Here is a 57,333-nt window from a genome sequence, read left to right as displayed (position 1 = left end):
CGCAGACCTCAAGGGCCATACCATCGCCGGCAAGATGGGCAGCGCGTCGGTCGATACGCTGGAACGGGAAGCCGGGGTTGAGGTTGTCCGTACCGGCAAGGACGAAAGGGCCGCCCGTATGCTCTATCACGGCCGCGCGGACCTTTGGGTCTCCGGCGTGATTGACGCCCCCGCCGCCACCCGCGCCATCGGCCTGCCCCCGCCGGAGCTTGCGCTTTTGTGGAAGCCGGCGGATCTCAGCCTCGCCTGTAACATAAGCACCTCACCCGCGCTTATCGCGAAGCTGAACGCGGTGAACCGGACTCTTGATGAACTGCGTAAAAAAGCACTCGCTCAACACACGGCCGGGCTGGCTCTGCCGCGGAAAAAAAGACCGTAAAAACGGTAGGCGCGGCCTTGCACGAACTCCGCGCAAAGTCCGCACAAAACCCGCACATAATCGGGGCTTTTCCGCACAAAATTCGCGCAAAGCTCGCACAGATTTTGGGGTATTTACCAAGGATTCCGGCGCTTTTCCCGCGCCCTGGTTTGCCTTTTTCGTTTCCACCCACATTTTAATCTATACAATTAAAAATATCAATCGCGGGCATGGAAGGGGAAGACATGCTGCAACGGGACAAGTCGCCATCCATTGCCATTATCGGCGCCGGGCTTTCGGGCTTGTGCATGGCTATTCGCTTGAAAGAAAATGGCTTTTCCAACTTTACCATTTTCGAGAAAGCCGACGATGTCGGCGGCACCTGGCGTGAAAATACCTATCCCGGCGTCGCCTGTGACGTGCCAAGCCATCTGTACAGCTTTTCCTTCGCGCCCAAGCCGGACTGGAGCAAGGTTTTCTCCCCCGGTAACGAAATTCAGGATTATATTCAGTCAGTTACCAACAAATACGACCTTCGCCCCCACATCCGTTTTGGTGCCAAATTGACCCATGCAGAGTGGCTCGGCGGCGGATGGCAGCTTTCCTTTGGCAATGGTGACAAAATCCGCGCCGACTATTTCATCAGCGGCATGGGCGGCCTGCATATCCCGCGTTATCCAGATATTCCGGGTATGGAACGATATAAGGGAACCGCCTATCACACCGCAGCCTGGCACCATGGGCATGTCCTCGCGGGCAAGCGGGTTGCGGTGGTCGGCACCGCTGCCAGCGCCATCCAGCTCATCCCTGAAATTGCGGACAAGGTCGCCCACCTCGATGTTTACCAACGCACACCAAACTGGATTCTGCCCCGGCCTTTCATGGAATATTCAGACCGCATGAAACGGATATTCTCCCGCTTGCCGCTGTTGGAAAAACTGCACCGCTTGCAGATATACCTGATGTTTGAAATGCGCTTCCCGCTCTTCAGGCGCGATCGGTTTTTTGCCCGCCGCGCCACGACAATGTTCACTAAACATCTGGAAAAACAGGTAAAAGACGAAAGTCTGCAGGCCAAGCTGACGCCGGATTATCCCATCGGCTGCAAGCGCATTCTCGCCTCCGACGTCTATTTCCCCGCCCTGCAGCGGGACAATGTTGAACTGATCACCGACCCTATCACCAGCATGGACGAGAGCGGCATCACAGCGGGCGGCACGCACCGCGCGGTCGATACCGTCATCTATGCTACCGGCTTCAAACCGTGGGACCAGATGGAAGATGTCACCATCACCGGCAAGGACGGCCTTGACATGCGGTCCTATATGAAAGAGGGCATCCGCGCGCACCGCACCGTTGCCATGCCGGGTTTCCCCAATCATTTCATGCTGTTGGGGCCAAACAGCGGGCTTGGGCACAATAGCGTGATCCTCATGATCGAGGCGCAAGTGGGCTATATCGTCGATGCGCTCAGGCAAGCCCGCGCCGGTGGCGCCAAGGTGGTGGAAGCAAGAGCCGACGCCGCTGACGCTTACGATAAAAAATTACAGCACGACCTTGAAGGCACCGTCTGGGCCGGGCACTGCAAAAGCTGGTATCAGGGCGAGGACGGCCGCATTTATACGCTGTGGCCCTGGGGTACCCGGCGCTACATGCGCGAGATGAAACGGGTGAATCTCGCTGAATATGAGTTAACTGATTAAAATTTTATGCAAATTCAATAAGTTAGCAAAGCGTAGCATTCACTGAAGAAGGCCGCATTTCTGCGGCGCGGGCGCGCGTTACTTCACAAAGATATCAATATCGCCCCTCGCGTCTTCGGCTATGCCGCGAATGACCGGGTTTTCGTGCGCCGTACAAGCGTCCAGCACCGGCAGCACTTTCTCGAGGTCCAGCTTGCGTTCAAGCCGCGCCAGGTGCCCAAGGCACATGATGGCAACACGGGCGACATTCTCACGCGGGTCGTGCACGAAGCGCAGGCACTGATCCTGCACCCAGCGCCACTCTGTGTCTCCCTCCACGGCACCAAGCAGGCCGTAGACGATCTTTTCCTCATCGCCGGAGAGGAGCATCTCCCCGGCGGCGGTTTTGTCCAAGGGCTCGATCGCCTCGTACTGCACTGCGCCGCCCCTAGCGGGTGGTGACAGGCAGCGGCGGAGACCACGCCGGGTCGCTGGCATCAAACGGGGTTGGCACCTGCCGTTCGTTATAGCCCGTGAGGTCAACCGACCACAGGCTTGGCTTGCCGCCACTACCGTTGGAATTATATGGCGGCGTACGGAAGAACATCAGCACCCGGCCGTTTGGCGACCATGTTGGCCCTTCATCCTGATACGCGTCCGTGAGCAGGCGTTCGCCAGAGCCATCAGGGCGCATCACGCCAATACGGAACTTGCCGTCGCCGATTTTGGTGAAGGCGATGAGATCACCGCGCGGCGACCATACAGGCGTTGCGTAGCGGCCCTTGCCGAAGCTGATGCGGTGCACGTTGGAACCGTCGGAATCCATCACATAGAGTTGTTGGCTACCGCCCCGGTCAGAGTTGAAAACAATCTTGCGGCCATCGGGGGAATAGCTTGGTGACGTGTCAATGCCCGGATCATCCGTGAGCCGCACCTCGCGCCGTGTGCGCAGGTCCATGACGTAAACGTCCGAATTGCCGTCTTCCGCAAGGCTCATAACCACATTGTCGCCGTCTGGTGAGAAACGCGGTGAGAAGGTCATGTTGGGGAAGTCACCCAGCACCTCGAACTTGTTCGACAGGATGTTAAACAGATACACACGCGGGCGGTCGTTGAAATAGCTGAGGAAAGTGATTTCCTGCCGGTTTGGCGAGAAACGTGGTGTCAGCACCAGATAACTGCCATCGGTGAGGAACTGCTGGTTTGCGCCGTCCTGATCCATGATCGCGAGGCGTTTTTTGCGGTTCAGCGGCTCGCCCTGTTCCGCAATATATACGATGCGGGTGTCGAAATAGCCTTCTTCACCCGTCAGGCGGCTATAGATCCGGTCAGAGATCACATGCGCGGTGCGGCGCCAGTTGGAAACCGGTGTGGTATATCCCACGCCTTCCATCTGTGCCTCCGCCACCACATCCCAGAGGCGGAATTCAACCCGCAGGTTGCCATTTGGCAGCATTTCAAGCCGACCGGTCACCAGCGCCTGCACGCCAAGAGGGCGCCAAGCCGCAAAACGCGGGCGTGTGGGCGCGGCGGTGATTTTTTCGATGAAGGCATTCTGGTCGATTGAGCGGAAAAGCCCGGTGGAAACAAGGTTCGACGTGATTACCTGACTGATACTGGCACCAATGTCCGACAGCTTGCCCGTTGGCGTTTCAATGTCTTCAACAGGGGCGAATTCCGGCACGGCTATCGGCACCGGATTCACCGTACCCTGATTGATGTCTACGGTCAGTTGCGCCTGCACAGCACCCGAAAGCCCTGCAACAAACAATATAACCACTGCACATATGCGTCCAATCAACATGCCTATCCCTCGTTTATCCACCCATGAATGATTTCGGGTTGAAATTGAAAATTATCTCGTTTTCGCCCGTCTCGCGAATATAGTCGCTGGCTTCCGAGTATGGTGCGCAAAGCTGCACCGCGCGGCGGGCGCTTTCGGCAAACACACGGTAAAACGCACGGTCCGGGTCGTTCAGGTTGCCTGCATTCACATATTGCGGCTGGCCGATGATACTGCCGTCACTTGCGAGGCGCACACTAACATTCACCTGCATATTCTGCACCCCCTTGGCCCCGGCCGGGATGTTCCAGCAACGATACACCTTCTGTTGTAATGCCTGCATCAGGGTCGCTGTGGCGATTTTGCCCCGAAGCCCGGCGAACATATCCGTTTTTGGTTTCTCGGCCTTTGGCTCAGGTTTCTTTTCTTCCTGTTTTTTGTCATCAACCTTGGCCTTTTCCTGTTCCTCTTTCGCGGCCTTGTCGATCAGCGCGGCAATTCGGCTGGACTTCAGGCGCGAGGGCGCGTCAGGCTTGGACTGCGGCATGACTTGCGAGCGCAGTTCCATACGTTCGGTCACCTCAGGCTTGGGCTGCGGTTTGGGCTCGGGCTTTGGTGGCTCGGGCTTGCGTTTTGGTTTAGCTTCCGGCAGCGGCACCACCTCGGCTGGCGCAGTTGGCGCGGGTTCATCCTGCGCGTAATTCGGCTTCTGCTCCTCCACCGTTTTTTCCTGCTCAACCTCTTCAGGTTCAGGCTCGGGCGCCACAACCTTGTTCTGCTGCGCGATCTCAACAAAGTCGATAGAGATCGGCGGCGGCGGTGCCTTGCGTTCCTTGGCAAGGTGCGGCAGGCTGATAAGCGCCGCCAGCGCCACCCCGATATGCAGGGTGGCGGACATTACCCAGCCAAGCTTTCCACTGTTAAAACGCATGCCTTATATCACTCGTCAATTCTGGCGTCAGTTCTGGTCCGCGATCAAGGCAACCTTGGTATAGCCTGCCCGATTGATCGCGCCGATCACCGCCATCACCCGTCCATAATCAAGCCTGGTGTCGCCCCTGATATAAATGCGGGTATCACGGCTGGCGCCTGCAATCGCCTCAAGGCGTGGAACGAGTTCCTCCATCTTCACCTCAGTGTCGACAAGAAATATGGCGCCTTCATGGTTGATGGATATCTCAAGCGGTTTGCTGTCCTGCGGCAGCGGCTTGGCCGCCGCCTTGGGCAGGTCAACCGGCACACCCGCCGTCAGCAGGGGCGCGGTGACCATAAAGACGATCAGGAGCACCAGCATCACGTCCACAAAGGGCGTCACGTTAATCTCCGCCAGCGGTTGGTAACGCCCCCGCCGTCTGCGCGCGCCGTCCGGACGGCCGCCTGATGTTACCGTCGCGCCCATCAGTGGGCCCTCTCGTCAAGCTGCCGTGACAGGATGGCCGCGAACTCATCCGAGAAACCTTCAACCCTGCCTGCGTAGCGGCCAAGGTCGGTCGACAGTTTGTTGTAGCCAATGACAGCGGGGATCGCGGCCACGAGCCCCAGTGCGGTTGCCAGAAGCGCCTCGGCAATACCGGGCGCCACGGTCGCAAGCGAGGTGTCACTTGCCGTCGCGATGGAGGTGAAGCTGTTCATAATGCCCCAGACGGTACCGAACAGGCCGACAAAGGGTGCTGCGGAGCCGATGGTGGCAAGATAGCCCACCTGGCCTTCAAGCCGGTCCATCTCCCGCGTGGTGGTTACGTGCATGGCTTTATAAACCCGGTCCTGCACCGTTACTTTATCAAGGCCCGAGGTGCTGGCACCAAGACTGCGCTGCCACTCCCGCATCGCGGCGACAAACACCGCTGCCAGCGGATGGCTGGGGGAGCCCTTCAGCGCTGTATAAAGCTCATCCAGCGACTGGCCTGACCAGAAGCGATCCTCAAAATCGTTGGCCTTGCCGCGCGCTTCCTTGAGCCGCGTCCACGTATTGAAGATGATCGACCAGCTCCAGAGGCTCGCGGTCAACAGCATGATCATGACAAACTGCACAATAAAATCGGCCTGCATGAACATGCCAAGAATGGAAAAGTCAGGTGCGTTGCCACCAAGCTGTACCGCTTCCACCCCTTGCACGATTTGATCTTGCATCAATGTCTCCCTGCCTCTCTTGCTTCCTGTTCCTCAGAACTTACGTATTTTTGCCCGCATTTGCGGCATCATCCATCCAGTTCTGCCAACAAATTCTGGCAGAATTGGGCCAGCGTCTCGGTTTACCGTCGAGCCCGATAATGGCGACAACAAGATCAGCCTCAGCGACCATCTCGCCGTTGCGTGTGATCCACTGTTTCACTTCAATTGCGGCCGCCCGCACTCGCTTGACCATGGAATGGCCGATCAGCACATCACCCACCTTGGCCTGCCGCTGGTATTTTATATTGATGCTGGAAACCACATAGGTAAGTGGCCCGCCTTCTACCTCAGGCAGGTCAAAAAGCACGTTTACATCCGCCTCAGTGTCCCGAATACTTTCGGTGCGCACGCGCTCAAAAAAACTGACATAGCGGCCATGATAGACCATGCCACCCACGTCGGTGTCCTCATAATAGACCCGGATCGGGAAGTGAAAGATGCCGTCTTTCCAGTCGCCCTCGGCGATTGTACCGGTCATTTTGAGCCTCCGAGCATATCCAGTTGTCCGCCGCCATGGCCTGTGGGTGGCGGTGTAAGCCCCAGATGCTTCCAACCGTCAGGCGACAGCATGCGGCCACGCGGCGTGCGCTGAACCAGCCCAACCTGCATCAGATAGGGTTCGATAATATCTTCAATTGCGTCACGCGGTTCCGACAGCGCGGCAGCCAGTGTTTCAACCCCCACCGGACCACCAGTGTAGGTGACGCCGATACAGTGCAGGTACCGACGGTCCATGGTATCAAGGCCGAGGTTATCGACCTGCAAACGCGTGAGCGCGGCATCTGCCGCCACAGCGTCCACCACATCGCGCTCTGCCATCAGGGCGAAGTCGCGCACGCGGCGCAAGAGGCGCCCGGCGATGCGCGGTGTACCACGCGACCGCGCCGCCACTTCGCGGGCACCATCTTCACTCATGTTCAGACTCAAGAGCCGTGCCCCCCGGCGCACCACCTCCGTGAGCTCATCGGTTGTATAAAACTCCAATCTCGTTGGGATACCGAAACGATCCCGCAACGGCTTGGTGATCAGCCCCGAACGAGTGGTCGCACCCACAAGGGTGAAAGGCGGCAGGTCAATGCGCACAGAGCGCGCCGCCGGGCCTTCACCGATGATCAGGTCAAGCTGGAAATCTTCCATCGCGGGGTAAAGCACTTCTTCAACCGCCGGGTTGAGGCGGTGGATCTCATCGATAAACAGGACGTCGCGTTCCTGCAAGTTGGTCAGAAGTGCTGCGAGGTCACCGGCCTTGGAGATCACCGGACCGCTTGTCGCGCGGAAATTTACCCCCAGTTCCCGCGCCACGATCTGCGCCAAAGTGGTTTTACCAAGGCCAGGGGGGCCAAAAAACAGCACATGGTCCATCGCTTCAGAGCGCTGCCGTGCCGCGCCGATGAAGATTTCAAGGTTTTCACGCGCCTGTTCCTGGCCGATAAATTCCTTCAGCGTTTGCGGTCTGAGGCCCACATCAAGCGTATCGCTTGTGCCTTCCGCCCCGCTTACCAGCCTGTCTTCAGCGTCACTCATAAGCTACTCAATTCCTTCAGCGCAGCAGGCACCAGCGCGCCAACATCTGCGCCTTCGCCCAGGTTGCTGGCAGCCTTCGCCACCGCACCGTGCGCCTCAACCGGCTTATAGCCAAGGTTTACAAGCGCCGAGATTGCATCCTCTATCGCGCCACTGCTGGCTGGTGTCGGTGCACCACCGCCAGCGGACATCTGCACGCCTTTGGGCTGGAACACAAGGCCGGTGACCTTGTCCTTGAGCTCATTGACGATGCGTGTGGCGACCTTGGGTCCAACGCCCTTGGCACGGGCCACCGCCGTTTTATCCTGCGCCGCAATCGCGTTCTGCAAATCAGTTGGTGACAACACAGACAGGATAGCCAGCGCCACCTTAGCCCCCACACCCTGTACGGAGGTCAGCAGCCGAAACATGTTTCGTTCAGCCACGTCCGCAAAGCCAAAAAGCGTGATGGCGTCTTCGCGCACCACGGTTTCCACGTGCATCTGCACGGCTTCACCCCGCGACGGCAGACCGGAAAGCGTGCGCGAGGAACTGTGGACAAGGTAGCCGACACCGCCAACATCAACGATCAGCCAGTCGTCTCCCGCGCTATCCAAAATGCCTGTCAGCTTGGCAATCAACGGTATGCTCCCCCAAGGTTTTTCATTGTTGCCACATGATGCGCATGGCAGATGGCAACTGCAAGTGCATCTGCGGCGTCCGGACCATTTATTTTAACCCCCGGCAACAGCACACGCACCATGGCGTCCACCTGTTCCTTACCGGCATGGCCGACACCGACGACGGATTTTTTCACATGGTTGGGCGTATATTCTGCAACGCTCAACCCCGCGCGAGCCGGAATAAGGAGCGCGATCCCCCGCGCCTGCCCAAGCTTGAGCGTGGAAGTGGGGTTTTTATTGACGAAGGTTTCTTCCACCGCGCAAGATCCAGGCTGCCACTCTGCAATCACGGTTTCCAGCCCTTCGGCCAGCTCCACAAGGCGCTCGGCCAGGCTCATCTTGCTGTTGGATGTCACGGTGCCATTGGCGATGTGGCGCAAGTTTGTGCCTACACTTTCGACAATGCCCCAACCGGTTTTCTGCAAACCTGGATCAAGCCCCAACAGCCGCATGATGCGCCGTCCCCTCTCGATAAAAACACTCGATAAAAATAAAGGCCCGCCCGAGGATCAAACCGGGCAGGCCTTTGTTGTGGCTTATGGCTTATTCAGCGTCAAGCTCGGCCAACACATCGTCGGGGATATCATAGTTCCCGAAGACGGTCTGAACGTCGTCGTTGTCCTCAAGCGCTTCGGTCAGGCGCATCACCTTTTCGGCGCCGTCCTTGTCCAGCACAATCGGCTCCTTCGGCTTCCAGATAAGCTTGGCGCTTTCCGGTTCCTTGCCCAGCGCTTCTGTCAGCGCGGACACGACAGCGTGCAATTCAGCCGCGTCGGTGTAAATGGCGTGGCCGTCCTCGTCTGACTCCACTTCATCCGCGCCCGCTTCAAGGGCAGCTTCGAACATCTCGTCCGCGCCCGCCGCATCTGCCGGGAAGATGATTTCGCCGACACGGTCGAACATGAAGCCAACAGAGCCGCTTTCGCCCATGTTGCCGCCAGCCTTGCCAAAGATACTGCGAACGTCAGAAGCCGTGCGGTTGCGGTTATCGGTCAACGCTTCAACGATGATACCAACGCCGCCCGAGGCATAACCCTCATAGCGCATTTCATCATAGTTTTCAGCGTCACCGCCCGATGCTTTGGCAATCGCACGCTCGATATTGTCTTTCGGCATGGACTGGGCCCGCGCCGTAGATACAGCGAGGCGAAGCCTTGGGTTACTGTCAATGTCCTCACCACCCATTTTGGCCGCAACCGTGATCTCACGGCTGAGCTTGGAGAAGATTTTGGATCGTTTTTTATCCTGCGCACCTTTGCGGTGCATGATATTCTTGAACTTGGAATGGCCTGCCATGGTTACCCTCTGCAGCTTATCCTTAAAATTGTTGTTTTCGTCTTGAATGCCGCACAAAGGCGCGAAGGCCCCGGCGTCAGTTGGCCCTCTTATTAACAGATTTAAAGCGCTTGAACAGGGGGAAGTTGGCATTTTACCGCTACAAAGAACGGCTTTCTTGTGCCAAGCTGCGCGCGATTGGTAAACGAATGGCAGGAGAATGGCGTGCAACGATTGGAAGGTGGCTGTTATTGCGGCAACATCAGTGTTCGACTGGACACAGAGAAAGCACCAGACCTGCTGACACCGCGTGCGTGTGACTGCGACTTTTGCACCGGCCACGGTGCCTCCTGGGTATCAGACCCGGACGCACACCTTGAAATCGAAATCCAGAACGAGGCTGCGATCAACCTGTTTGAGCAAGGATCAAAGTCCGCGCGCTTCTGGCTGTGCCAGCGCTGTGGTGTGCTCACATGCGTGACCTGCGACGTAGACGGCGAACGCCGCGCTGCCGTTAATGTGCGGGCGCTCAGTGACCGTTCCAGCTTCCCGCCGCCCACCAGCGTGTCACCCAAGGCCCTGTCGGCGGACGAGAAAAAGGCACGCTGGTCCGACGTCTGGATCAAGGGCGTAACAGTCAAGGACTGCTGGGATGTCGGGCTTTAGTGACCTGAGGTTTGCTCACATACGGTAACCTTGCCTGCAACCGAAGTCACTTCACCTGTCACAGCCCGCCCCTCCACGAGGCCGCCAATGGTGATCCAGTCACCATGCCACTTCACGAGGCCCCGGTGGTCCATGCTGGCGATCGGCTTGTCCTCGTACGCCACCCAGTTATCCTTTGTGAAATCCCATGCGAACACATGTTTCTGCGGTTTTGACGGCTCGCCGTTGTAGCCAATGCCGTTATAGTTATAGGCGTTGGGCGTCCCGCCGACGAAGAGCACACGGTTACCTTCCGCATCGCCTTCACCACCCATGCGGTAATGGCCGCGACCCGGCAGTTGCGGCAACCGACGATAGGTGATGGTTGAGGGGTCATTTTCATCAATGATACCCATCCAGCCTTCATTGACGGTACCGAACTGGCGTTTGCCGTCTTCGCTCTCGCCCACGACAGCGACGCCGTCCGCGATCACGAAGCGATTGCCAACAATCCCACCGGCATGGCCAAATACGGGGCTGCCTGGGTAATCACTTGCGTTGAACCACCGGTCCTCGGTGGTGTCATACACCTGCACATCACGCACATTACCCTCATTGTGCCACCCCGAGACGATATAGATATAGCGTGCGTCATAGACAAAGCTGACCGCGTCATCGACCGGGTTTGGCATATCGGCGATACGGCTGTATTCCCCTGACGCCGGGTCAAAGACAAAATTCTCGGCTCTGGAAACCTCGCTGCCATCCTCCGCCACACTGTAGCCACCAAAGATGTAAGCCTTGCCACCTACGGCTTCCGCCGTTGCCGCCAGCCTGCCACCCTCCACCGGCAGGTCGGGCAGCCTGGTCCAACCCGTGTCGCCCGCCTTGAACATATAAGCCGCGCGGGATGTATCCCGCCACGTTTTGCCCGCCTTCAAACCGGCGAAGCTGAACAAGGCAGCCTTGCCATCTGACATTGACGCAGCGACCGCATTGTTGGCATGCGCCTCCGGCAGGCCAGGCACACAGGTATCAGCGTTTGCCGTGGTTGCCGCGAGTGCCAGCAAACCGATACTTCCCAATCGAGCTATTTTCATTTCAAACCCTTTCGACTTCTGCGGTGATGCGTGACAACGGACAGCATAGCTGCCAATATTGTTTTCAAATATAATAATTCAGTCATGGGGAGGCTATTTTATGGCGACAGGCACCGCCGACGAGGGTACGCCGAAGAAGAAGGGCTGGTTCCCGGATTCCCTCGTTCTTATTTTTTCGCTGATTATCGTTGCGCAGATACTGTCTTACGTCATTCCGTCAGGCACCTTCGAGCGTGCGCCCGCGCCGTTTGACAGCCACCGGGAAATGGTGTTGCCCGGCAGCTTCACCGCCGCCCCGGACGCGCCCGCGCTTGAACCGTGGCACTTCCTTTCCGCCATCCCGCGCGGCCTTGAAAGCGCGCAGGAAATCATCTTCCTTGTCTTTCTTGTTGGCGGTGTCATCGCGCTGTTGCGGGCATCCGGCGCGATTGATGCGATCCTGTTTCGCGCCGTGCGTACCTTTAGCTCAAGCCCTGGCATCCTGATTGGCGGCACCCTGTTGCTTTTTGGCCTTGGCGCCTTCACCATCGGTATGGGGGAGGAATATATGCCGCTCATCCCCATTCTGGTGACCATGTGCCTTGCCATGAAACTCGACAGCATTGTGGCGATGGGCATCCTGTGGGCCAGTTATGGCGTCGGCTGGGCAACGGCAGGCACCAACCCCTTCGGTGTGCTGATCGCCCAAGACATTGCTGGCCTGCCGCCAACATCCGGCCTGGGTTTCCGCATCGTCATTTTCCTGCTGTGCCTGCTGGTCGCCTTCCAGCACATCTACGCCTACGCCAAAAAGATCGCAGAAAACCCAAGCAAAAGCCTTGTTGCCCATGTTGACTATAGCGAAGGGTTCAGCATCCCCGAAGATGTGTCGTTCACATGGCAACGGAAACTCATCCTTGGTGTTTTCACCGCAGGCATTGTCTTCTTTGTCTATGGCGCGCAGAACTGGGGCTGGTATATCCTTGAACTGATTACCATCTTCCTCGCCATCGGTGTGCTGACAGCCGTCATCGCCCGCATGGACCCAAATGATGCCGCCAAGACATTCATTGCGGGTGCCGCTGAAATGACGGCAGCCGCGCTTTTGATAGGCTTCGCCCGCACCATCGAGGTAGTGCTGACAGACGGCATGATCATTGATACCATCATCAATGCCATCGCCTCCATGCTTGACGGAACAGGCCCAGACGTTTCCGCCCTTGGCATGCTTCTGGTGCAGACCATCACCAATTTTTTCATTCCGTCCGGCAGCGGACAGGCCTTTGTCACCATGCCCATCATGTCGCCGCTGGCGGACCTTACGGGTGTTTCCCAGCAAACAGCGGTTCTTGCCTACCAGTTCGGCGACGGTTTCACCAATATGGTGGTCCCCACCAGCGCGCTTGTTGTCGGCACACTTGCGCTGGGGAAGATCCCTTATGTGCAGTGGGTGAAATTTGTGACACCGCTTCTCATAAAGCTGTTCGCGCTCGCGGCCGCCATACTTGTGTTTACCGTGCATTTCGGTGAATACATCGGCTTTGCAAACTAGGCTAAGAAGGAGGCAGGCATTATGGAGGAAACAGGCCACAACCGCCTTAATGCAACCGATAAGCAACGGGCGCGACGGATTTACCGTCTCGCTCGCCTGCTCGACAACCAGTTTCGACTGCCTGTACTCGGGGTTCGCTTCGGGCTTGATAGCATTCTTGGCCTCATTCCCGGCGCGGGCGATACTGTCACCGCCATCATGGCCGCCTATATCATCCTTGAAGCGTGGCGTTTGGGGGTCAGCAAAACGACAATCGCCAAGATGCTTGGAAACCTGGTGCTCGACTGGGTTATCGGCTCCATACCGTTGATCGGCGACATATTCGACCTTGGCTTCAAGGCCAACCTTCGCAATATATGCCTGTTGGAAAAAGACCTTGGCACTGAACTCAAGGATCTATAGTTCTGTCTGAACGAAGCCCTATTGCCCCAGACTTTCCCTGAGTTCTTCAAGCTCCAGCCAGCGCATTTCCTTTTCGTCCACTGTGTCGCGCAAGGTCTCCAGTTCCTTGGAAAGCGACGCGAACCGGTTCGGGTTCTTCGCATACAGGTCAGGGTCTGACAGCTCTGCCTCCATATCGGAAATTTTCATCGACAGCGTTTCCACTTCTGCCGGAATCTGGTCCAGCTCCCGTTGGTCCTTGTAGGAAAGCTTGCTGGCCTTTTTCTTTGGTGCGTCGGCGATATTGCTGACATTGGATTTCGGTTTTTCGGTCCGTACCGGTTCCGCGTCCTTTTCAGCCAGTGCTTTCAGCGCCCTGTAGTCAGAATAGCCGCCTGGATATTCTGTCGCATTGCCGTCGCCTTCCATGACGATCGAACTGGTAACCACGCGGTCGAGGAAATCCCGGTCGTGGCTGACAAGCAGGATGGTACCCTTATAGTCAGCCAGCACTTCCTGCAACAGGTCAAGCGTGTCCATATCAAGGTCGTTTGTCGGCTCATCAAGGACCATAAGGTTGGACGGCTTGGCAAAATTGGCGGCGATCAGAAGGCGGTTACGCTCCCCGCCCGACAGCGCATGCACGGGGGTGTGCGCGACCGAGGGGTCAAACAGGAAGTCCTTGAGGTAGCTCATGACATGTTTACTTTCGCCGCCCACGAACACCCAGTCGCCGCGGCCACCTGTCAGCACATCGATCACCGTCATATCTTCCCTGAGCGCCGCGCGCTTCTGGTCAATCAGGATGCTTTCCAGGTTGGTGCCAAGCTTGATGCTGCCCGCGTCTGGTGCCAGTTCGCCGGTCAACACCTTGAGCAGGGTGGATTTGCCCACGCCGTTGGGGCCAATGATGCCGATACGGTCACCCCGGTTGATACGAATATCAAAACCTTCAAACAGAGGGCGACCGTCAAAGCTTTTGGCAATGCCCCTGGCTTCGATGACCCGGGTGCCGGAACGGTCAGCCCCAGCGAGCGAGATATTGACCTGCCCTGCGGCCTGCACGGTGTTGCGGCGCTCCTTGCGCATGTCATAGAGCCGCCGCAGACGGCCCTGATTCCTTGTCCGGCGGGCGCTGATACCCTCAACCGACCAGCGAGTTTCCTCCTTGATCACCTTGTCCAGTTTTTTAAGTGCGTCAGCTTCCTCGGCATAAACCTTGTCCTGCCATTCCTCAAATTTGGCGAAACCGTCATCAAGACGGCGTACACGACCCCGGTCAAGCCACAGGCAGGCGGTTGCCAGATTAGCCAGAAAGGCGCGGTCGTGGCTGATCAGCACCATGGCGCCACGCCAGCCCTTGAGGAAGGCTTCAAGCCACTGGATGGTGTTGATATCAAGGTGGTTGGTTGGCTCATCAAGCAGCAACAGTTCCGGCTCGCCGATCAAGGTGCGCGCAAGCGCGGCGCGGCGCATCTCCCCGCCTGACGCGGTGCCGGGCGAGGCGGTACCGTTAATATCAAGGTCTTCGATCAGCACATCGGCGCGGTAATCCTGGTCGCGCTCGTCTTCTGGCAACCCACCCAGAATGTAATCCTTCAGCGTATGGTAGCCCGAGGCATCTGGCTCCTGCGGCAGGTAGGCGATGCGGCTACCGGGCTGGACCCATCGTTCGCCGCCGTCGGGCTCGATAATACCCGCGATCACCTTCATCAGCGTGGATTTGCCAGTGCCATTGCGCCCGACAAGGCACAGCCTGTCAGTCGTGCCGATATGCATTTCAAGGGCATCCAATATGGGGTTGGCACCCCAATGCAGATTAATTTCCTTGAGGCTGAGAATTGGTGGCGCCATGATTGCCCTTCGTTCAGGTAACGGGCAAGCAATGATCTGCCGCCCTTGCGATACGCCCGCCTTATACCCAACTATGGGAAAGGCGTTCAAGCCCTGCCTTCACACAAGACGGGGAAATAAATCAAGCTTTGAGGGGGACCGGCATGCCAGACACCGATTTCAGCACCGAGATGCCGAGAAACAGCGATCTGCCGCAGAGTGAAACCCTTGAATTTGAGGCTCTTGACGCTCACCGCGCCACCATCCTGATGATCATTGGCCTCGCCATCTGGGCCGCAGTATCAATAGTCTGGACGGTTGTCAAAACGCTGCTGGGGATCGAAAGCCCCCTGTTTCCGGGTGAATTTCTGTATCTGCTGCCGCTTATCCCACTGCCCTTCATCATAGTCCTGACACGCCGGTCAGCGGCTCACTGTGGATACGCGGTGCGCGCGCAGGATGTGCACTACAGGCACGGCATCATCTGGCGGTCAGAGACCTCCCTACCCTTCAACCGGATACAGCATGTGGAAGTGGAGCGCGGGCCGCTCGAACGTATATATGGCCTTTCCACCCTCAAGTTTTTCGCTGCGGGCGGCGGCAGCGCAGACCTGACCATCCCGTCCCTCAAGGACGAGGACGCGACACGGCTCAGGGCCTTTATTCTTGAAAAGGCCGGGGCAGACCATAGCGATGACTGATACCAACGCCGAGCAAACGGTTCCGGACAGCCTTGTCAGCGAATGGCAGCGCCTGTCGCCGGTTTCCATTATCTATTTTGTGTTGAAATTCATCATGGGGTTTGCCAAACACGGGGTGCAAAACGCCGCGATTTTCGGTGGTATTTTCATTTTCTCCGGCGGCGATAATCGCCTGCCCATCATTATCGCCATTGTAGGCGCAGCCATGCTCTTGCTGCTCGTTGCCTCGGTCCTCAGTTACCTGAACTTCCGTTTTCGTATTAATAAAAATGCCTTCCTGATCCACAAAGGGGTAATCCAGAAGAAACGCCTGACACTTTCGTTCGACCGCATCCAGAATATAGCGCTTAAGGAACCGGTTTACTTCCGCCCCTTCGGGCTGGTAAACATGGCGCTTGAAAGCGCGGGCTCCGTGACGGAGGAAGTCAGCCTCGCCGGGATTGACCGACGCCTTGCTGAAAGCTTGCGCCGAAGTGTTCTGTCCGACCCGAAAGCCCCCATGCAGGCGGAAAGTACGGAACCCGCGCCCACCAATACGGAAAAGCACAGCGAAATACCGTTGCTGCATCACCCGGTCGCCGAGTTGGTGCGCTATGGGCTGAGCAACAATAATGTCTGGGTATTTGCGGGCCTGGCCGCCGGTGCGATCAGCCAGATCGACGAAGACGTTAGCGGCTATATCAAGGACTGGCTTTCAGTGCCCGAAGCGTTTATCTCATCGCACAGTACCGGGGCGGTTATCGGCTTGTTTGCCGGCATCGCCATTCTTATGCTGGCTATGTTGCTGCTTGGGTCCGTGATTGGCGCCATTGTCATTTATTACGACTATCGCCTGAGTTTTTCGGACGGCCGTTTTCACCGCCTGAAGGGATTGTTTGAACGCTCCGACACCAGCTTGCCCGCGAGTAAAATTCAGGCACTGAAGATCAATCAACCCTGGCCCGCGCGCCTCCTGTACCGCAGCCACATTACCCTGATGCAAATCGGCTTCTCCCCTGCGTTCGATCAGGGGGAAACACATGTTAAACAAGCCAAGTTTATTGTCCCCAGCATGAGGCATGATCAAATCTCCGCGCTGGTGGCAACCCTTTATCCAGACATGGCGTGGCAGACCGTAACCTTTGCGCCGATCGACAAACTTTATCTCAAGCGGCTGTTCTGGCTGGATTTCCTGACACCTGCCACGGTCATCGCCATCCTTCTGGCTGGCTTGGCGGCGACAGCGTGGTTTCTCCTGCTCACGCTTGTCCCGGTTATTATCTACCCGCTCCTGCGCATGAATTACGCGAAGCACGGCTACTGGACTGATGGCCAGCACATTGCCGTCAGGCAGGGTGTTTTTGGCCACAAAATTGTCATTTTCCCGATCTACAAGGCGCAAGGTGTGAAGATAAAGCGATCCCCCGGCCAGCGCCGGAAAGGCCTTGCTACCTTGGTGGTGAAATTGGCAGGCCATAAGGTGAGTGTACCGTATATCCCACACGAGGCCGCCATGCGCTGGCGTGACCGCATATTACACACCCTCGCGACCGACCGCACGCCTTGGATGTAACAAAAAAGCAACACATTTCAATAAGTTAAATAAATACATCAAAGACGATTGACTTCTTTTTCCGAAGCACTATGTATCCCCGGCGACCGGCGAAGACCGGCGTTTTAAAAACCAATCACGAGGATACAGAAAATGAAAAAGACCATTCTGACAGCGACGATTGCTGCTACCCTGCTTGTTGCCGGTGCAGCGAACGCACAAGACGAAAAACACTTTGACGGCTTTTACCTCGGCGGTGAATTTGGCCACACCATCAGCGACGGTGCGGATGACATTTACTACGGCGCCGTAGGCGGCTACCGCAAACAGCTCGACAACAATTTTGTTGTTGGCGTTGAAGGCACCTTCGGCACGGCCGACATCACCTATCTGGACCATATCTGGACAGTAAATGGCACCGTTGGTTATGCATTCGGCGCTGAGAAACGCGACCTTATTTTCGGTGGCGTCGGGTATGTTAAAGCCAAGGCGTCTGCGGCTGGTTATTCCGTAACCGGTGATGACATCAGCTTTATTGCAGGCTATGAGCGCGCCGTCGGCGACAATGTTTCGCTGCGCGTAAAAGCAAACGTCTATGGCGACGACACAGTTGTGCCAAGCGTTGGTGTTGCTTTCCGCTTCTAGGCGGTAAACTTCACAGGCTATAAAAAAGGCGGCCCTGTTCCCCGGGGCCGCCTTTCTTCTTTTTTTAAAGCTACGTATCAAGCTGTCATCTGGTGGCCAATCGGCAAACGACGGATGCGGTTGCCTGTGGCGGCAAAAATCGCGTTGGTAATCGCAGGTGCCACAGGCGGCACACCCGGTTCACCCACGCCGCCCGGCACACCGGTGGTTTCAAGGATCGCCACCTCAACATGGGGGCTTTCCTCAATCCGGCACACAGGGTACCCGTCGAAGTTACTTTGCTCGATCCGGCCGTCCTTGGCGGTAATCTCACCATGCAGCGCAATCGATGTGCCAAACACAACGGCTCCCTCCATCTGTGCTTTCACCCTGTCAGGGTTCACGGCCAAGCCACAGTCCGCCGCCACCCAGGCGCGCGGCACAGACAAACGACCGTCGTCGCCAACAACCACTTCCACCACATTAGCGACATAGGTCACAAAGCTGCGGTGAACCGAGATGCCGAGGCCATGGCCTTTTGGCATTTCCTTGCCGTAGCCGGACATCTCAACGGCTTTTTTAAGCACGGCCTTGAGGCGTGCGGTATCAACCGGGTGCCGGTCGAGCGTTTCACCATAGTTGGAATAGTCAGCACCGTCCTTGGCCGGATCGATCATGCGGTCAGAGCCAATCAGCTCAAGCCACATATCATCAGTTCGCTTGCCGCCTGCATGGGCAAGTTCGTCAACAAAAGACCCAAGCGCAAACGCGTGCTGGATATTGGTCACAGACCGCATCCAGCCAATGCGTACATGGCCGCGTGCCTTACCCGCATCCACCTGCAGGTTTGGCGTCTCAAACGGGATATCCAGCAGGCCGAGCCCCATCTCCATCGCTACAGGGCCTTCTGTGCGTGGATCAAATATCTCGAAGATTGATGGGAATGCCGTTTTGTGCTTCCATGCTGTAACCCTGCCGTCCACGTCCAGCGCGCCCTTCACCCTCTGGGCCGAGATCGTGTGATAATAACTGTGCTGCATATCGTCTTCACGCGTCCAGACCATTTTCACGGGCTTGCCCGCATGTTTGGCAAGGATGGCGGCTTCCGCGGCGAAGTCAGGCTTCGATTTGCGGCCAAAGGCACCGCCCAGCAGCGTGGCTTCCACATGAATCTGTACAGGCTTCAGCCCAACGTAGGGTGCCACGGTATCTTGTACCGACTGCGGATCCTGACAACATACCCACATCCTGAGCGTATCGCCCTGCCATTCTGCCGTCGCGGCAGGCGGCTCCATCGGCGCATGGTGCAGGTGTGGGACAAAATAATCCGCCTCAACGACCGTCACGGCGTTCGCCAGCGCGGTGTCTACGTCCCCCCGCTTGAGATGGTTGACATCTTCACCATCTATGGCCTGCCACAGGATCTTTTCATACTCCGCGGTGTCATAGCCTCCATTATCACCCGCCTCAAACTCGGGCGCTGCTGCTTCAAGGCCCTTTTTTGCGGCATAGGTATTGGTTGCAAGCACAGCCAAACCACCCAGCGGTTTGAACATGATCGGTTTTTCAAATACCGGTAGCTCAACCACGTCCACAACGCCCTTCACGGCCATCGCCGCTTCCTTGTTGTAGCCGGTAAGCTTGCCGCCTACGACAGGCGGGCGTTTCGCGACGGCATACAGCATGCCCTCACGGCGCACATCCTGACCAAACTGGCTGGAGCCAGTCACAAAATCCTTCATATAGATATTGCGTACGGACTTGCCGATATAACGGCGGTCCGCCTTGGCCTTGTAGCTCACCTTCGTCGCGTCCGGCACCGGCAGTTCAGCAGCAGCCGCGACAAATTCGCTATAGTCCGCGGACTTGCCCGTCGCCTTGTTGTGGATGCGGTGTTCTTTCGCCATGACCTGATCAGCCGACACACCCCACTTTTCAGCGGCGGCCTGCTCCAGCATCATACGGGCAGCAGCACCCGCATGGCGGAAGGTGTCATAAAACTTGCGGATCGAAGTGGAACCGTCGGTGTTCTGGTCGCCAAACTTCTGGTCACCAAAGGCCGCAACAAAGTTAATGCGGCTCCAGTCTGCGTCGAGTTCGTCAGCAATGATCTGCGGCAGGCCTGTGCGGCTACCCTGCCCCATCTCAACCCGGTGGATATAGATATTCACCGTACCATCTTCGCTGATGGAAAGATAATTGCTCGCCTCCAGCTGACCGGAGGCTTTTTTGATTGCAGCCATCAGGCCTTTGGAGACCAGGGGAGCTGTCAGCACAAGGCCACCTATGATGCCAGCGCCCTTCAATACACCCCGGCGGGAAACATTTTCGACCATATGGGTCATAGCTTGCCTCCCTTGATTTTGCCGTCCGCAACGTCGCGAATGGATTTTTTAATGCGCTGGTATGTACCGCACCGACAGATGTTACCCGACATGGCCATGTCGATGTCTTCATCCGTGGGGTTTGGGTTATCGGCAAGCAAGGATGCGGCCTGCATGATCTGGCCCGACTGGCAGTAGCCGCATTGTGGCACGTTGTTCTCCGCCCACGCAATTTGCAGGGCATGCAGCATGTCACCGGTGCCAAGGCCCTCGATGGTGGTCACTTCCGTGCCTTCGACATCGTCCATCCATGTCTGGCAGGAGCGCACAGCCATGCCATCCACATGCACCGTGCAGGCACCGCACAGCCCCGCGCCACAACCAAATTTGGTGCCGGTCATGCCCGCAAGGTCACGCAGATACCAAAGCAGCGGCATTTCACCGTCGCCATCATAGCTGATGGCACGGCCATTAATCTTGAAGTCCATTGGTCTTCCCCTCACTTGTCCTGACAGTGTGTCAGGAAGTATAGCGCGAGGGAGCGCTGTGTCGAAACAACTTCTGTTTACCGGATGCTGCTATATGCTTGCCTGATCCTGCAAATTACTTCAGGGCTGGGGACGTGAAAAGACCCATTCAGTCGCCGTAGATGACTCTTCATCATAGCGGTACCCCTCAAGGTCAAAGGCTTTAAGCGCTTCCACATCATTGATCCGGTTATCGATGGCGTAGCGTGCCATCATGCCGCGCGCCTTTTTGGCAAGGAAGGAGATCACCCGCGCCTTGCCGTCCTTGATTTCCCTGAAACTTGGCGTGATGACTTTGGCCTTCAACGCCTTCAGCTTTACCGCCCGGAAATACTCATTCGAGGCCAGGTTCACAAGGACCGGATCCGCATCATCCGCGAAATCTTCGTTCAGCGCTTTTGAGATGCGGTCCCCCCAGAAGGTGTAAAGATCTTTACCGCGGCGGGTGACAAATTTGGTGCCCATCTCAAGCCGGTATGCCTGCATCAGGTCCAGCGGCTTCAGCATCCCATAGAGACCGGAGAGAATACGCACATGGGCGTTGGCAAACGCACGGTCTTCCTCGCTCATGCTTGGGGTGTCCATGCCAATATAGACATCCCCCTTGAAGGCATCGATAGCCGGGCGCGCATTCGCAGGCGTAAAAGGTGTTTCAAACGCCTTGAACCGCGCCACATTCAGCTCCGCCAGCACGTCAGAGATGCCCATCATGGCCTTGAGGTCAGCAGCCCTGAGCCGCTTCGCCTTCTTCGCCAGCATTTCCGCCTGGTCAAGCATGCGCGGCACATCCGTTCCCGGTGCCATGTTTTCACTTTCAAAATCAAGCTTCTTTGCAGGTGACAGAACGATCAGCATACAGGTTTCCTATACTCGGACTTTAATGGGCTACAGGCTTGCGGGCCGTGCTCAGCCCCCAGATAATAGTGGCGCCAGCAGCGATCACCAACATAACGAATGCGGACTGATTGACAAGCCGCCATCCAAAGGCCTGCAGAATGACACCAGCCGAGAGGGACGCCGCGGCAGTGGTGCCGAAGACGAGAAATTCGTTCAGGCCCTGCACGCGACCCTTCTCCGCGTCCGTGTGAACACGGGTCAGCAAGGTGGTGCCACCCACAAAACAAAAGTTCCAGCCAACCCCAAGCGCGATTAATGCCAGGGAGAAATGACCAATCTCGATACCACTTAGCGCTGTGATGAAGGCAACGGCGAAGCAGGCGTGCCCCATAAGCATAACCGGCAGCAGGCCAATACGCTGTATAAGCGAGCCGGTGAAAAGGCTGGGCAGAAACATGGCAATCACGTGCCCCTGGATGACATCAATACTTTGGCCTATCAGGCCACAGGCTTTCATGGCAAGCGGCGTGGCGGTCATGACAAAGCTCATCATCGCATAGCCGAGGGCACCGTTTAACACCGCTACAATGAAGGCAGGATTGCGGGCTATCTCACGTATTGGTCGGCCCACGTCCGGTTCAGCCTCCATCTCGCCTTCAGCGACAAACGGTTTTTCAAGCGGCCGCATAAGCGTAGTTGGCAGCAATATAAAGGCGACAACAACCCCGGCGAAGACAAATGCACCCATCATATTGACCGGCAGGAAGACTTCATTAAACCACCGCGTGAGGCTTGGCGCCAACAACGCACCCAGAAGCCCGCCAACCAGCACAAGCGAAATCGCCCGTGGGGCGCGTGAGGGTACCACGCTCTCAGCGGCGGCAAAGCGGTAATATTGGGCACTGGCCTGAAAGGGACCAATACTCACCGTGCCGATACATAGGGCAAGAAAACTGCCGGAATAAACACCGTAGGCCGCAATTGATGCGGCCAGAATGCCCACAAGCGCACCAAGCCTGAAGCCAAACCTGCGCGACCGCCACTGCATCAGCATCGACATCGGACCGGTGGAAACGGCGGTTGAGACAATGGACAGCGACATGGGCAGTGTCGCCAGCGCCTTGTTTGTGGCCAGAACTTCACCAGCGAGACCTGCAAATGTCACCATCGTCATGCTGCAGGACAGGAAACAAGCTTGCGCGATCATCAAAAAGATCACATTGCGGTTGCGCGCCCAGAAACCGGCAGCCTGCTGCGTATCATGTACCCGGACTGTGCTCACACCGACTTCCTTGATCTTGAACCGGCGTCAAGAAAGCACCCGTGAGCAATTTAATCAAGCCTGCAAACAACACAGTTATGTCAGGCCCGCCAACGCATGGCGGTTGCCTTCACCCCATGTAAAATAACCATCTAATTAATGGAAACCATTCCAGAATCAGGTTGCGGCAGGCCCCAATTCCGGGCAAAACAGCGCAAAAGATAATCCATCACAATGGACAAGAAAAACTTCATAAGGATGCCCCAATGACCGCCAGCCGTAAAAATTACCGCAAGAAAATGATTGGCAATCACCGCCTTAGCCCGGAGACCCAGATGATGGGCTATGGCTATGACCCCGCACTTTCCGAGGGCGCACTCAAGCCCCCCGTGTTCATGACATCCACGTTTGTTTTTGAAAGCGCGAAACACGGCAAGGAGTTTTTCGAACTGGCATATGGCAAGCGCCAAGCCGCGGAAGGCGAAGAGCCGGGACTGATATACTCCCGCATCAACAACCCTGACCTTGAAGTGCTTGAGGACCGCCTCGCGCTTTGGGAAGATGCGGAGAAGGGCCTGACGTTTTCAAGCGGTATGGCCGCGATTTCCACCTGCCTGTGGTCGTACCTTCGTCCCGGTGATGTAATCGTTTATTCTGCGCCCATTTATGGTGGTACGGAATTCCTCATCCGCAATATCCTCCCAGAATTCGGCATCAAGTCGGTTGAGTTTGCAGCGGGCGGCGACAAACCAACCTTGGCACCTGCCATCGAGGAAGCCAAAAAGCTGGGCCGTGTCGCGGTTATTTATACCGAGACGCCGGCAAACCCGACCAATGGACTGATTGACCTGCACTGCTGCCGCGACCTCGCCGACAAGCTTGGGGAAGAGACCGGCCACCGCCCCGTCATCATGACCGACAATACATTCCTGGGCCCCGTATGGCAAAAGCCGCTTGAGCACGGGGCAGACATTGTCATCTACTCGCTGACCAAATATGTCGCAGGGCATTCGGACGTTGTGGCCGGGGCCGCCGTAGGCAACATGACCGCGATGGCCCCTGTGATGGGCTTCCGCACCATCCTTGGCACCATGTGCGACCCGCACACCGGCTGGTTGATCATGCGCTCGCTGGAGACACTTAAGCTGCGCATGACCGCCGCGGCCGACAACGCCAGGAAAATAGCGGAATTTCTGCGGGACCACCCGAAGGTTGCCAAAGTGCATTACCTTGGCTTTCTGCGCAAAGACGAACCAGCCTACCGTATCTTCAAGGAACAGTGTGCGGGTGCGGCGGGTTCCACCTTTGCATTTGATATTGATGGTGACGAGGACGCCGCTTTCCGGGTGCTCGACGCGCTGCAGATCATCAAACTGGCAGTCAGCCTTGGGGGTACAGAAAGCTTGATGGAACACCCGTTTGCCATGACCCACGCGGATGTGCCGGACGACGTGAAGCGCCGCCTTGGCATCAGCGAGAGCATGCTGCGTATCTCTGTGGGTGTTGAAAATGTCGACGATCTGATCGCAGACCTCTCACACGCGCTGGATGCAGCCTGAAGATCGGGCCGCCGCTATTATAGTGTTGAACTAGGTTGCGGCCAGTTCTACTGTCTTTACAGAAGGGGCCGCTGGCCTCTTCTTTTGTGCATACCACATCGCGATAAGGGCACTGTGTTGGGATTGTTCAATAAAAACTGCGCGCTTGAAACACTTGAGCTTGAAAACGCACGTGTTTATCCGCTTTACAAAGCGTCTTCGCCCGTGTCCGTGAAGGGAGCGCTTTATCACCCGGACACACCGCGAAAGTTTGAGCAACTGCGCGAAATGCGTCTGCCCCTGCCCGGCAAACCATTAAGTGTGGCCACCGACAAGGCTTTCCTGCAAAAGCAGCCAATACCGCGCAAAAAGCTTGATGGACATCATCTCTACGCTGGCCCCTTCTTCCGCCACTATGGGCATTTCATGGCGGAATCCGTGCACAGGCTTTGGGCTTACCTTGACGCGCCGGATCAATACGAAGGTGTGCTGGTTTGTCCGCAGCCGCTGAAAGGCACCCAGCGTGCAAAAAAGGCCGATGAACTGCCTGCCTATTTTACAGCGATAATGCAATATTTTGGTGTGCCCGCAGACAAGGTTCGGCTTGTCAACAAGCCGCTTTTGGTCGAGCGCTTGACGGTGCCGACACAGGCAAGCACCTTTGGCGATACACCGCCCACCGGCGCCACAGTATCTTGATTACCTTGATGGCCGGGCGGACGCACTGCTTGGTGACCTGTCGGGGCTACCGGCCAAAATCTATGTCAGCCGCTCTGACTATGTGCACAAGGGCTCCTATGCGGGAGAGCGGTATTTTGAGCCATTGCTGGAGGCGGAAGGCTATCATATCCTCAAGCCAGAGAAACTCCCGCTTCTCGAGCAGTTGAGGCACTACAAAGCTGCGGATATCATACTTTTTTCCGAAGGCAGCGCGGTTCACACAGCCGAACTCCTTGGTTCCATGAAAGCCGATGTTGCCCTCATCCAGCGGCGCCAGGCGGCACTTGATGTCATGATGTCAGTTCTTTCGCCCCGCACGCGGGCCGCAAAATCGTTTGATGCCTGCCATGTACTCCCCACAATTGTCGCGGCTCCAGTTGGCGGCCCAGGGACAGGCAGCGCCCTTGCTCTCATCGATGCGCCAGCACTTGTGCAATTTCTGCGCAGTGAAGGCTTTGCGAAGCTGGAGGGTTTTGATATGGCCGAATTTTACAAACAGGAAGCCACAGATGTAGCACGGCACCTATTGAATGCCCCCATTCGCAACGCATTGGATCACGGAACGCTGGGGCAACAGTTTGCCGAATTCAAATATGCGATCAAGAAACACCACAACCCGTGGCTCAAGGAATTGATCTAGCCTTGACCATATAGTCATCGCGGTAGGTTTCGCAGTCGCCGTCATGCGGCACATCAATACCATGGATGACGCGCCAACCTTCAGTGGTGTCAGCAAAACTGAACTGGTTCACACCGCACCCCACAAGCTTGCCGTGCAGATATATGACAAAGGGTGCAGACACCGTGGCGAGGCCAGGTGCACCGTAAAAGGTTTTCACCGCAAAAACCTGCTCGTCAGCATCACCTTCGCCCAGCGTGTCAATCCAGCCTGCCCATTCCCTGAAGCTGCCCTTTTTGACGCTGCCATCGTTCATCAGGCGTTCTAGCGGCGCATCCTCATGCACAAACTGTAAAATGGCGACGCCATCCCCTGCGCGCATGGCGTCAAACAACTGATGAACCACAGCTTCCGGAGTCATGTCGCTCGCAGAGACAGGGAGGGCGGTAAGACCAAGTGCCAGAGAGATCGCTTTGGTGACCATCGATCTATGCTGCCTTCAGTACCCGCTCGGCCGGCAGGATAAGTGTGAAGGTCGTCCCCTTGTCCACTTCGCTTTCCAGCGTGATGTCTCCACCGTGCATATCGACAAAAGCTTTCACGAGTGACAAGCCAAGGCCCGTGCCTTCGTGGCTGCGGCTGAGGGCGGATGCAGACCGCATGAACGGCGAGAAGACAAGGTCCTGCTCTTCCCTCGGGATACCAATCCCCTTGTCTGCAACCTTGATAGTCATCCGCCCGTCTTCATCCATCATCGCGCTCAGGCTAACATTGCCGCGGCCATCCGGCGTAAATTTCACAGCGTTGGACAGTAGGTTGAGCACACTTTGCTTGATACGCAACCGGTCACCATTTACACGCGGCAGGTCTTCCGGCACGTCCACATCAACCCGCAGGCCTTTTTGGGTCGCCTGACCGGAGATAAGCGCGTGGCTTTCGTGGAAGAGTTTGACCATATCGACCTCTTCCTCTTCCATCTTGAACTGACCAGCCTCGATTTTGGCCAAATCAAGCACCTCACCCAGCACATCAGAGAGATGTTCGCTGGAAGAGCGAATATCCTGCAGATATTCACGGTATTTCTTGTGTCCGATCGGGCCGAACATCTGGTCCGCCATGATGCTTGAGAACCCGATAATGGCGTTGAGCGGTGTTCTGAGCTCATGGCTGACGTTCGCGAGGAACACACTTTTCGCCCGGTTCGCCGCCTCGGCCTGTTCCTTGGTCACAATCAGTTCCATCGAGGTCTTTTTCGTGCGTTCAACCTCCTGCTCCAGTTCCCACGAGCGTTTGCGCAAGGCTTCCTCGGATGACGAAAGCGCCTTGTTGGTGGAGCGCAGGTTATCCAGCAGCACCTGCACCGCATCAAATGACAGGTTGATCTGGCCAACAAGCAGGCCAAGTTCATCCTTCTTGTGGCGGCGATGCACGCTGATGCGCTGCTCGCCCGGATGCTCGGGGTTGATGCTGGAGATTTTCTCCACGATCAGCGCCAGCGGTTTGGTGAGCCCCTGGTGGAAAGCAAAATAAAGCAACATCACCAGAAGCAGGTTGCGGACAAACCCGCTAAGAAATGTGGTTACCGCCCTAGAGAAAAAGGGTTGGAGGCCCACCGCGCGGTCGATCACCACACGCAGACTGCCGGGACGCTCCGCCATTGTATCCGGAAGCGCCAGCGGAAAGTTGTAAGTGGCTGTATCGTTGATGAAATACCGCGCATAGTTGACACTCGCCGTGCCGAAACTGCTGGTATCACGCTGGTTGCCCGCGAGCACCGAGCCATGGTCATCCAGAATAGCGGCTTCGGCGACATATTCATATTCCATGAGGCCGGAGACCACCTCCTGTGCGAGGTCGGAATCGAGAATAAGAACTGCACGGGTCGCCGCCTTCTCTGCCACCTGAAGGCTTTTATTGACCTTCTGGGCGAGGATGCCACCTTCTTCGAGATAATCGAGATAAACCTGACCGGCAGAAAGTACAAGACCAACGGCAAATGCGATGATCACCGCCGTACGGGCGAGTTTAAATGAGATCCTGTCAGACCAATGAAGCTGCAAAGACTATCCCCTCACGTCACCCTGCTACCCTATTGAGCCTTGGAAGACTAAAAACTTTATTAATATTAGGCATAATTATTCTGCCTACACCCCTATTACCATTCCCCGGTATTTTTCATACTGGCCCAAGGTTCCTTCGCAGGCAAGGCGTCACCGCGCTGCAGCAGCTCAATTGAAATATTATCAGGGCTTCGTACGAAGGCCATTCGGCCATCACGTGGCGGCCTGTTTATGACAACCCCTGAATCCATAAGCCTTTGACATGTATCATAAATATCCTCAACGGCATAGGCCAAATGCCCGAAGTTGCGGCCACCGCCATAGTCCTCGCTGTCCCAGTTATAGGTCAATTCGACCTGAGCATCCTCGTCACCCGGTGCCGCGAGGAAAACCAATGTGAAGCGACCAGCAGGGACATCCTTGCGGCCAACTTCCCGCAAGCCTAATTTAGTGCAGTAAAAATCCAGCGAGTCTTCAAGGTCCTTAACCCGCACCATCGTGTGCAAATATTTCATATCTCACTCCATATGTTCGCCGGGGTGCCGTTGCTCTGCCGCCTAGCGCGCAAAGACGCTTGCCATCAGGCGCTCTAGATAGGTTTTATCCACGTCGTCGAAGGCTGCAAAATCAGTTGAATCAACGTCGAAAACCGCGACCAGCTCTCCGTCCTCATCAACGACGGGCACCACAATCTCCGAGTTGCTGCGGCTATCGCACGCAATATGGTTAGCAATCGCATGCACGTCTTCAACAACCTGAGTCTGGCGTGTGGCGGCCGCCATACCGCACACCCCTTTTCCAAACGCGATGCGAAGACAGCCGAGCGTACCCTGATAAGGGCCGACAACCAGTTCGTCCTGTTTCGCGTCGTCCACAATGTAAAAGCCGGTCCAGAAATAGCGCTCGGGAAAGGCCTCCGACAACAGGCATGAGATGGTTGCCATCTGCGCGATGCAATCGTTTTCTCCCTCAAGGACAGCTTCAATTTGCGCCACAACCGTTTCGTAAATTTCGCTTTTGCTCATCACATACCCTTATCGCCTGATATTCATCTCGCTGTTACGCTATGGCCATAGCCGCAACCGGCATGGCATGTCCAGCAAAGCTGGTGCCGATGCCTCATTTGTGTACTATATTCACTATTAAATAGGAGCTGAAGGCCGAAAGGCGAAAAAGAACATAGGGAGGGACACTATGTTGAAAAAGCTGCTTGTTGGTCTGGTCGGGCTTGTTTTGCTGGTCGTGGTCGGGGCGTGGGTCTGGTGGCCGGAGAACCTGGTCGTCAAGGGGCCGGTGCTGGATTCCCTCACCGGGCGACAAGTTGAAGCGCCAGCAGAAAAGTCCCTCTCCGGCCGGTTTGAGCTGCCTGTTGGTTTTCGCATGGGCGTTTTTGCGAAAGATGTCCCGCACGCCCGTATGATGCGTGTGACGGCAACCGGCGACCTTCTGGTCACCAGCATGCGGGACGGCAATGTCATCCTTTTACATCGGGATCAGAACGGTGACGGCAAAGCAGATGGTCGCACCATGCTTTTTCATGGATTGAATGTGCCCCACGGCCTTGCTCTGCATGAGGGCTATGTTTATGTCGCGGAAACCAGCCGCATTCTCAGGGCACGCTTTAACCCGGAAACCCGCATTACCGGGGCGCTTGAGCTTGTGTTTGATGGCCTCCCGTCGGGCGGCAATCACCGTACGCGCACTATCGGCTTTGGCCCCGATAACATGCTCTATGTCACCGTAGGGTCTAGCTGTAACGTCTGCATTGAAGAGCATCCCTACCGCGCGGCCATGCTGCGCATGAATGCTGATGGCTCGGACGCCGCAATTTATGCCACTGGCCTGAGAAATACGGTCGGCTTTGACTGGCGGCCCGGCACAGGCGCGCTATATGGCACAGATAATGGCCGCGACCTACTGGGCGACGATACACCAAACTGTGAGCTCAACTTGATCGAGAACGGCGCAGATTACGGCTGGCCATACGCCTACGACAATCAGGTACCCGACCCGGAGTTTGGCGCGGACAACAAAGACAAGATATCACGCTCAGAACCCATGGCACACGGCTTCGGTGCCCACCGCGCACCGCTCGGCATTCGCTTCCTTGACCCCAAACTGGCGCCGGACGGGTACGACGATGCCGCCCTTGTCGCACTGCATGGCTCCTGGAACCGCAGCACACTCGCGGGCTATAAAGTCGTTTCACTGCATTTTGACGGTACCGACATCGCCCAAAAGGATTTCCTGACCGGGTTTGAAAGGGATGAGGATGTCGTTGGACGACCCGTCGACATAGCCCAAGGGCCTGATGGCGCAATCTATGTGTCAGACGATTATGCTGGAGTCATATACCGAATCGGCTTTGATGACATTGCTGTCGCCAAAGAGGTCAATCCAGGCGATGAGCGTTCATCGCCCTTGGCAGGGCTTCGCCGGGAAGATATTACACTGTCCTCCAATGCTGGTGCACAATTGTTCGAAAAAAACGACTGCGCGTCATGTCACACCCCTGGGCGCGCACCGGAAAATATACAAGTTAAAGTTTTAAAAAACCTTGGTGCGCGATACACGGTGGAAAGCTTGGCGGCACTGCTTCAAACCCCTCCAAGCCCAATGCCCAGTTTTGACTTCACGCCAGAACAGCGAATAAATCTGGCTGTTTTCTTGATGTCTGAAGACTTTTCCCAACCTATGGGCACGCCACTTCCCTAAAAATTGAGCTATGCCGAAACTATTTGTTCAGGAGCGCTTGCTACATACTCCATACCACAATTTTTAATATACTAGGTGTGTGAGATGGACCTGCAAAAACTGATATCCCTCATCGGTGATCATGAAAACTGGCTTGCAGATCAGGCGCGCGGCAAACGCGCCGACCTTACGCTGTCCGACCTCAGCGGTTTCAGCTTTGGAAACTCAACTCTGAGACAGGCAAAACTTGTCGGCACCAAACTTGAAGGCTGCGACATCACCAACAGTGACATGCGTGATCTTGATGGGTTTGGCGCCTCTTTTGTGCGCGCCGACCTCACAAACAGCGACCTGTCCCGTGCAGATCTGCGTGGCACCAAATTCTATAAAGCCATTCTCCATGGGACAAGCTTGCGCAAAGCCGACCTGAGGCGCGGTAAACTGATGAACACCCGCGGCGACAAGGTAGCCATCATCTCCTCCGACCTGAGGCAGGCAAACCTCAATGAAGCCGACCTCCGGGAAGTCGGTATGAACGGTGGCTGCCTCGCGGGCGCCTCCCTCAAACATGCCGATTGCCGCGGTGCGATCTTCGATGAATGTGATTTCAAGCAAACCGACTTTACCGGTGCCAACCTGGAACAGGCCAAGTTCCGCGACGCCAACCTTGAGGGCACCAACTTGTCCGATACCAACCTGAAAGGAGCCTGTCTTTCGGGTGCCAATCTGTCCGGTGCCAATTTCACCGGCGCCGATGTCCAGGGTATCATCCTTGAAGGCGCCAACCTCGAAGGCATTTCCGGCTTCAACGAAAAAGTGCCCGAAGGGACACAGCAAGACCTCCAAGCCGCGATCAGGGATCAACTTTCCATGACCTTGGAAGCCCATAAGTTATGGGTCGAAAGTGCAGGTAAAACCGGCTCACGGTGCGACCTGCAAAACGCGGATCTCAGTGACGTTGATTTGTCATACAGCATACTGGACGGTGCAAATCTGCGCGGTGCGGACCTTACACGCGCCGACCTCTCCGGCGCCCGCCTCATCATGACAGACCTGTCCAGTTCGGTCCTGGATGAAGCCAACTTGACTGACGCCCGCATGGAGGGGGCAAACCTGCGCGGCGCAAGTCTCAAGCGGGCAGACCTGACCAGTGTGAAACTGAGCGCGCTTGAGTTGATTGGTCCTGACGGGGAACCTTCCGGGCGTGTGTGGGCCGCGAACCTGTCCGATGCCAACCTGACCAGAGCAAGACTTAGTCAGGCGCGGTGCCGTGGGGCAAATTTTGTCGGGGCTATTTTAAAGGGCGCTGACCTTTATATGGCTGACCTATCAGACGCGCGCATGACAGATACCGACTTGGACGGCGCAGACCTCACGGGGGCGGTTATCCCCATCTCTCGCGCAGCAGAATAGACGGAAAACGGAAAAGCCCCGGCATCAAATCTGCCGAGGCTTTTCTCGTCGTCATCGCCCGCTGTTAGCTTGCCGCGCGTTGTCCCGCTTCCGCCGTCCAGCCCAGCTCCTTCGCACGCTCCGCAGCAAGTGCTGGCACATCGGTCGCGACAAAATGCTTGTGCAACATCTGCACACCCATCATGTGGTTGATGACCGCATCAAGCTGTACCTTGCGCGCGCGCGGGGTGTCATCGCTTTGTGCTTCGGCAAGCAAGCCTTTCACCCCAGCCTTGTCAAGCAGCCCACTGTCTTCCAGCGCCTTGTCGCCAAGGTGCTCATTCGCCAGTTCCATCATGGCAGTCCACTTTTCTTTGTTTGTGGTCGCAGGGGGTGCCATGAAAGCAAATTTCTCCCGCTCATAAAGTGTCTTCGGCAACAGGCCCTTCATGGCCTCCTTCAGCACATATTTTTCCTTGCGATCCTTGATCCGGTGCAGCGGCGGGATTTTCGTCGCCATCTCCGCCAGATGATGATCAAGGAACGCCGGTCGTGCTTCCATCGAATTCGCCATATCGACCCGGTCCCCACCCCAGGTGAGGATCTGACCTTCAAGCATGGTTTTCGACCAGACATATTGTGCGCGGTCCAGCGGGTGACGGCCATCCAGTTTCGTGCGGTCCAGCTTCTCTGCGATGGCCATGCCTGGTTTATAGTCCGCCAGCAAAGCGGCTCGGTCCAAATTCAGCACACCGCGCGCGGTTTCCTCGCACGATAGCCATGGCTGCAGGCAGCTTGGCGTAAAGCCTATACGGTCGGTGAGGTAAAGGTCGTCATGTTCGTCAGCCGAAAGCATGGCGCCGGTAAAGAGCTTGTTGCTTTCGCCCAGCATCGATTGCCAGCTTGCGCGTTCCTTGGCGTCAAGGTCTTCAAGGCCGTGCAGGAACAGGTCACGCCGGAAAGACGGGTAACCCGCGAACAATTCGTCCGAGCCCTCGCCTGTGACAACAACCTTGTAACCGGCATCGCGCACATGCTGGCTCATCAGGTATTTCGCCACTGCAAGTGTGTTGTAGATGGTGCGCTCCGCGTGCCAGACAGTTTTTTCAAAATGCCCGTACAAATGGTTGGCATCAAGGCGCAGGATGTCCTGGTCGGCGCCCGTCGCCGCCGCCATTTCCTGTGCGATGGGTGTTTCGTCATAAGCTGCATCCGTGAACCCGATAGTGAAGGCCTTCACCGGCCCCTGCCGCATTGCGGCAGAAAGACCAAGGATGGAGCAACTGTCCACCCCACCGGAAAGGTAACAGCCGACAGGCACGTCCGCCTGCAGGCGCAGGCGTACCGCTTCTGTCAGCCCTTCACGCACTGCTTCGATGCTGTCATCTTCGTTTTTCTCAATCTTGTGATACTCGGCCTCGGGGAATTCAAAATCCCAGTACGGCTTATCCTCAATCTGGTACCCAAGCCCCTGACGGCGGAACGTAACCACATGGCCTGGCTTTACCTGATGAATTCCTTCATAGGCGGTCGTACCCGGCACCATCACCTGCATCAACTGGTGCAAAAGGCCTTCGTTATTGAAGCGGCGCGGCACCTCTGGATGCGCCATCACAACCTTGATCTCAGAACCAAACACAACGCCCTTGTCGCTGGCATGATAATAAAGTGGCTTGACGCCAAAACGGTCGCGCACCAGATGTAGCGCATCTTCCTTTTCATCATAGAGCGCAAAGGCAAACTCACCGCGAAGGCGGCGCAGGGTTTCTTCAAGCCCAAAACGCGGCATCAGGTGCAGGATGATCTCGCTATCGCTTTTGGTGCGAAACCGGTCACCCCGGCTGGTAAGGTCTGTTCTGATACGCTGATAGTCATAAAATTCGCCGTTATGCGCCAGCAGCAAGGTGTCGTCCGCATTCCGGAACGGCTGGCGGGCGCGGTTTTCGTTCAGGTCAATAATAGATAGCCGTGCATGTGCAAAACCAACGCCTTTGCCGTCCATGACCTCAACCCCAAAACCGTCAGGCCCCCGGTGATGTTGAATGGCCGCCATATTGGCCAGCAACTGGGCGTCGACTGGGCGATTTTTCTCACGATAGAAAATTCCGGCTATACCGCACATGTTACTCTCTGCTTTCTTTTATTATTTCCAAAGTTAAAGGCTGTGGCCCTGCCTTCAGACCACGTCCATTACCATCTCGGTGCGTTGCACCATGCAGGTCAGAAGCGCCATGCGCATAAAGACGGCACCGCGCGCCTGCGCAAAATACCAGTTGTGCGGCGTGCTATCGAGCGAGGTGCACAGTTCCTCGCCGCGCGCCAGCGGGTGCAGCACAATGGCTGAGGATTTCAGGGGCGAATTAGCGTCAAGTTTGAGTGTCTTGCCCATGACTTCAAAGCCGTCGGCCACCCAGGCGATGGCATTGATGTAGACAACATCAAGCTCAGGCAACTCACCGTTCAGGTCACTGCTTTCGCGGACCTTCAGGCCCTCACGCATCAGGCTTTCGCGCTGGCCGGGGCCATATAGTTCTTCGTCTGACCCGTCGTGGATCACCACAACTTCCTCAACCATAGAGGAAAACCGTGTCAGAAGTGTGAGGAAACTGCGCACCGTGCGCATGCGTTTTGGCACACCAACAAGACCGATCTTGATTTTCTCTGCTGGCTCGTCCGCCAATAGCTCCGGCTTCCATTTCATGATGGTATAAAGATCGGCAAGCGCCTGCGTGGGGTGCTCGTCCGTGCCGTTGCCGGCATTGATGATGGGGATACGCAAGGTGCGCATCATTTCCATCACCGAGTCTTCTTTGTTGTCCCGCAGGACGACACAGTCACCATAATTATTAAACATCTCGGCTACATCAGAAAGGCTTTCGCCTTTGGCGATCCCGGTTGTGGAACGGTCTGTAATAGACATGATATCGCCGCCAAGGCGGTGCCATGCGCTCTCGAAGCTCAGGCGCGTGCGCGTCGAGGGTTCATAAAACGCACTGATCAACAGTTTACCTGCCAGGGGTTTGATCGGCACAGAAAATCGTTCCGGGTTCGCTTCAAACTTTGCTGCCAGGCGAAACAGCTGCAACAGCAACGGGCGCTCAAACTGCGCCGCACTCGCGATATGGCTGTTCGAGAGCGACTGAAGAAATTCATGTTCCTCGTTAATGGCCCTGAGCAGATGCTTGGGTTGGGCGTCGCCATAAACGTCAGGCCGTGTTGGCTCAAACGTGGCTGCGCCATCAAAAATTGCCTTTTCCGCGCCTACCATAGGGACTTCTCCTGTACATCGCGCCAAACCAGATAAATCAAAACAACGGGTGCAACGCATGTCAGCACAAGCGCTGGCACCACCAGAGCTTCAAGCCCTCCAGCGGAAATCATGAGACTTCTCCATCAGGGTTTGACCGGGCATCATTAAGCTGATCCCAGTCAAAGGTGGGTTTGCCTGCCAGCGCGAAGAGCATGACAAGCAGTGAGACCGCAGCAGACACAAGCGCTGCCACGTAAAAACCGATAGTAAAATATGCATAAAGGCCACTGAGCGTGCCACACACCATGGCAAGGCTTGCCACCGTGCCGCTGCCCCTGCGGTACAGAAGGCCTACCGCAATCGGCCAGATTGTGCTGGCGACAAAGGCGCCGGTGAAATGCAGGAGCGAGCCAAGCGTCGCCATTTTTGGGATACTGAGTGCCCACGTCAGCGCCCCTAGTCCAAGGATGATGGCAACCGCCGCTTTACGCAGCTCAGCGTTGCTGGCATCACGGCGGAAATGTCCTTTATAAATATCCTTGACGATCAGGTCGCTTGTCGCCGCCAATACGCTGTCAAGACTTGAGGCAAGGGCCGCAAACACAACAACAAACACCAGGATAGCGCCCGCAAGACCAAACAGCTTGCCAGCCACCAACGGGGCCACCATGTCTGGCGACGGTACATTAATGCCAAGGGCCGGTGCCGCCAAGGCGATCAGCCCGGCCACAATGGGGATCGGCAGCCAGAAAATCCCGGCAAGAATATAAGCGCGCAGCCCCACACCGGGCGCGAAAGCAAAGGCGCGGGACCACCAGACATTTGAGTGGAATATCTCACCCACGCCAAAGAATAGATTGTTGAACAGGAACATGATGGAGGCAGGCAACAACAGGTTCAGAAGCTCTGGCCGCTCTTCTTCAAGCTGGCTGTGGATGGCATCAAAGCCAACCTCATTGATCACCAGTACCGCAAGCGTAATCACGCCCAGCAGGATAAGGATCGTTTGCACAAAGTCTGTGCCGATCACCGCCTTCAAGCCGCCAAACACAGTATAGAGCGTGCAGATCACCACAATGACCGTCATGCCATAAGCGTATGGAATGCCGCTGAGTGCATTGATCAGCAAGCCCCCGGCCATACCCAGGCTGATGAGCCAGCCAAGGCTGTAGAAAAAGGAAATAACCAGAAAAATACGCCATGCGACATTACCATACCGCAGGCGAATAAAATCACCGCTGGTATAGCCCTGCGGCATCATCTCGCGGATACGTCGCGCAAGCGGCGCAAATAGCAAAAGCCCCACCGCGCCAAGGGAATATCCGACCATACCCCATATACCAAGCTGGTATGCCAGCTGTGGCGCGGTCATGGTGGTATTGCTGGTCACCCATGTCGCCATGGCAGTCGCAACCGCAAAGCCCATCCCGACCTTGCGTCCAGCCAGCATATAGTCTTCAAGCGTGTCGTTTTTGCGCCCGAGCCGCCAGCCCAGCCATATCCAAAGAAGAGAAAAGAGCCCGATTATCAGCCAAGCTATCGAGCTTGGCAGAACTGCGTCCGCATTCATCATGGATCACTGCCCCACGCTGTTGGATAAATTCTCTGGAAGGGGTTTTCGGCTACCCGAAACAAGAAGGGCCACAAGGATGACAAACATCACGGCGCCCACGCCAAAAAAGGTCCACGCCCTGCTGAGAGGATGATGTTGAATAGCCAGGGCCAGCACATCTCCGACCACCACACCATCGGCCTTCAACCGATATTCGCGCTCACCATCCGCGAGGCCACTGAGCGTGGTTGCACGGTCGGGCCCATTATAGATCGCAACCCATTTGCTGCCACGCTTTTCTTCCAGCACGAAGCTTTCGCCATCGACATCAGGCCACGCGATAGTTGCATAGCCCGCCGTGGAGCCATCATCCGATATCATGATATCGTCTGCCGAAACTGCGGGAAATGACACCCCTAAAGATGACATTATCGTTACAGCTATAATAACACCGTATGCGGCTAGTGCGCGGATTATTCCGACCCTTTTCGCTTAAACCTTCAAAATAGCGCCCTTTATTCGGTCGCAATCTACTGTAATAATATTTTGAATTCAAATCATTTGTTTTAATAATGATATTGCTTATATGCTGCCATGGTGACAACCACCAGAAAGAGAATGCTACATGCCAAATGTGTCAATAAAACGTATAGAACACGATCTATTCAATCTATCGCGTTTTGGCTACAACGAGGAAGATAAAGGCGTGTATCGGCAGGGTTTCTCGGACGCGGACATGGCGGCAAGGCGCTGGACCATGGAGCTGTTTGAAGAAAATGGCATGACAGCGCGCATGGACGGCGCGGGTAATGTGATCGGTCGTTATGGTGACATGGACAAGCCGGTTGTGATGATTGGGTCACACCTTGATTCTGTACCCGCTGGCGGCATTTTTGATGGCACCCTCGGTGTACTCTCTGGCCTTGAATGTGTGCGCACCATCCGGGAAAACAACATCAAGCTGGACTACCCTATTGAAATTGTCGGCACGAGCGAGGAAGAAGGCCGTTTTGGCGGCATGCTGGGCGCACAAGCCCTGACCGGATGCGTCACGCTGCCCTGGCTTGAAAGCGCTAAGGATGAAAACGGTATCAGTCTCAAGGATGCCATGGCAGCACATGGCTTGAACCTGCAGGATGTCCTGCACGCCTATCGCCGCCCCGAGGACCTTAAAGCCTATCTGGAAATTCACGTCGAACAGGGTCCGGTGCTGGAAGCCAAACGCAAGTCAATTGGTGTCGTGGAGGGCATCTCGGGTGTTTTCAAATGGATTGTACGGCTGATCGGCAAGGCGGACCACGCCGGGACCGCGCCCATGGACATGCGTTCTGATGCCTTTCTCGGGCTTGCCGATTTTGCACACCAGATTCAGCGTATTATTGACGAAGAGGGCACGGACAAGTCCCGCATCACCATTGGTCACGTGGCGCTCAAGCCTGGGTTCCCGCACACAGTGCCGGGTGAAGTGGAGTTTACAATCGTCGGCCGAGACCTTGACCCTGATGTGATGAAAGGGCTGGCTGATGCCTGCAGGCGTGTTTTGTCCACCATCGCAAGGCGGCACCGCCTGATGTTCGAATACCAACAGATGAGCTGGCTTGAACCACAGTATTGCAGCGACAAAATCGTCAATCTGATGGAAGAAAAAACCAAGGCACGCGGCTTCAGTTACATGAAAATGCCGTCAGGTGCGGGGCATGATGTGCAGTTTTTCTCCAACATCACCGATGCAGGGCTGATTTTTGTGCCAAGTGTGGGCGGCGTAAGCCACGCACCGGATGAACTGACCCACTGGTCCGATATCGAAAATGGCACCAATGTGCTTCTGGACTGCATACTTGATCTGACGAGGGACTGATGCAACGGGATTGCACCAAAAAGAAATTACCGGTAAGGCAACAGGACACACCACAGCCGGACCCGGAAGCCATGAACGATTATGACGATATCCTGATCTCGATCAGACGCATTATGCGGGCCATTGACTTGCAGTCCAAGCGCCTCGTTAAACTTTCGGGCTTGACCGCTCCGCAACTGGTTGTGATGCAGGTTTTAAGGAAAGAGGGTAAAGCCTCCCCCAGCCTTGTTGCGCGCAACGTCGCACTGAGTCAAGCCACGATCACATCCATCCTTGACCGGCTGGAGAAAGCGGACCTGGTCCGCCGTGAGCGCAGCGACACCGACAAGCGTATCATCTATGCGTGCCTGACCAACGAAGGGCAGCGCAGGCTTGAGGAAGCGCCTGAGCTGCTGCAAGCGGGTTTCCTGCGGCAGTACCGTATGCTTGAGGACTGGGAGCGCTCCATGCTTGAAAGTTCGCTCAAGCGTATTGCCTCCATGATGGACGCTGAAGATCTTGATGCCTCGCCCATCCTTGATATCGGCGATATCGATAAGATAAACTAACATATACAGTTTTAATTATACTGCCCGGATGTACCTGGCTACATCCGTCAGCCATCCCCGAGGTGGGCTTTGAAAAAGCCGACGATCAGGTCAAAAGCTTCCTGCGATTCCGGGATTTCCGCGTCCATGAAAAAGGCGTGCCAGAAACCATCAAACAGATAAAGCTTTGACGGAACACCCACGCCTGCCAACCTGCGCTGCATGATTGTCACGGCACTCGCCGCAAAGTCGCGGCTGCCCGCCAGTAACAAGGTTGGTGGGAATTTTGCCAGCGTCTCAGGAAAGTCCCCCGGCGTGACAATCGCTGAGGCTTCCTTGACGGAGTTGAAATACGGGAGCCGCATCATCGTAAGCGGCATCCCACCCTCCGACACCGGTGTAGCACCACCGTAGACCGGATCAAGCTGGCTGCTGTCGCCAGCATAGTCGACCCCACTGCCGCAGAAGGTGCCAATTGCCCCCGGAACCGGAGCGCCTTCCCGGATGATCCACGCCGTTGCCTGTGCGGTCAGTATACCGCCCGCCGAACAGCCATAGATGCCGATATGGCGGGCGTCATACGACTTTAGCATTTCCTGATACACCGCGAAAACATCTTGGGAAGCTGCCGGGAAAACATGCTCTGGTCCCTGTCGGTAATCTACAGTCATGACGCGGTAACCGGAAAGCGCTGCGATCGGAATGGCTTCCACAAGCTCACCGTTCCCCGCCCCCCAGAGGAACGCGCCTCCGTGAAGATTGATCAGCAGTTTGCCTTCAACCGCACCGCCAACAGGCTCGACGATCTTGACGGGCACACCGGCGACCGTGCTGTTTTCAATGGTCACGTCATACATATCCAGCATCAGGTCGGCACGTGCTTTGTTCATGGCGTCATAATGGACGCGTAATTTTTCAATATCCGCGCTAAGCGGCAGGCCGGGCATGGAGACAATCTTGTGCCAGTAAGGCCCCGCGGCATCACTGGCATAGGACGACATCGGCATACTGAACGGTGGCACCTTCACAGTGCCATCCTTTGCGACAGCATCGCTATTGGCAGATGCGGTGCTCGTAAACCCAAGGCACGCGCCCAATACAGTTACAGCAATACACTTTGATAGTTTCATCTTCCCTCTCCGGCACTGTTGAGTGCGGGCAGTATGATGAAGCTGCAGATGTTTTGCAAACGATTGCATCTCTCGTTACCTGAAACGCCGTGACAATGTTTGCGCTTGCGAGAACCTGTTTGTATGGTGACACATATTTAGCCTCAAGGATGAGGAACCGTAACCGGCTCATTGTCCAGGAACGACACAACAAACCCGATAAGTGACAGCATAGATGACCCACACAACAGGCACCGCCCATGTCCGCCATCGCTTCGATGCCTCGGCTGAAGATGTCTTTGACGCCTGGCTGAACCCTGACATCCTGGCACGCTGGATGTTCAACCCCGCCATCAGGAACGAGGAGGTGATCAAAATTGAGATACAGCCCCGTAAAGGTGGCAGTTTTCGGTTTGTCATAAAACGGGAGGGCCAAACCCACGAATATGAAGGCACCTACCTAGATATTCAGCGCCCGACACAATTGGTTTTCACCTGGGTGTCCAAAACAGAACCTCGGGACAGCCTTGTCTCGGTTACAATCACGCCGCGCCCCAAGGGCTGTGACCTCAATCTTGTGCATGAACTTGGTGAGACAGCAGACGAACTTGTGGCGCTTGTCGCTACGCGCTGGCAGGCGGAGTTTGGTGCGCTGTCAAACACCATCAATTGATTGGAGCACCCCGCCTGCCCTCCCGGAGGAAGCTATTTACCGAACTTGGCGGCGGTCAGGGCTATGGGAACACCCACAAGGCATAGATGTGCGAAAAGCGCACCAAGGATATACCAGCCTTCAGGCGGCCGCCCCGGTACGGCAAGCGAAAGCGGCACCACGACATAATTCATCACCAAATACAGCAGGACACCATAGGCCGCGCCTGTCATAACTGGTCGGGTGGTGAGTATGGGAAAAACCTGCGCCGCGAGCACATAAATCAATGCCATCAAAGTGGTCATGAAAAAGTGCAATCCCAGCCCTAAAGCCGCTGATGTTCCCCCTCCTGAATAGGCTTGAGCACCTTGCACACCACTCGCCACTGATTGCAGGATGACCATTGGTTTCACCCCCCTGAGCGAATACGCGGAAATCGCATAGAGGATATCCAGCGTCCCCGCGATGCTCCCGCCGATTAATATTGTCGCAAGTGTTCTCATCCTGGCTCCTTGTTGATATAAGTGGCCAAACGGGAGAGACCTTCCCGTTTGGCCGGAATTTGCCCGCCGGGGTAATTGCGGACAAATTCAATATCCACTATATTAACCCATAAGGGTGAATTTATAGATGATTGTTAAAGAGTCAACACTCGATCAGACCCTAATCGCTCTCGCGGACCCAACCCGGCGTGCCATCCTGCAGCACCTGTCGAAAGGTGAAGCTCGTGTGACAGAGATAGCCGCACCTTTCGATATTTCGCTGAATTCGGTGTCAAAACACATCCGCATCCTTGAACGCGCCAACCTCGTACGGCGCCGCAAAAAGGGGCGGGAACACCTGTTGTCACTGGCGCCCGAGCCCCTTGACGAAGCATCGTCCTGGATAGAGAGCCACCGTGCACTGTGGTCCGGCAGACTGGCCGAACTCGACAACCTTCTCGGCAGCAACAAGAAATAAGGACAACCCCTTGCCGAAATTGACAACAATCGGCTTCGACGCCGACGATACGCTTTGGGAAAATGAACATTTCTTCCGCCTAACGGAGGAGCGCTTTCAGGAGCTTTTGGCGGGCTATATCAAAGCAGAGAATGTCTCGGCACATCTGCTTGAGGCCCAGCGACGCAACCTTGGCCGCTATGGCTTTGGCATCAAGGGTTTCATGCTATCCATGGTGGAAACGGCGATCGACGTAACCGACGGCCACGTACCTGCAAGCGTCATCAGTAAAATCCTTGAAGCCGGGCGTGAGATGCTTGCGCATCCGGTCCACCTGCTACCGGACGTTCAGGAAACACTTGAGCGCCTGCAAAGGGATTACCGCCTTATCCTGATCACCAAGGGTGATCTTTTTGACCAGGAACGCAAGCTCGCGCAATCCGGGCTTGGCAACATGTTTGATGGGGTGGAGATTGTCAGCAACAAAACCGCCGAAACCTATGACCGTATTTTCAACCACTATGGTGACGGCACGCGTCAAAGCATGATGGTTGGCAATTCGCTGAGGTCTGACGTGCTGCCCGCCATTGAGGTCGGCAGTTGGGGCGTGTTCGTCCCGCATGACCTCACGTGGGTGATCGAACACGCCGAAAAACCCGAAGACGAGCCGCGCTTCCGGCAGATCAGTACACTGCGACAACTGCCAGAGTTGACCGCAGCGCTTGAATAGACGTTACCTCTATTTGGCAGCGCCCTTCAGCCCACCTGTCTTCACAATAAAGTCCGCCACATCGGCAACACCTTTCCCGGCGCGGATATTGGTGAATATGAACGGACGCTCGCCGCGCATTTTCCGGCTGTCCCGGTCCATCACACTCAGATCCGCGCCCACATATTGCGCAAGGTCGATCTTGTTGATGACCAGAAGGTCGGATTTGGTGATGCCCGGCCCACCCTTGCGGGGGATCTTGTCGCCCGCGCAGACGTCAATCACATAGATGGTAATGTCCGCAAGCTCGGGCGAGAAGGTGGCCGCGAGATTGTCGCCACCGCTTTCAATAATGACCATCTCAAGGTCCGGGAAGCGGCCAGCCATTTCCCTCACAGCCGCCATGTTGATGGACGCATCTTCGCGGATAGCCGTATGCGGGCACCCCCCTGTTTCCACCCCCATGATGCGCTCCACCGGCAGCGCGCCCGACCGGGTGAGAAACTCGGCATCTTCCTTGGTGTAAATATCATTGGTGATGGCGGCGACCGAATATGTGTCGCGCATATGTTTGCACAGCGCGTCTGTAAGCGCTGTTTTGCCAGAGCCAACAGGCCCGCCAATACCAACCCGTAGAGGTCCGTGGTGCGATGCAGTCATGATCTGAATAACCTTGTATATTGAGTTTCGTGTTTCATTGAGGCGACATCCGCCATGAAGGCCGTTGTCGCCAGATCGTCAGGCGGTGTCGCCACCGCTTCGAGGGCTGCCGCCGCGACCACGCTTTCCAGTGCAGCCATGATAAGCTGGCCGTCCGTCTGGCCAAGCGGAATAAGGCGCACTGCCGCTGATACAAGGTTCGCCGCAAAAGCATGCAGGTAAGCCTCAAGCACTTGCAGCAGCGCGATCCCTGCACCGCGCGCGGCGACGCCAACCACAACCGGATATGGGTAAGGCCCGCCCCAAACAGAGATCAGTCGCTCAAGCCCGGCCTGCGGCCAGGCCTTTGATGTCATCTCCAGAAAGGCGTTGCCCTGCATTTTACTTTCAAGCGCCAGTTCTGCCGTCGGCGCGAAAGCAAGCGCCAATTCAGCAACCTCAGACAGTTCATTACCACCCGCCTCATAGGCAGCGGCAAGCAAAACAGCATCGCTGAAGCCACCACCATGACTGACAATATCGCCCACCCAGCCTTGTGTGCTGGCACGGTCCGTCACCCATCCGGCTTCCACTGCATATTCAAGGCCATGGCTATAGGTATAGGCCCCCACGGGGTATGATGGCGACAGCCATGTCATCAGGCGGTAAAGCGCCCGGCCCTCTGTATCACGGGTGGAGGTCATGATCATGCCCGTGCACTTTGGTGTGCCCGCCTGAATAGGCCCCGCCCTCAGGGTTGAACGGTGCATCTACCACCCGCGCATCTGCCCCCAACTGCTCCACCATTTCAAGGATGACCTTATCATACCGGATACGTAATGATCCTTTCAAAATCTCCGTGGCCAGATGGCGGTTGCCAAGGTGCCAAGCTGTTCGCAGCAGCGCCTTCTCGCTCTCGCACCTGATCTCGATCAGCTTATCGGGTGCTGCAACAACTTCGATCAAACGGTCGGCGCCGATCAGCAAGGCATCGCCCGACTGCAAGAGAATAGCTTCCTTCAGGCTGAGAAGCACATCTGCCCCCTTCTCGCTTTTAAGCATCACGCGGCGGCGGAATCTGTCATCATAGGAAAGGACCACACGGTCCACCGCGTCACCCTGCCATGTGCCCTTGCTCAGCACTTCACTCGCCACCAGATGATTGTCCGTCATATCTATTCCTCAATACATGAAGTAGCGCTGTGCCATCGGCAACACATCCGCCGGTTCACAGGTGATAAGCGTGCCATCAGCCTTCACCTCGTAGGTTTCAGGGTCCACCGTCACACTCGGCAGCATGGCATTGTGAACCATTGCACTTTTACTGGCTTTTGTGCCGCGCGTGCCTTCAACAGCCAGCAAGGATTTCCCAAGCCCAAGCTGCCCGGCAAGGTCTCCCGCCAGCGATGCGCCTGAGACAAACGTCACGGCGCTTTCCGTCAAGCTGCGGCCAAAAGCGCCAAACATGGGGCGGTAGTGGACCGGTTGTGGTGTCGGGATGGATGCGTTCGGGTCCCCCATCAGGGCGGCTGCGATGGTGCCCATCTTCAGCACCATGTCAGGCTTCGCACCAAAAAACGCCGGTGACCACAACACAAGGTCTGCCAGCTTGCCCACCTCGACGGAGCCGATATGCTTTGACATGCCATGTGCGATGGCCGGGTTGATTGTATATTTGGCGATGTAGCGCTTCACCCGGAAATTGTCATTATCGCCAGCTTCCTCCGCCAGGCGTCCGCGCTGGCGTTTCATTTTGTGGGCCGTTTGCCATGTGCGGATGATCACTTCCCCCACACGGCCCATGGCCTGACTGTCAGACGCGATAATCGCAAAGGCGCCCATGTCATGCAGCACGTCCTCGGCCGCAATGGTTTCCTTCCTGATACGGCTTTCGGCAAAAGCAATGTCTTCGGGGATACTGGGGTCCAGATGATGACACACCATCAGCATGTCCAGATGCTCATCCACCGTGTTGCGCGTATAAGGCCGGGTGGGGTTGGTGGAAGACGGGATGAAATTCTCATAGCCCACCACCTTGATGATATCGGGCGCATGGCCACCACCCGCGCCTTCGGTATGGAACGCATGGATGGTGCGGCCAGCGATGGCCTTGATGGTATCTTCGACAAAGCCGCTTTCATTGAGGGTATCGGTATGGATCATCACCTGGATGTCCATGTCATCGGCGACCGACAGGCAGCAATCAATCGCCGCCGGTGTGGTGCCCCAGTCCTCATGCAGCTTCAGCGCACACGCACCAGCGGCCACCTGTTCCCTGAGGGCGCCCGCTGTCGCCGCGTTGCCCTTGCCCGCAAACGCAAGGTTCATCGGGAAGGCCTCTGCCGCCTGCAGCATGCGCGCGATATGCCATGGCCCCGGCGTGCAGGTGGTGGCGTTGGTGCCCGTCGCCGGCCCCGTACCGCCACCCAGCATGGTGGTAACGCCGGAGGTCAGCGCCTCCTCGATCTGCTGCGGGCAGATAAAATGGATGTGTGCATCAAAGCCGCCTGCCGTCAGAATCTTGCCTTCGCCCGCAATGGCTTCGGTGCCGGGCCCCACAATAATGTCCACACCCGGCTGCACATCCGGGTTCCCGGCCTTGCCGATGGCGGCAATGCGGCCGCCCTTCAGCCCGACGTCCGCTTTGATGATACCGCTGTGGTCAACAATCAGCGCATTGGTGATCACCGTGTCCATCGCGCCGTCAGCACGGCTGACCTGCGATTGCCCCATGCCGTCGCGGATCACCTTGCCGCCGCCAAACTTCACCTCATTGCCGTAAGTGGTAAAATCCTTTTCCACCTCAATAAACAGCTCGGTGTCCGCAAGGCGGACCTTGTCACCAACGGTGGGGCCGAACATCGCGGCGTAATCACCGCGTTTCATCCTGTATGGCATCAGTCCAGCCCTCCCATCAGCTTGCCCTGGAAACCGTATACGGTGCGCGTGCCGGTGTAAGGCACAAGCTTCACGGTGCGTTCCATGCCCGGCTCAAACCGCACGGCCGTGCCCGCGGGGATATCAAGCCGCATGCCCCGCGCGGTTCCGCGCTCAAAAGCAAGGGCCTCGTTGACTTCAAAAAAATGATAGTGGCTGCCCACCTGCACCGGTCGGTCCCCGGTGTTGGCAACGGTTAGTTCAACGACATCAAGTCCTTCGTTGAGGATCACTTCACCGTCAGCTGCGATAATTTCGCCGGGTATCATGGGGCGTGACATTCTGGCCTCCTTCAACGGATCGGTTCATGGACGGTGACAAGTTTGGTGCCGTCCGGGAAGGTGGCTTCCACCTGTACGTCGTGGATCATCTCAGCCACGCCCTCCATCACCTGATCACGGGAAAGGACATCAGCACCAGCCGCCATAAGGTCAGCCACCGAGCGACCATCGCGGGCGCCTTCCAGTACAAAGTCAGAGATCAGCGCCACGGCTTCAGGGTAGTTCAGCTTGACGCCGCGCTTCAGCCGCCGCTCCGCCACCATGGCGGCAACGCTAATCAACAGCTTGTCTTTTTCTCTGGGTGTCAGGTTCATCAGGGCTTCCTCGGTTCAAAAAATCCAGCGGGAGAGGACGGGCGATGCCATGTCTTTCCCTTCATCGAGCAAAGCAATCGCCGCCATCATCGCCTCGCGGACAGTATGGGGCTCAGCGCCCGCAAAACGCGCGATCAGGACTCCGCCTCGCTCCGAGCAGGCCGCGTGGCAGCCAGCATCTTCCATGCTGTCGCGCAGACGCGCCTTGGCAAAAGCCGCCTCCGGGCCTATAAAAAGCAGGGTAGCAATGGCCTTGACGCCCTTGAGGCGCGCTGTGCCATACGTGTGCGGCGCCCCACCCGAGAGGCGAAAGCCATCGGCAAAGACGAGCCTGCCGTCTAAGCGAATGCGCCACCGGTCAAAAAGCGATGTTTTTTCAATGACTTCCCCGCGCGCCACGCGGCCAAACACCAGCATCTCCGCCATAAGGCAACGACCGCCTTGCGCGATATCAGCATCATAGCGGCGTGCGATGGCACCACCGTCAAAAAGAATGGTCTCCTGCGGCAGCCAGTATAGGGTTGCGGCCTTTTCCACCCCCAGAACAGTGTGCAATCGCGATGGCACAGCCATATTGCGTGCCTTGTAGACCCGCTCCGCCGCCTGGCTTGTCATGACCACATCGGCACCACACCCCACCCGCACAGCAATATCCAGAATGTCGCCATCGGCGATGCCGCCAGCGGTATTGATCAATACCCCCGTCTTGCCAGGCGTATCCTGTTGCCGCGGAAACCGCGCCTTCAGGCAACCATCCTGCACCAAAGCCTCCAAGGCCGCCTGCCCGGCACGGGCGCCGAACTGCATATCAAGCCGCCCTGAGGACCGTTCAAGTGCAGGCAATATGTTTGCCGGGGCGCCCATGCTGGTCAGCGCCTGCCATCAGGTTTCGGGCGCCCGCGGGACTTCCCGCGTGTCATCCAACGCACAGCCAAAGCCACAACCACAATCAGCGCAAGGCCTGCCATATGGAAAGGCTGGGTAACAAGATGTTCAAGCGCCGACAAGAGGCCAAAACCATGATGATCGCCCGCGTGGGCGGCAACTGGCACTGTGGCCGTCAGGGTTAGAAAACTGGCGAGAAAAGCTTTCATCGAAATACCTCACATATCAACAAACAGGTTAAAACACCTGCAACTCGGCAGGTGCCCCGGTCTGATATGACGGTATTTTCCAAATTACAGAATACATCAGGCATGTCGCTATGGACTTGCGCCGGTCATACTCTGGCAATGTCGCGGAAAAGCCTGCCTTATTGTTTTTTGTGCAGCTTCAACCACCCTTCTCTGGGCATGATGATGTTGAATATGCCCCCGCGTCGTCAATAAAAATATTTGAAACCTTCCGCATGGCCGCACGGCATTTCGCCTTACCGCAGGCCAGACAAGTCCATCTTTATGCCGACACCTTGTTATTTTGAACTCTAAACGATAGAAAGAGGCACCTGGCTGAAAAATCATTACAAGATCGAACGAAACTGTAAAATATCCGGGAATAACCGACATTTTTTCCATCAAGGATTTGAAGCACCTTTCCTTGAATGTCATTCGTCTTCAAATATCAGGGACACATAATTTATGAATAACCCGCCCACCACACATCCTGACGCCCAAAACAAATCCGGCATCCTGGCACCTGTGTTTTTTCCTGCGGCGGGGATTATCCTGGCGATGGTTGTCCTGACCATGCTGGCTGGTGATACAGCGAGCGCCATATTCTCTGCGGTCCAAAGGTGGATCAGCCACAGCGCCGGCTGGATCTATATGCTGGCAGTGTCGGGCTTTTTGCTTTTTTGCCTTTTTCTGGCGGCCAGCAAACACGGTGAAATCCGCCTCGGGCCAAACCATTCAAAGCCCGACTACAGCTTCCTTTCATGGTTCGCGATGCTGTTTTCCGCGGGCATCGGTATTGGCCTGCTGTTCTTTGGCGTCGCTGAGCCGCTTACTCACTATATGGCCCCCCCTGACGCAGACCCTCGCACCATTGAAGCCGCGCGGGAAGCGATGCAGATCACGTTTTTCCACTGGGGCATCAACGCATGGGCAATCTATGCGGTTGTCGGCTTGTCGCTGGCCTATTTCAGCTTCCGGCACCAGTTGCCGCTGACAATACGGTCCGCGCTTTACCCCTTGATCGGCGAGCGCATCCACGGCCCTATCGGGCACTTTGTTGACGTGCTGGCGGTGATCGGCACCCTGTTTGGCGTGGCAACGTCGCTGGGCTTCGGCGTGGCACAGGTTAATGCAGGGCTGAACCATCTGTTTGACATTCCCGTCAGCACCTCTGTGCAGGTCGGCCTCATTGCCATTATCACCGCCTTTGCCACCATCTCCGTCGTCTCCGGCCTTGATGCTGGCATCAAGCGCCTGTCAGAGATCAACATGGCGCTGGCGATCCTGCTTCTGGTATTTGTCATTGTGCTTGGGCCTACCCTCCTGTTTTTCAACAGCTTTGTACAAAACCTGGGCCTCTATGCTGAAACGCTTGTCACGCGCAGCTTCCGCCTGAATGCCTATAGCGGCGAGCAAACATGGCTTGCGAACTGGACCCTGTTTTACTGGGGCTGGTGGATTAGCTGGTCACCTTTTGTGGGCATCTTCATCGCGCGCATCTCGCGTGGGCGTACCATCCGCGAATTTGTCACCGGTGTGTTGCTGGTCCCCACTGCGTTCACTTTTATCTGGATGACAGCTTTCGGCAACGGCGCCCTGTCGTTTGAAATGGCAGGGGCAATGCCCTCGATCGCCGACGCCGTGAAGGATAACCTGCCGCTTGGCCTGTTTTCCTTCCTTGAGCATCTGCCCATGGCCAACGTTGTCTCCTTTGTTGCCATCATCCTCATTGTCACCTTCTTCGTCACCTCGTCTGACTCAGGCTCGCTCGTCATTGATACCATCACGTCAGGGGGTCACTTGCACCCGCCCGTGTGGCAGCGTGTATTCTGGGCGGTGACAGAAGGTGTTGTCGCTGCGGTGCTAATGGTTGGTGGCGGTCTGGGAGCGCTTCAAACCGCCACCATCACCACAGCACTGCCCTTCACCTTCGTCATCATCCTTGCCTGTATGGGCCTGATGCGTGGCCTGAAGATGGAAGCCGCAAAGCTGCGCGGTGCGGCGGTTACCCCCGATGTGCAGATCATAGGCAAAAGTACCAACTGGAAACAGCGGCTTGGCGTCCTGCTTTCGCATCCCAGTGAAACGGAAGTGGTAAGCTATATTGCCAATATCGCACGCCCCGCGCTTGAGAAGGTAGCTGAGGAAATACAAAACACCGACTGCGAAGCCAAAGTCCAACTGATTAAAAACAAGGCGGAACTGCGCATCCTGCATGGTGACGAAATGGATTTCCGTTATTCCGTTCTGCCGCGCGGCCTCTTGCGGCCCGACTTCGCTTACCTTCCGGGAAAAGATGATACCAAGGGCGAGGACCAACGCTTTTTCCGCGCCGAAGTTCACCTGCTGGAAGGCAGCCAGCACTATGATGTTTATGGCTATTCCGAAGACCAGTTAATCCATGATGTGCTGAACCAGTATGACAAGCACATGCACTTCCTGCACCTGGCCAGATAAGCCCTAATCGCTTGTGACTTCAGACCGCCTCTCGGAGAACGTGCGCGCCGCTTCCTTCGGGTCAAACGCCTCATCAAAGGCGTCCCTGACCGCAACACCTTCGGTGGTATTGCGGAAGCAAATATAAAGCAAGGGGTCCTTGAGCAGGTTAGCATTGAGCTCAAGCTGCCCGGCGCACATTCAAATGGTCGGTATGAACATAACTGACGTCCAGCACCTGCTCTTTTGCCAGCCGGTCAAATTCAACCGCATTCAAATATCCGCTTACCGCCCCGATACGAAGGCCAACAAGGTCCATGGACTTCACCCAGGTAACAGGATCACCTCGGCGCTGGACAAACCCCACGGGACTTCTGGTGACCAGCTTTGAAAACGCGCAAATGCTTTCGCGTTCATCGTTTTTATAGACAGGGAGTGTGCCGATATAGTGCGCCCCCTCCATCGCGGTGACAAGCGAGCGCTGCCACACTGAAAAATTGACATTCAGCTTGTAACCAGCTCTGGCCAGCGTTCTACGGGCAACTTCAATGAATATACCCTGCCCCGGCATCTCGGCGCTTGAATAGGGCGGCCATTCCGCCGCTGTTAGCATGACCGTGTTGCCTTGTGCTGCCAGCGGCCCAGTCGCAACACAAAGCAACACCAACCCGATCACAAAACAGCGCACAATCACCCCCTTATCCTGTTAAGGGATATTGGACCACGGAGATAACGTCAAATCAACGCAATATTTATCAAAAGTATAATTATACCACCTTAGATTTTATAACCTAGGATGTCAGCGAGAGGCCTGAGCTCATTCTCAAAATGTCGCCACTGCGCGAGACCCTTTTTATTGATCGGCTGCCGGACCTGTTCGGAACTGGCTGTACGCACTGACCGCTCGGTTTTGTGGAAGTTCACACATGCTTCTTCAAACTCCAGACCACAGAAATCCAGAATACGCCGCACCTGGGCTTCAAGGTCGGCCACGGTATCTTCATACTGCACGCGCAACACCTTGCCCGGCAGAACTTTATCCCAATGCGCCATGAGCGCAGTGTAATCGCGGTAATAGCGCCCAACCTCCTCAATACCGTAGGTAAATTCCTGCCCCTCGGCGAAAAGCTGCTTGAAGCCACTGAAGCAACAGGCCATGCCATCACGCCGGGCATCGATAATCCGGGCATTGGGCAAAATGAGACTGACCAGACCTATATGCCTGAAGTTATTGGGCATTTTATCGGTAAAATAGGGTGCACCACTGCGGCAGAACTCAGTTTCGCGCAGATAGCATTCCCCCAGCTCCTGAAGTTGGTCGGCACTCAGGTCATGCAGGACAGCCGGGTATTTTGCCGCCTCACCCTTGCGCCGCCTGCCGCCAAGCCGGTGCGCAAGCGCCATGATGTTCGGCAATTCCATCGTACCGTCCACCTGCGAGTGAGACGCAAGGATTTGCTCCACAAGGGTAGAACCTGCCCGCGGCAGCCCGACGATAAATATGGGTGCGTCAGATGCCGCGCCCATGCCCGCCTTCTCATTGAAAAGCGCAGCATTACAAACTTCCGCCTGCGCCTGAAGCTCTTCCTCCATCGCATCAGCGCTGTAACGCAGCTCGGCCTTCTTCAGCGCATTGCCGCAGGTGTAATAGTCGAAGCTGGTCTTAAAGTCAGCACGGTCTTCAAACGCTTTCCCCAGCGCAAAACATAAGTGATAGCGGTCAGCTGCGGCGATACCGGCGCGCGCTTCCTCAGCCTGCATTGCCATCACCTCCTCATCGGTGAAGCGGTACGTCTTCAGGTTTGCCAGGCTCCAGTATGCGTCCCCCAAATCAGCCTGCGCCTGATAGGCGTGGCGGTATGCTTCGATCGCACCGGCCTGCTGCCCAACCGTCTTGAGCGCATGGCCTTTGGCAAGGTGGATGGTGGCATTGTCCTGTACCGCTCCCGCGGCCTTGTCATAAATTGCCAGTGCATCGTCAAACCGGCCCGTCGCCACACATTCATTGGCATAGAGCACTTCATAGGCAAGGTTGTCAGGCACCTTTTCCTTGAGGTTTTTGGCTTCAACATAAGCCTGCTCGAACTTCTGCCTTTTGTGCAGTACATTGACATAGTCAAGCCGGGCGGCTTCATAGTCTGGCGCGAACTCAACACAGCTTTCCAGTAGAAACTCCGCATCATCAAGCACCTGGAGCCGTACACCGATATCGGCCAACAGTCGCATGGCTTCCACGTGGTGCGGGTTGCCGCGCAGGAACAGCCTGCATAGCTTCTCCGCCTTATACAGCCTGCCTTCGTGAATAAAACTGGTCACGCTCACCAGTTCCTTGGGTAACGCGGCCAAGCGCTCAAGCTGATATCTGGCCGTGGCCTGTAGTACCTCGTTGCCTGATTGCACGGCAAGCTGCTGCAAGGCCTGCCAACTGGCGCCAAGCGCGGGGTTCAACTGCACTGCGCGTTCATATGCGGCCTGCGCGGCAACCGCGTCCTTTTTCATGCGGTAAATATGTCCGGCTTCCTGATAGGCACGGCCATAATCGGGGCGTAGGACTTTAAGCCGTTCGATTACCTCCACCGCGGCATCGGGCTTTCGCAGGTAACGTTCACACACCGCCAGCAGGTATAGTGCGTCACTGTTGTCGGCTTCCAGTTCAAGCGCGGCCCGCGCCTGCGACGATGCCGTTTCAAGCTGCCCCGCTTTCAGGCTGGCTGTCGCCTTGTCCACCAACACTGTGGCTTCAGTCTCGTCTGTCACGCCTACTCCCCGCCTGCATAAGAAAAGGCGGCTCCATCAGAGCCGCCCTTCAATATTACTGCCATTATTGTCCCTGACAACTCTAGTAGTCGTAAGTGACACGCAGGCCAATGGTGCGCGGGCGGTTTGTCGTCACACGTGGGATATCATCCTGCTGGTTGATAAAGAGCTCTGCCCGCTCGTCCGTCAGGTTCTCAATGAAGATCTCAGCGCCCCATTTATCCTTCTGCACGCCAAAGGCAACATCGGATGTGGTGTAGCTGTCCTGCTTTTCACGGTCGGCCGCAACAAGCGAGCTGTAGCTGTCGCCGGCATATTGCAGGCTTGCCTGAGCATACATGTTGTAGTCGCCCACAAACCATTCGTACCGCGCCCGCAGGTTACCCTGGAACTTCGGTGTCAGCGGCAGGGAACTGCCAACCGGCGCGAGCTCGATTGCCTGCCCCTTGGCGCCGACAAGCTTGGCATCGTTATAGGAGAAGGCACCAAACAGCATCAGGTTCGGCGTTGCCGCCCAGATGAGATCACCCTCAATACCTTTAATCTCGGCATCGGCGGCATTCTCAATGAATGTCAGGATCGACACATTCTGCGGGTCAAAACGGGAGACCTGCATGTTGGACCATTCGATATAATAAACGTTACCGTTGAAGCGCACGTTGCCATCCGCCAGTGACATTTTCCAACCGGCTTCATAGTTTTTCACATCATCGGTGCCATAGGTCACACCGACGGTCGGGAAATTCGGGTTGGCACTCGGGATACCGCCACCACGGTTAAAGCCGCCTGGCCGAAACCCTTCGGAATAGGTAGCGTAGAAGAGCAGATCTTCATTCGGCGTATAGCTCAGATTGAACTTGTAGATGACATCATCTTCCTTGAGCGGCTCGTCTGAGTGTCCGCCCGAGAGGTCATAGTCACGGCCCGCATCGTTATCGACCGACCCCGCGAACGGGCCCGCTGCAAAGTTGGATGAGCCGGTGAAATCAATCTCCATTTCATAGTAACGCGCACCCACCGTCGCCGTCAGCTTGTCGGGGATGATATCGTAGGACACTTCGCCAAAGAAGGCGAGTTGCTCCTCCGTCCGGGTAATGTCGTTAAAGAACGCGATACCGGCCGGGCGGGTATCCGGGTTAATGCTGTTTGCGGTCGAGATTGGTGCGTTTGGTGCGAAGCCGAGGTCCGGCGTTGCCAGATACGCATAATCGTCCAGCGTTTCGATTTTCACATCATCATAGAAAACGCCGCCAACAAGGCGCAGGCGGTTTTCCTCAGGCGTCGTGAAACGGAACTCATGGGTGTTCCGGGTGTGGTACTGCTGACCCTTGAAGCCCTTGACCGGGTTCAGGCATGCCCGCACTGCATCATAGGTACAGGTGTAATAGGCAATGAAGGCGCCGGTGTTGTTGTAACCGGTATAGTCGATCGACTGTGTGACTTCACGGTCGAGGTAACCGCCTGTGTACACAACATCAAGCATCGCGAGACGGCCTTCAATCGTCCATGTAGTCAGGCCGAAGCTGTCTTCCAGCTCATCCGGATAGTAGCGTTCAACCTCAAGGTCGCCCACTTCCGGGTCATAATCAAACACACCGTCCGCACCCAAATCCTGTTGCGTATGCTGAACGAGCAGATCCCAGTCATCATTGATATACCAGCGCGCGCCGATACGGGCGCCGCGATAGTAACTGTCGTTGAAGTCTTTCTCCGCCAGCGCCACGTTCGATGCACTTTCATACGTCGTGCCATCCGCCAGGTTCAGCGCGGAATCCGGGTTGATGCTCGGGTCGGTGGTGAAGGTGCCCGGCACGTTATCGATGTAACCGCCTTCGTTGATACTGTAGACAACAGCGCGCATGGCGAACTTGTCTTCCACGATCGGCACGTTGACATGGCCTTCAACACCTTCGCTCATTTCACCTTTTTTAGTGAACGAGACACTACCTTCAAAGCCGGCTTCAAACTCGGACGCATTCGGCTTGTTGGTGATCAGCCGGACCGTACCAGCTTGTGAGCTCGCACCAAAGAGCGTGCCTTGCGGCCCAGGCAACACCTCAATGCGCTCAAGGTCAGCGGCGTAGACGTCAAGGTTACGCCCCGGCGCCGTCACCGGCTGCTCATCCACATAAAGTGCCACGTTCGGGGTGGTGCCCTGTGCGCCGGAAAGCATCACCGTGATCGGCTGCACTGCCATACCGCGAATAAAAACGGTTGACTGCCCGGGCCCGCGACCACCCGCGGTCACATTTGGCAGGAAGCGGACATAATCGTCAAAATTACCGATGTTCTGGTCACGCAGCGCCTTACCGTTGATCGCCTGAACGGCGACAGCAACGTCCTGGGTGCTGGCGGCACGTTTTGTGGCAGTGACAGTAATTTCTTCGATGCCAGCGGCTTCTTCCGCAACCGCATGCGGTGCAAATGCGGCCATAGGTACAGAGGTCAGAAGCGCAAGCTTCAGGGCTTTCTTGCTGCTTAACACAGGTTGGTCTCCTCGTTTCAAATGCACGATGTGAGCTTAGTCAGCCCAAAAGGCCCTCCAAACTCACATACAAGGGGATATAAATAGCATTGATTTATATTTTGAATTCAAATGAATAACTATGCCAACGATTGCGCTTTGTATATAAAAGCCCGCTGTTTTCAGCCAGTTAATCCACAACAGGCACCTATACTGTGACCATAAAGCAACATATATTAGATTCGTTATCTAATTATATTATACGCGCGCCCGCGCCAGCGAAGCAACGCCCCATAAAAAAGACGGCCAGTTGGCCGTCTTTTGTGTTCATCAGACTGTACCGTGCAGTAGTCAGAAATTCATCTGCACACTTGAGAGATCGCTCAGGGTCAGGCCGGCGAGGAAAATACTTTCGCCATCACCAAAGTCAATCAGGACACCGTCTTCACCGCTCTGGCTTGTTTCTGTCGACGCTGCGACAACCTCGGCGCTGGTTGAGAAGCCAGCCATGAAGTCCAGGCTATCGCTGATGACATCGAAGTCACCTATGGTGTCATTGCCCCGGCTTGCCCCGAAGACAAAGACATCAGCACCGGCACCGCCGGTGAGCAAGTCATCACCAGCACCCGCCCACAATGTATCGTCACCGGCACCGCCACTCATCGTATCGTCGCCCGTACCGCCATAAAGCAGGTCATCGCCATTACCGCCATAAACCTCATCGTTGTCGGCGTTACCATACAGGGTATCATCACCACCCAAGCCCTTCAGCGTATCAACGCCGCTGCTGCCGCCCAGTTCATCATCACCGCCCGAGCCTGCTGCAACATCATTGCCACCGCCAGCCCAGATCTTGTTCTCAAGCAGGTCAACCTCGACTTCCTCACCGTCGTCATACCGGCCATTGTCATCCGAGAGGTCATCGTTCCAGCCGCCCCCGAGAATGGTGTCATTGCCGTTGCCACCCCGGATGGTGTCCGCGCCGGTATCGTTGGTGTCACTGTCTTCATCAAGCGACTGACGGGTCGTGCCATCAGTGGCACCGTCACCAATGACGAAGTCATCGCCGCCACCTGCGCGGATGCTGTCATCACCCTGGCCACCCACAATGATATCCTGGCCTTCGTCATCGTCATCCTTCTGGATGACGTCATCGCCAGCACCACCGTTCAACTGGTCGTTGCCGGCACCACCGGTAATGGTATCATCGTCATCACCGCCTTTCAGCGTATCATTGCCTGCACCGCCGGTTTGGGTCTGGCCAGGCTCCTTCACCACGTTGATCACAGGCACCGACACAAAAGCGGAACTATAGAAGCCTTCCGGATCATAGGCATATACACGGATTGTCAGTGACGATGTCGCCTCATAATCCAGCGACGTCCCCGCTGCAAGCCAGAGCTCGTTGTCAATGATGCGGAAGCGGCTATCCCCTACCGTATAGGTTACGGCTTCCCCTTCCGGGTCAACAGCTCGCAAGGTACCAACAAATACACCGATCTCATTCTCTGTTACGCCAGAGGTTGTCAGGCGCGGTGTGCTTGGCGGATCATTTTCACTAGTAATACCAATCGTCATGGTCGACGGGCTCGCACACCAGTCCGTACCGTCCGACACGCTGAAGGTGAAGCTCGTGTCTGCATCCACATCATTCGGTGGCGTGTAGGTCAGATTTGCAATGTTCGCCTGCAAGATCTCCTGCCCCGCTGTCACCGCAACACCACTCAGCTTGAGGGTACCCTGGCCCGGCAGGCTGTCGATCCGGATCGCACTCAGACTATCTCCGCTATCAACATCGGTGAAACTGAAGTCACTCGCCGAGAGAGTCGTATCGCCACCTTCTACCGCGGCCACTGTGCCGTCAGCTGTTTCCGGCGCATCGTTGGTGCCATTAATGGTGATGGTGATGTTCTGTGCTGTGCCATCGGCGGAGGAAACCGTCAGCGTGTCCCCAAGCGTGTCCCCTGTCGTAAGCGCCTGCACATCGCTGTTGGCTTCATCCAGATCATAGACCCAGTCACCA

58 protein-coding genes (1 of these 58 only partly in view) are annotated in these 57,333 nt (G+C 56.3%); 19 read left to right on the top strand and 39 right to left on the bottom strand.

What is annotated here, in order from left to right:
• Positions 1–379: the end of a substrate-binding periplasmic protein gene (locus OEU85_RS07670; RefSeq protein WP_262690886.1), read on the top strand. It extends 380 nt beyond the left edge of the window; only the last 379 of its 759 coding nucleotides appear in the window; the start codon falls outside the window, past its left edge; its stop codon occupies positions 377–379.
• A gap of 224 nt (positions 380–603) precedes the next feature.
• Positions 604–2,061, top strand: a complete 1,458-nt coding sequence (locus OEU85_RS07665) for a flavin-containing monooxygenase (RefSeq protein WP_262690885.1) — start codon at positions 604–606, stop codon at positions 2,059–2,061.
• A 78-nt stretch (positions 2,062–2,139) separates the two neighbouring features.
• Here the strand turns inward: OEU85_RS07665 and OEU85_RS07660 are convergent, their stop codons facing one another.
• From OEU85_RS07660 to OEU85_RS07615, 10 genes are all read right to left on the bottom strand, one after another.
• On the bottom strand, positions 2,140–2,478 hold the full coding sequence (locus tag OEU85_RS07660; protein WP_262690884.1) for a hypothetical protein: 339 nt from the start codon (positions 2,476–2,478) through the stop codon (positions 2,140–2,142).
• 10 nt (positions 2,479–2,488) lie between these two features.
• Positions 2,489–3,844, bottom strand: coding sequence for a Tol-Pal system beta propeller repeat protein TolB (tolB, locus tag OEU85_RS07655; protein WP_262690883.1), 1,356 nt, complete (start codon positions 3,842–3,844; stop codon positions 2,489–2,491).
• A gap of 13 nt (positions 3,845–3,857) precedes the next feature.
• Positions 3,858–4,754 (bottom strand): hypothetical protein, encoded by an 897-nt coding sequence (locus OEU85_RS07650; RefSeq protein ID WP_262690882.1) that lies wholly within the window; start codon positions 4,752–4,754, stop codon positions 3,858–3,860.
• A 27-nt stretch (positions 4,755–4,781) separates the two neighbouring features.
• Entirely contained in the window at positions 4,782–5,222 is a 441-nt protein-coding gene (gene tolR / locus OEU85_RS07645) for a protein TolR (protein ID WP_262690881.1), read from the bottom strand.
• The gene (gene tolQ / locus OEU85_RS07640) at positions 5,222–5,953 is read right to left on the bottom strand and encodes a protein TolQ (RefSeq protein ID WP_262690880.1); all 732 of its coding nucleotides are present in this window, start codon (positions 5,951–5,953) and stop codon (positions 5,222–5,224) included. Before tolQ ends, tolR begins: the two co-directional genes overlap by 1 nt.
• 40 nt (positions 5,954–5,993) lie before the next feature.
• Positions 5,994–6,473, bottom strand: coding sequence for a YbgC/FadM family acyl-CoA thioesterase (locus OEU85_RS07635; RefSeq protein ID WP_262690879.1), 480 nt, complete (start codon positions 6,471–6,473; stop codon positions 5,994–5,996).
• Positions 6,470–7,519, bottom strand: a complete 1,050-nt coding sequence (gene ruvB, locus OEU85_RS07630) for a Holliday junction branch migration DNA helicase RuvB (protein WP_262690878.1) — start codon at positions 7,517–7,519, stop codon at positions 6,470–6,472. The genes OEU85_RS07635 and ruvB overlap by 4 nt, the downstream gene beginning before the upstream one ends.
• Positions 7,516–8,139, bottom strand: a complete 624-nt coding sequence (ruvA, locus tag OEU85_RS07625) for a Holliday junction branch migration protein RuvA (RefSeq protein WP_262690877.1) — start codon at positions 8,137–8,139, stop codon at positions 7,516–7,518. The genes ruvB and ruvA overlap by 4 nt, the downstream gene beginning before the upstream one ends.
• Positions 8,136–8,633, bottom strand: a complete 498-nt coding sequence (gene ruvC / locus OEU85_RS07620; protein WP_262690876.1) for a crossover junction endodeoxyribonuclease RuvC — start codon at positions 8,631–8,633, stop codon at positions 8,136–8,138. The genes ruvA and ruvC overlap by 4 nt, the downstream gene beginning before the upstream one ends.
• 91 nt (positions 8,634–8,724) lie before the next feature.
• Positions 8,725–9,477, bottom strand: a complete 753-nt coding sequence (locus OEU85_RS07615) for a YebC/PmpR family DNA-binding transcriptional regulator (protein ID WP_262690875.1) — start codon at positions 9,475–9,477, stop codon at positions 8,725–8,727.
• Between the two features lie 204 nt (positions 9,478–9,681).
• On the opposite strand from OEU85_RS07615, the gene OEU85_RS07610 reads away from it, so the two are divergent.
• Positions 9,682–10,122, top strand: a complete 441-nt coding sequence (locus tag OEU85_RS07610; RefSeq protein ID WP_262690874.1) for a GFA family protein — start codon at positions 9,682–9,684, stop codon at positions 10,120–10,122.
• Here OEU85_RS07610 and OEU85_RS07605 read toward each other — a convergent pair.
• Positions 10,119–11,201, bottom strand: coding sequence for a Kelch repeat-containing protein (locus OEU85_RS07605; RefSeq protein WP_262690873.1), 1,083 nt, complete (start codon positions 11,199–11,201; stop codon positions 10,119–10,121). The genes OEU85_RS07610 and OEU85_RS07605 overlap by 4 nt on opposite strands.
• Positions 11,202–11,301: 100 nt before the next feature.
• Here OEU85_RS07605 and OEU85_RS07600 point away from each other — a divergent pair, with 100 nt between their 5' ends.
• Together OEU85_RS07600 and OEU85_RS07595 are read left to right on the top strand one after the other, a co-directional pair.
• Positions 11,302–12,732, top strand: a complete 1,431-nt coding sequence (locus OEU85_RS07600; RefSeq protein ID WP_262690872.1) for a YfcC family protein — start codon at positions 11,302–11,304, stop codon at positions 12,730–12,732.
• Between the two features lie 21 nt (positions 12,733–12,753).
• Entirely contained in the window at positions 12,754–13,134 is a 381-nt protein-coding gene (locus OEU85_RS07595) for a DUF4112 domain-containing protein (RefSeq protein ID WP_262690871.1), read from the top strand.
• A gap of 18 nt (positions 13,135–13,152) precedes the next feature.
• Here OEU85_RS07595 and OEU85_RS07590 read toward each other — a convergent pair whose 3' ends face one another.
• Positions 13,153–14,967: an ABC-F family ATP-binding cassette domain-containing protein gene (locus tag OEU85_RS07590; protein WP_262690870.1), complete on the bottom strand. Its 1,815-nt coding sequence runs from the start codon at positions 14,965–14,967 to the stop codon at positions 13,153–13,155.
• A 143-nt stretch (positions 14,968–15,110) separates the two neighbouring features.
• Here OEU85_RS07590 and OEU85_RS07585 point away from each other — a divergent pair, with 143 nt between their 5' ends.
• From OEU85_RS07585 to OEU85_RS07575, 3 genes are all read left to right on the top strand, one after another.
• Positions 15,111–15,647 (top strand): PH domain-containing protein, encoded by a 537-nt coding sequence (locus tag OEU85_RS07585; RefSeq protein WP_262690869.1) that lies wholly within the window; start codon positions 15,111–15,113, stop codon positions 15,645–15,647.
• A complete protein-coding gene (locus OEU85_RS07580) occupies positions 15,640–17,199 on the top strand; it encodes a PH domain-containing protein (protein ID WP_262690868.1) in 1,560 nt (519 codons plus the stop codon). Before OEU85_RS07585 ends, OEU85_RS07580 begins: the two co-directional genes overlap by 8 nt.
• 132 nt (positions 17,200–17,331) lie before the next feature.
• Complete coding sequence (locus OEU85_RS07575) at positions 17,332–17,823, top strand: porin family protein (protein ID WP_262690867.1); 492 nt, start codon at positions 17,332–17,334, stop codon at positions 17,821–17,823.
• A 77-nt stretch (positions 17,824–17,900) separates the two neighbouring features.
• Here the strand turns inward: OEU85_RS07575 and OEU85_RS07570 are convergent, their stop codons facing one another.
• The 4 genes from OEU85_RS07570 to OEU85_RS07555 form a co-directional block, all read right to left on the bottom strand.
• On the bottom strand, positions 17,901–20,147 hold the full coding sequence (locus tag OEU85_RS07570) for a xanthine dehydrogenase family protein molybdopterin-binding subunit (protein ID WP_262690866.1): 2,247 nt from the start codon (positions 20,145–20,147) through the stop codon (positions 17,901–17,903).
• Positions 20,144–20,614, bottom strand: a complete 471-nt coding sequence (locus OEU85_RS07565) for a (2Fe-2S)-binding protein (RefSeq protein ID WP_262690865.1) — start codon at positions 20,612–20,614, stop codon at positions 20,144–20,146. Before OEU85_RS07565 ends, OEU85_RS07570 begins: the two co-directional genes overlap by 4 nt.
• Positions 20,615–20,734: 120 nt before the next feature.
• Positions 20,735–21,508, bottom strand: coding sequence for a peroxide stress protein YaaA (gene yaaA / locus OEU85_RS07560; RefSeq protein WP_262690864.1), 774 nt, complete (start codon positions 21,506–21,508; stop codon positions 20,735–20,737).
• Positions 21,509–21,530: 22 nt separating this feature from the next.
• Complete coding sequence (locus OEU85_RS07555) at positions 21,531–22,772, bottom strand: MFS transporter (RefSeq protein ID WP_262690863.1); 1,242 nt, start codon at positions 22,770–22,772, stop codon at positions 21,531–21,533.
• A gap of 245 nt (positions 22,773–23,017) precedes the next feature.
• Between OEU85_RS07555 and OEU85_RS07550 the strand changes: the two genes are divergently transcribed.
• The 3 genes from OEU85_RS07550 to OEU85_RS07540 all read left to right on the top strand — a co-directional run bounded on the left by OEU85_RS07550 (position 23,018) and on the right by OEU85_RS07540 (position 25,649).
• Positions 23,018–24,310, top strand: coding sequence for a cystathionine gamma-synthase family protein (locus OEU85_RS07550; RefSeq protein ID WP_262690862.1), 1,293 nt, complete (start codon positions 23,018–23,020; stop codon positions 24,308–24,310).
• 117 nt (positions 24,311–24,427) lie between these two features.
• Positions 24,428–24,988, top strand: coding sequence for a glycosyltransferase family 61 protein (locus OEU85_RS07545; protein ID WP_262690860.1), 561 nt, complete (start codon positions 24,428–24,430; stop codon positions 24,986–24,988).
• Positions 24,951–25,649, top strand: a complete 699-nt coding sequence (locus OEU85_RS07540; protein ID WP_262690859.1) for a glycosyltransferase 61 family protein — start codon at positions 24,951–24,953, stop codon at positions 25,647–25,649. The genes OEU85_RS07545 and OEU85_RS07540 overlap by 38 nt, the downstream gene beginning before the upstream one ends.
• Here OEU85_RS07540 and OEU85_RS07535 read toward each other — a convergent pair.
• The 4 genes from OEU85_RS07535 to OEU85_RS07520 form a co-directional block, all read right to left on the bottom strand.
• Entirely contained in the window at positions 25,633–26,112 is a 480-nt protein-coding gene (locus OEU85_RS07535) for a hypothetical protein (RefSeq protein ID WP_262690858.1), read from the bottom strand. The genes OEU85_RS07540 and OEU85_RS07535 overlap by 17 nt on opposite strands.
• Before the next feature lie 4 nt (positions 26,113–26,116).
• The gene (locus OEU85_RS07530) at positions 26,117–27,688 is read right to left on the bottom strand and encodes a sensor histidine kinase (protein ID WP_262690857.1); all 1,572 of its coding nucleotides are present in this window, start codon (positions 27,686–27,688) and stop codon (positions 26,117–26,119) included.
• Between the two features lie 95 nt (positions 27,689–27,783).
• Positions 27,784–28,203, bottom strand: a complete 420-nt coding sequence (locus OEU85_RS07525; protein ID WP_262690856.1) for a VOC family protein — start codon at positions 28,201–28,203, stop codon at positions 27,784–27,786.
• Between the two features lie 42 nt (positions 28,204–28,245).
• Positions 28,246–28,713: a GAF domain-containing protein gene (locus OEU85_RS07520; RefSeq protein ID WP_262690855.1), complete on the bottom strand. Its 468-nt coding sequence runs from the start codon at positions 28,711–28,713 to the stop codon at positions 28,246–28,248.
• Positions 28,714–28,882: 169 nt separating this feature from the next.
• Between OEU85_RS07520 and OEU85_RS07515 the strand changes: the two genes are divergently transcribed.
• Both OEU85_RS07515 and OEU85_RS07510 read left to right on the top strand, forming a co-directional pair.
• Positions 28,883–30,403 carry a PQQ-dependent sugar dehydrogenase gene (locus tag OEU85_RS07515; protein WP_262690854.1) on the top strand — a complete coding sequence of 507 codons (1,521 nt, stop codon included), beginning with the start codon at positions 28,883–28,885 and terminating at the stop codon, positions 30,401–30,403.
• 84 nt (positions 30,404–30,487) lie between these two features.
• Positions 30,488–31,795, top strand: coding sequence for a pentapeptide repeat-containing protein (locus OEU85_RS07510; protein ID WP_262690853.1), 1,308 nt, complete (start codon positions 30,488–30,490; stop codon positions 31,793–31,795).
• 64 nt (positions 31,796–31,859) lie between these two features.
• Here the strand turns inward: OEU85_RS07510 and asnB are convergent, their stop codons facing one another.
• The 4 genes from asnB to OEU85_RS07490 all read right to left on the bottom strand — a co-directional run bounded on the left by asnB (position 31,860) and on the right by OEU85_RS07490 (position 36,957).
• The gene (gene asnB, locus OEU85_RS07505; RefSeq protein WP_262690852.1) at positions 31,860–33,896 is read right to left on the bottom strand and encodes an asparagine synthase (glutamine-hydrolyzing); all 2,037 of its coding nucleotides are present in this window, start codon (positions 33,894–33,896) and stop codon (positions 31,860–31,862) included.
• Between the two features lie 54 nt (positions 33,897–33,950).
• Positions 33,951–35,042: an aspartate/ornithine carbamoyltransferase family protein gene (locus OEU85_RS07500; protein ID WP_262690851.1), complete on the bottom strand. Its 1,092-nt coding sequence runs from the start codon at positions 35,040–35,042 to the stop codon at positions 33,951–33,953.
• Positions 35,043–35,151: 109 nt separating this feature from the next.
• A complete protein-coding gene (locus OEU85_RS07495) occupies positions 35,152–36,597 on the bottom strand; it encodes a sodium:solute symporter family protein (RefSeq protein ID WP_262690850.1) in 1,446 nt (481 codons plus the stop codon).
• Positions 36,598–36,600: 3 nt separating this feature from the next.
• Positions 36,601–36,957 carry a hypothetical protein gene (locus OEU85_RS07490; protein WP_262690849.1) on the bottom strand — a complete coding sequence of 119 codons (357 nt, stop codon included), beginning with the start codon at positions 36,955–36,957 and terminating at the stop codon, positions 36,601–36,603.
• A 244-nt stretch (positions 36,958–37,201) separates the two neighbouring features.
• Here OEU85_RS07490 and OEU85_RS07485 point away from each other — a divergent pair, with 244 nt between their 5' ends.
• Positions 37,202–38,434: a Zn-dependent hydrolase gene (locus tag OEU85_RS07485; protein WP_262690848.1), complete on the top strand. Its 1,233-nt coding sequence runs from the start codon at positions 37,202–37,204 to the stop codon at positions 38,432–38,434.
• Positions 38,434–38,982 (top strand): MarR family winged helix-turn-helix transcriptional regulator, encoded by a 549-nt coding sequence (locus tag OEU85_RS07480; RefSeq protein WP_262690847.1) that lies wholly within the window; start codon positions 38,434–38,436, stop codon positions 38,980–38,982. The genes OEU85_RS07485 and OEU85_RS07480 overlap by 1 nt, the downstream gene beginning before the upstream one ends.
• Before the next feature lie 47 nt (positions 38,983–39,029).
• Here the strand turns inward: OEU85_RS07480 and OEU85_RS07475 are convergent, their stop codons facing one another.
• Positions 39,030–40,091 (bottom strand): alpha/beta hydrolase, encoded by a 1,062-nt coding sequence (locus tag OEU85_RS07475; protein ID WP_262690846.1) that lies wholly within the window; start codon positions 40,089–40,091, stop codon positions 39,030–39,032.
• A gap of 214 nt (positions 40,092–40,305) precedes the next feature.
• On the opposite strand from OEU85_RS07475, the gene OEU85_RS07470 reads away from it, so the two are divergent.
• Positions 40,306–40,743, top strand: a complete 438-nt coding sequence (locus tag OEU85_RS07470) for an SRPBCC family protein (RefSeq protein ID WP_262690845.1) — start codon at positions 40,306–40,308, stop codon at positions 40,741–40,743.
• A 32-nt stretch (positions 40,744–40,775) separates the two neighbouring features.
• Here the strand turns inward: OEU85_RS07470 and OEU85_RS07465 are convergent, their stop codons facing one another.
• Positions 40,776–41,225, bottom strand: coding sequence for a hypothetical protein (locus OEU85_RS07465; RefSeq protein ID WP_262690844.1), 450 nt, complete (start codon positions 41,223–41,225; stop codon positions 40,776–40,778).
• 127 nt (positions 41,226–41,352) lie between these two features.
• Here OEU85_RS07465 and OEU85_RS07460 point away from each other — a divergent pair, with 127 nt between their 5' ends.
• Both OEU85_RS07460 and OEU85_RS07455 read left to right on the top strand, forming a co-directional pair.
• Complete coding sequence (locus tag OEU85_RS07460) at positions 41,353–41,682, top strand: ArsR/SmtB family transcription factor (protein ID WP_262690843.1); 330 nt, start codon at positions 41,353–41,355, stop codon at positions 41,680–41,682.
• Positions 41,683–41,692: 10 nt separating this feature from the next.
• The gene (locus OEU85_RS07455; protein ID WP_262690842.1) at positions 41,693–42,391 is read left to right on the top strand and encodes an HAD family hydrolase; all 699 of its coding nucleotides are present in this window, start codon (positions 41,693–41,695) and stop codon (positions 42,389–42,391) included.
• Between the two features lie 9 nt (positions 42,392–42,400).
• Here OEU85_RS07455 and ureG read toward each other — a convergent pair whose 3' ends face one another.
• The 8 genes from ureG to OEU85_RS07415 all read right to left on the bottom strand — a co-directional run bounded on the left by ureG (position 42,401) and on the right by OEU85_RS07415 (position 47,635).
• Positions 42,401–43,030, bottom strand: coding sequence for an urease accessory protein UreG (gene ureG, locus OEU85_RS07450; RefSeq protein ID WP_262690841.1), 630 nt, complete (start codon positions 43,028–43,030; stop codon positions 42,401–42,403).
• Positions 43,027–43,713: an urease accessory protein UreF gene (locus OEU85_RS07445; RefSeq protein WP_262690840.1), complete on the bottom strand. Its 687-nt coding sequence runs from the start codon at positions 43,711–43,713 to the stop codon at positions 43,027–43,029. Before OEU85_RS07445 ends, ureG begins: the two co-directional genes overlap by 4 nt.
• Complete coding sequence (locus tag OEU85_RS07440) at positions 43,697–44,182, bottom strand: urease accessory protein UreE (RefSeq protein ID WP_262690839.1); 486 nt, start codon at positions 44,180–44,182, stop codon at positions 43,697–43,699. The genes OEU85_RS07445 and OEU85_RS07440 overlap by 17 nt, the downstream gene beginning before the upstream one ends.
• Before the next feature lie 9 nt (positions 44,183–44,191).
• Positions 44,192–45,907, bottom strand: a complete 1,716-nt coding sequence (gene ureC, locus OEU85_RS07435; protein WP_262690838.1) for an urease subunit alpha — start codon at positions 45,905–45,907, stop codon at positions 44,192–44,194.
• A complete protein-coding gene (locus OEU85_RS07430; RefSeq protein ID WP_394805397.1) occupies positions 45,907–46,215 on the bottom strand; it encodes an urease subunit beta in 309 nt (102 codons plus the stop codon). Before OEU85_RS07430 ends, ureC begins: the two co-directional genes overlap by 1 nt.
• A 23-nt stretch (positions 46,216–46,238) precedes the next feature.
• Complete coding sequence (locus OEU85_RS07425) at positions 46,239–46,541, bottom strand: urease subunit gamma (RefSeq protein ID WP_262690836.1); 303 nt, start codon at positions 46,539–46,541, stop codon at positions 46,239–46,241.
• A gap of 15 nt (positions 46,542–46,556) precedes the next feature.
• Entirely contained in the window at positions 46,557–47,348 is a 792-nt protein-coding gene (locus OEU85_RS07420) for an urease accessory protein UreD (protein ID WP_262690835.1), read from the bottom strand.
• A 62-nt stretch (positions 47,349–47,410) separates the two neighbouring features.
• Positions 47,411–47,635 (bottom strand): hypothetical protein, encoded by a 225-nt coding sequence (locus OEU85_RS07415; RefSeq protein ID WP_262690834.1) that lies wholly within the window; start codon positions 47,633–47,635, stop codon positions 47,411–47,413.
• Positions 47,636–48,118: 483 nt separating this feature from the next.
• Between OEU85_RS07415 and OEU85_RS07410 the strand changes: the two genes are divergently transcribed.
• On the top strand, positions 48,119–50,110 hold the full coding sequence (locus tag OEU85_RS07410; protein ID WP_262690833.1) for a BCCT family transporter: 1,992 nt from the start codon (positions 48,119–48,121) through the stop codon (positions 50,108–50,110).
• Positions 50,111–50,113: 3 nt separating this feature from the next.
• Here OEU85_RS07410 and OEU85_RS07405 read toward each other — a convergent pair whose 3' ends face one another.
• The 5 genes from OEU85_RS07405 to OEU85_RS07385 form a co-directional block, all read right to left on the bottom strand.
• Positions 50,114–50,290 carry a hypothetical protein gene (locus OEU85_RS07405; protein ID WP_262690832.1) on the bottom strand — a complete coding sequence of 59 codons (177 nt, stop codon included), beginning with the start codon at positions 50,288–50,290 and terminating at the stop codon, positions 50,114–50,116.
• Positions 50,271–50,777, bottom strand: a complete 507-nt coding sequence (locus tag OEU85_RS07400; RefSeq protein WP_262690831.1) for a substrate-binding periplasmic protein — start codon at positions 50,775–50,777, stop codon at positions 50,271–50,273. The genes OEU85_RS07405 and OEU85_RS07400 overlap by 20 nt, the downstream gene beginning before the upstream one ends.
• Positions 50,778–50,866: 89 nt before the next feature.
• Positions 50,867–52,846: a tetratricopeptide repeat-containing sulfotransferase family protein gene (locus OEU85_RS07395; protein ID WP_262690830.1), complete on the bottom strand. Its 1,980-nt coding sequence runs from the start codon at positions 52,844–52,846 to the stop codon at positions 50,867–50,869.
• 82 nt (positions 52,847–52,928) lie between these two features.
• Positions 52,929–55,352, bottom strand: coding sequence for a TonB-dependent receptor (locus OEU85_RS07390; protein ID WP_394805396.1), 2,424 nt, complete (start codon positions 55,350–55,352; stop codon positions 52,929–52,931).
• A 309-nt stretch (positions 55,353–55,661) separates the two neighbouring features.
• Positions 55,662–57,333: VCBS domain-containing protein (locus OEU85_RS07385; protein WP_262690828.1), on the bottom strand; the 1,672-nt coding region annotated here is incomplete at its 5' end.

The sequence above is a fragment of the Kordiimonas aestuarii genome (assembly GCF_025574465.1).
In the GTDB taxonomy this organism is placed as follows: domain Bacteria; phylum Pseudomonadota; class Alphaproteobacteria; order Sphingomonadales; family Kordiimonadaceae; genus Kordiimonas; species Kordiimonas aestuarii.
The sequence above is the reverse complement of the archived record's forward strand: the minus strand, read 5'-3'. Positions and strand labels throughout refer to the sequence as shown.

Bases quoted from the DNA above. Each gene is read 5' to 3' on its own strand.
- OEU85_RS07665 (WP_262690885.1), top strand. From the start codon at position 604: ATGCTGCAACGGGACAAGTCGCCATCCATTGCCATTATCGGCGCCGGG.
- tolB (WP_262690883.1), bottom strand. From the start codon at position 3,844: ATGTTGATTGGACGCATATGTGCAGTGGTTATATTGTTTGTTGCAGGG.
- OEU85_RS07650 (WP_262690882.1), bottom strand. From the start codon at position 4,754: ATGCGTTTTAACAGTGGAAAGCTTGGCTGGGTAATGTCCGCCACCCTG.
- tolR (WP_262690881.1), bottom strand. From the start codon at position 5,222: ATGGGCGCGACGGTAACATCAGGCGGCCGTCCGGACGGCGCGCGCAGA.
- tolQ (WP_262690880.1), bottom strand. From the start codon at position 5,953: ATGCAAGATCAAATCGTGCAAGGGGTGGAAGCGGTACAGCTTGGTGGC.
- OEU85_RS07635 (WP_262690879.1), bottom strand. From the start codon at position 6,473: ATGACCGGTACAATCGCCGAGGGCGACTGGAAAGACGGCATCTTTCAC.
- ruvB (WP_262690878.1), bottom strand. From the start codon at position 7,519: ATGAGTGACGCTGAAGACAGGCTGGTAAGCGGGGCGGAAGGCACAAGC.
- ruvC (WP_262690876.1), bottom strand. From the start codon at position 8,633: ATGCGGCTGTTGGGGCTTGATCCAGGTTTGCAGAAAACCGGTTGGGGC.
- OEU85_RS07615 (WP_262690875.1), bottom strand. From the start codon at position 9,477: ATGGCAGGCCATTCCAAGTTCAAGAATATCATGCACCGCAAAGGTGCG.
- OEU85_RS07605 (WP_262690873.1), bottom strand. From the start codon at position 11,201: ATGAAAATAGCTCGATTGGGAAGTATCGGTTTGCTGGCACTCGCGGCA.
- OEU85_RS07600 (WP_262690872.1), top strand. From the start codon at position 11,302: ATGGCGACAGGCACCGCCGACGAGGGTACGCCGAAGAAGAAGGGCTGG.
- OEU85_RS07595 (WP_262690871.1), top strand. From the start codon at position 12,754: ATGGAGGAAACAGGCCACAACCGCCTTAATGCAACCGATAAGCAACGG.
- OEU85_RS07590 (WP_262690870.1), bottom strand. From the start codon at position 14,967: ATGGCGCCACCAATTCTCAGCCTCAAGGAAATTAATCTGCATTGGGGT.
- OEU85_RS07585 (WP_262690869.1), top strand. From the start codon at position 15,111: ATGCCAGACACCGATTTCAGCACCGAGATGCCGAGAAACAGCGATCTG.
- OEU85_RS07580 (WP_262690868.1), top strand. From the start codon at position 15,640: ATGACTGATACCAACGCCGAGCAAACGGTTCCGGACAGCCTTGTCAGC.
- OEU85_RS07575 (WP_262690867.1), top strand. From the start codon at position 17,332: ATGAAAAAGACCATTCTGACAGCGACGATTGCTGCTACCCTGCTTGTT.
- OEU85_RS07570 (WP_262690866.1), bottom strand. From the start codon at position 20,147: ATGACCCATATGGTCGAAAATGTTTCCCGCCGGGGTGTATTGAAGGGC.
- OEU85_RS07565 (WP_262690865.1), bottom strand. From the start codon at position 20,614: ATGGACTTCAAGATTAATGGCCGTGCCATCAGCTATGATGGCGACGGT.
- yaaA (WP_262690864.1), bottom strand. From the start codon at position 21,508: ATGCTGATCGTTCTGTCACCTGCAAAGAAGCTTGATTTTGAAAGTGAA.
- OEU85_RS07550 (WP_262690862.1), top strand. From the start codon at position 23,018: ATGACCGCCAGCCGTAAAAATTACCGCAAGAAAATGATTGGCAATCAC.
- OEU85_RS07535 (WP_262690858.1), bottom strand. From the start codon at position 26,112: ATGGTCACCAAAGCGATCTCTCTGGCACTTGGTCTTACCGCCCTCCCT.
- OEU85_RS07525 (WP_262690856.1), bottom strand. From the start codon at position 28,203: ATGAAATATTTGCACACGATGGTGCGGGTTAAGGACCTTGAAGACTCG.
- OEU85_RS07520 (WP_262690855.1), bottom strand. From the start codon at position 28,713: ATGAGCAAAAGCGAAATTTACGAAACGGTTGTGGCGCAAATTGAAGCT.
- OEU85_RS07515 (WP_262690854.1), top strand. From the start codon at position 28,883: ATGTTGAAAAAGCTGCTTGTTGGTCTGGTCGGGCTTGTTTTGCTGGTC.
- OEU85_RS07510 (WP_262690853.1), top strand. From the start codon at position 30,488: ATGGACCTGCAAAAACTGATATCCCTCATCGGTGATCATGAAAACTGG.
- asnB (WP_262690852.1), bottom strand. From the start codon at position 33,896: ATGTGCGGTATAGCCGGAATTTTCTATCGTGAGAAAAATCGCCCAGTC.
- OEU85_RS07500 (WP_262690851.1), bottom strand. From the start codon at position 35,042: ATGGTAGGCGCGGAAAAGGCAATTTTTGATGGCGCAGCCACGTTTGAG.
- OEU85_RS07495 (WP_262690850.1), bottom strand. From the start codon at position 36,597: ATGATGAATGCGGACGCAGTTCTGCCAAGCTCGATAGCTTGGCTGATA.
- OEU85_RS07490 (WP_262690849.1), bottom strand. From the start codon at position 36,957: ATGATATCGGATGATGGCTCCACGGCGGGCTATGCAACTATCGCGTGG.
- OEU85_RS07485 (WP_262690848.1), top strand. From the start codon at position 37,202: ATGCCAAATGTGTCAATAAAACGTATAGAACACGATCTATTCAATCTA.
- OEU85_RS07480 (WP_262690847.1), top strand. From the start codon at position 38,434: ATGCAACGGGATTGCACCAAAAAGAAATTACCGGTAAGGCAACAGGAC.
- OEU85_RS07475 (WP_262690846.1), bottom strand. From the start codon at position 40,091: ATGAAACTATCAAAGTGTATTGCTGTAACTGTATTGGGCGCGTGCCTT.
- OEU85_RS07470 (WP_262690845.1), top strand. From the start codon at position 40,306: ATGACCCACACAACAGGCACCGCCCATGTCCGCCATCGCTTCGATGCC.
- OEU85_RS07465 (WP_262690844.1), bottom strand. From the start codon at position 41,225: ATGAGAACACTTGCGACAATATTAATCGGCGGGAGCATCGCGGGGACG.
- OEU85_RS07460 (WP_262690843.1), top strand. From the start codon at position 41,353: ATGATTGTTAAAGAGTCAACACTCGATCAGACCCTAATCGCTCTCGCG.
- ureG (WP_262690841.1), bottom strand. From the start codon at position 43,030: ATGACTGCATCGCACCACGGACCTCTACGGGTTGGTATTGGCGGGCCT.
- OEU85_RS07445 (WP_262690840.1), bottom strand. From the start codon at position 43,713: ATGACCTCCACCCGTGATACAGAGGGCCGGGCGCTTTACCGCCTGATG.
- OEU85_RS07440 (WP_262690839.1), bottom strand. From the start codon at position 44,182: ATGACGGACAATCATCTGGTGGCGAGTGAAGTGCTGAGCAAGGGCACA.
- ureC (WP_262690838.1), bottom strand. From the start codon at position 45,907: ATGCCATACAGGATGAAACGCGGTGATTACGCCGCGATGTTCGGCCCC.
- OEU85_RS07430 (WP_394805397.1), bottom strand. From the start codon at position 46,215: ATGATACCCGGCGAAATTATCGCAGCTGACGGTGAAGTGATCCTCAAC.
- OEU85_RS07425 (WP_262690836.1), bottom strand. From the start codon at position 46,541: ATGAACCTGACACCCAGAGAAAAAGACAAGCTGTTGATTAGCGTTGCC.
- OEU85_RS07420 (WP_262690835.1), bottom strand. From the start codon at position 47,348: ATGCAGTTCGGCGCCCGTGCCGGGCAGGCGGCCTTGGAGGCTTTGGTG.
- OEU85_RS07415 (WP_262690834.1), bottom strand. From the start codon at position 47,635: ATGAAAGCTTTTCTCGCCAGTTTTCTAACCCTGACGGCCACAGTGCCA.
- OEU85_RS07410 (WP_262690833.1), top strand. From the start codon at position 48,119: ATGAATAACCCGCCCACCACACATCCTGACGCCCAAAACAAATCCGGC.
- OEU85_RS07405 (WP_262690832.1), bottom strand. From the start codon at position 50,290: ATGTGCGCCGGGCAGCTTGAGCTCAATGCTAACCTGCTCAAGGACCCC.